Source organism: Bacteroides neonati, assembly GCF_000499785.1.
Lineage (GTDB): Bacteria > Bacteroidota > Bacteroidia > Bacteroidales > Bacteroidaceae > Bacteroides > Bacteroides neonati.
In genome coordinates this window covers 1-57671 of sequence record NZ_HG726030.1, presented here as the reverse complement: position 1 = coordinate 57671, position 57671 = coordinate 1, and the positions used below count along the sequence as shown (strand labels likewise).

The 57671-nt window shown below is 47.7% G+C and carries 43 protein-coding genes and 1 tRNA gene; 31 read left to right on the top strand and 13 right to left on the bottom strand.

The genetic code is table 11. The features are described from left to right. Window positions 1-131: 131 nt before the first annotated feature. The 11 genes from TY03_RS23240 to TY03_RS20885 all read left to right on the top strand — a co-directional run bounded on the left by TY03_RS23240 (window position 132) and on the right by TY03_RS20885 (window position 9137). The gene (locus TY03_RS23240; protein ID WP_074434228.1) at window positions 132-587 is read left to right on the top strand and encodes a hypothetical protein; all 456 of its coding nucleotides are present in this window, start codon (window positions 132-134) and stop codon (window positions 585-587) included. 146 nt (window positions 588-733) lie between these two features. Further along, window positions 734-1546, top strand: a complete 813-nt coding sequence (locus tag TY03_RS20930) for a MotA/TolQ/ExbB proton channel family protein (protein ID WP_042373614.1) — start codon at window positions 734-736, stop codon at window positions 1544-1546. A 30-nt stretch (window positions 1547-1576) separates the two neighbouring features. Then, a complete protein-coding gene (locus TY03_RS20925; protein ID WP_042373612.1) occupies window positions 1577-2185 on the top strand; it encodes an ExbD/TolR family protein in 609 nt (202 codons plus the stop codon). A gap of 12 nt (window positions 2186-2197) precedes the next feature. After that, window positions 2198-2857: an ExbD/TolR family protein gene (locus tag TY03_RS20920; RefSeq protein WP_042373610.1), complete on the top strand. Its 660-nt coding sequence runs from the start codon at window positions 2198-2200 to the stop codon at window positions 2855-2857. A gap of 21 nt (window positions 2858-2878) precedes the next feature. Further along, a complete protein-coding gene (locus TY03_RS20915) occupies window positions 2879-3691 on the top strand; it encodes an energy transducer TonB (protein WP_042373608.1) in 813 nt (270 codons plus the stop codon). A 9-nt stretch (window positions 3692-3700) separates the two neighbouring features. After that, on the top strand, window positions 3701-4645 hold the full coding sequence (locus TY03_RS20910; RefSeq protein WP_042373619.1) for a PstS family phosphate ABC transporter substrate-binding protein: 945 nt from the start codon (window positions 3701-3703) through the stop codon (window positions 4643-4645). A gap of 19 nt (window positions 4646-4664) precedes the next feature. Then, window positions 4665-6098, top strand: a complete 1434-nt coding sequence (locus tag TY03_RS20905; protein ID WP_042373606.1) for a tetratricopeptide repeat protein — start codon at window positions 4665-4667, stop codon at window positions 6096-6098. A 171-nt stretch (window positions 6099-6269) separates the two neighbouring features. Beyond that, window positions 6270-7124 (top strand): ABC transporter ATP-binding protein, encoded by an 855-nt coding sequence (locus TY03_RS20900; RefSeq protein ID WP_042373604.1) that lies wholly within the window; start codon window positions 6270-6272, stop codon window positions 7122-7124. Then, window positions 7121-7948 carry a hypothetical protein gene (locus tag TY03_RS20895; protein WP_042373602.1) on the top strand — a complete coding sequence of 276 codons (828 nt, stop codon included), beginning with the start codon at window positions 7121-7123 and terminating at the stop codon, window positions 7946-7948. The genes TY03_RS20900 and TY03_RS20895 overlap by 4 nt, the downstream gene beginning before the upstream one ends. Window positions 7949-7959: 11 nt before the next feature. Next, window positions 7960-8343, top strand: coding sequence for a GntR family transcriptional regulator (locus tag TY03_RS20890; protein ID WP_042373599.1), 384 nt, complete (start codon window positions 7960-7962; stop codon window positions 8341-8343). A 2-nt stretch (window positions 8344-8345) separates the two neighbouring features. Continuing rightward, window positions 8346-9137 (top strand): hypothetical protein, encoded by a 792-nt coding sequence (locus TY03_RS20885; protein WP_148335745.1) that lies wholly within the window; start codon window positions 8346-8348, stop codon window positions 9135-9137. Between the two features lie 396 nt (window positions 9138-9533). Here TY03_RS20885 and TY03_RS20880 read toward each other — a convergent pair. Then, a tRNA-Met gene (locus TY03_RS20880) sits at window positions 9534-9606 on the bottom strand. A gap of 236 nt (window positions 9607-9842) precedes the next feature. On the opposite strand from TY03_RS20880, the gene TY03_RS20875 reads away from it, so the two are divergent. From TY03_RS20875 to TY03_RS20865, 3 genes are read left to right on the top strand one after another with little or no spacing between them, the layout of a single operon-like run. Then, on the top strand, window positions 9843-10433 hold the full coding sequence (locus TY03_RS20875) for a TetR/AcrR family transcriptional regulator (RefSeq protein WP_042373596.1): 591 nt from the start codon (window positions 9843-9845) through the stop codon (window positions 10431-10433). Window positions 10434-10448: 15 nt separating this feature from the next. Continuing rightward, a complete protein-coding gene (gene fabG, locus TY03_RS20870; RefSeq protein WP_042373593.1) occupies window positions 10449-11195 on the top strand; it encodes a 3-oxoacyl-[acyl-carrier-protein] reductase in 747 nt (248 codons plus the stop codon). Window positions 11196-11204: 9 nt separating this feature from the next. Beyond that, on the top strand, window positions 11205-11876 hold the full coding sequence (locus TY03_RS20865; RefSeq protein ID WP_042373591.1) for an RluA family pseudouridine synthase: 672 nt from the start codon (window positions 11205-11207) through the stop codon (window positions 11874-11876). A 370-nt stretch (window positions 11877-12246) separates the two neighbouring features. Here the strand turns inward: TY03_RS20865 and TY03_RS20860 are convergent, their stop codons facing one another. Then, the gene (locus TY03_RS20860; protein ID WP_042373590.1) at window positions 12247-13608 is read right to left on the bottom strand and encodes a sigma-54-dependent transcriptional regulator; all 1362 of its coding nucleotides are present in this window, start codon (window positions 13606-13608) and stop codon (window positions 12247-12249) included. Window positions 13609-13702: 94 nt separating this feature from the next. On the opposite strand from TY03_RS20860, the gene TY03_RS20855 reads away from it, so the two are divergent. The 6 genes from TY03_RS20855 to tamL all read left to right on the top strand — a co-directional run bounded on the left by TY03_RS20855 (window position 13703) and on the right by tamL (window position 26608). Then, window positions 13703-14539, top strand: coding sequence for a peptidylprolyl isomerase (locus TY03_RS20855; RefSeq protein ID WP_042373588.1), 837 nt, complete (start codon window positions 13703-13705; stop codon window positions 14537-14539). A 3-nt stretch (window positions 14540-14542) separates the two neighbouring features. Continuing rightward, window positions 14543-15775, top strand: coding sequence for a M16 family metallopeptidase (locus TY03_RS20850; RefSeq protein ID WP_042373586.1), 1233 nt, complete (start codon window positions 14543-14545; stop codon window positions 15773-15775). Window positions 15776-15781: 6 nt separating this feature from the next. Further along, the gene (locus TY03_RS20845) at window positions 15782-17119 is read left to right on the top strand and encodes an MATE family efflux transporter (RefSeq protein ID WP_042373584.1); all 1338 of its coding nucleotides are present in this window, start codon (window positions 15782-15784) and stop codon (window positions 17117-17119) included. 63 nt (window positions 17120-17182) lie between these two features. Beyond that, window positions 17183-19492 (top strand): hybrid sensor histidine kinase/response regulator, encoded by a 2310-nt coding sequence (locus TY03_RS20840; protein WP_074434227.1) that lies wholly within the window; start codon window positions 17183-17185, stop codon window positions 19490-19492. 301 nt (window positions 19493-19793) lie between these two features. After that, window positions 19794-24287: a translocation/assembly module TamB domain-containing protein gene (locus TY03_RS20835; RefSeq protein WP_042373582.1), complete on the top strand. Its 4494-nt coding sequence runs from the start codon at window positions 19794-19796 to the stop codon at window positions 24285-24287. Beyond that, on the top strand, window positions 24284-26608 hold the full coding sequence (tamL, locus tag TY03_RS20830; protein ID WP_042373574.1) for a translocation and assembly module lipoprotein TamL: 2325 nt from the start codon (window positions 24284-24286) through the stop codon (window positions 26606-26608). The genes TY03_RS20835 and tamL overlap by 4 nt, the downstream gene beginning before the upstream one ends. Window positions 26609-26708: 100 nt before the next feature. Here the strand turns inward: tamL and TY03_RS20825 are convergent, their stop codons facing one another. Continuing rightward, the gene (locus tag TY03_RS20825) at window positions 26709-27647 is read right to left on the bottom strand and encodes a hypothetical protein (RefSeq protein ID WP_042373572.1); all 939 of its coding nucleotides are present in this window, start codon (window positions 27645-27647) and stop codon (window positions 26709-26711) included. Window positions 27648-27991: 344 nt separating this feature from the next. Between TY03_RS20825 and TY03_RS20820 the strand changes: the two genes are divergently transcribed. Beyond that, entirely contained in the window at window positions 27992-28897 is a 906-nt protein-coding gene (locus tag TY03_RS20820; RefSeq protein WP_042373570.1) for a glycosyltransferase family protein, read from the top strand. A gap of 118 nt (window positions 28898-29015) precedes the next feature. Here the strand turns inward: TY03_RS20820 and TY03_RS20815 are convergent, their stop codons facing one another. Next, entirely contained in the window at window positions 29016-29369 is a 354-nt protein-coding gene (locus TY03_RS20815; RefSeq protein WP_148335744.1) for a hypothetical protein, read from the bottom strand. 719 nt (window positions 29370-30088) lie between these two features. Here TY03_RS20815 and TY03_RS20805 point away from each other — a divergent pair. The 8 genes from TY03_RS20805 (at window position 30089) to rodA (ending at window position 41518) form a co-directional block, all read left to right on the top strand. After that, entirely contained in the window at window positions 30089-32047 is a 1959-nt protein-coding gene (locus TY03_RS20805) for an ABC-F family ATP-binding cassette domain-containing protein (protein ID WP_042373560.1), read from the top strand. Window positions 32048-32059: 12 nt separating this feature from the next. Continuing rightward, window positions 32060-34093, top strand: a complete 2034-nt coding sequence (locus TY03_RS20800) for a M13 family metallopeptidase (protein WP_042373558.1) — start codon at window positions 32060-32062, stop codon at window positions 34091-34093. A 147-nt stretch (window positions 34094-34240) separates the two neighbouring features. Continuing rightward, on the top strand, window positions 34241-35764 hold the full coding sequence (gene purH, locus TY03_RS20795) for a bifunctional phosphoribosylaminoimidazolecarboxamide formyltransferase/IMP cyclohydrolase (protein ID WP_042373556.1): 1524 nt from the start codon (window positions 34241-34243) through the stop codon (window positions 35762-35764). An 18-nt stretch (window positions 35765-35782) separates the two neighbouring features. Further along, window positions 35783-36805, top strand: coding sequence for a rod shape-determining protein (locus TY03_RS20790; RefSeq protein WP_042373555.1), 1023 nt, complete (start codon window positions 35783-35785; stop codon window positions 36803-36805). Window positions 36806-36884: 79 nt separating this feature from the next. Further along, complete coding sequence (gene mreC / locus TY03_RS20785; protein WP_042373616.1) at window positions 36885-37733, top strand: rod shape-determining protein MreC; 849 nt, start codon at window positions 36885-36887, stop codon at window positions 37731-37733. After that, on the top strand, window positions 37730-38227 hold the full coding sequence (gene mreD / locus TY03_RS20780) for a rod shape-determining protein MreD (RefSeq protein ID WP_042373552.1): 498 nt from the start codon (window positions 37730-37732) through the stop codon (window positions 38225-38227). Before mreC ends, mreD begins: the two co-directional genes overlap by 4 nt. Window positions 38228-38229: 2 nt before the next feature. Then, window positions 38230-40080, top strand: coding sequence for a penicillin-binding protein 2 (gene mrdA, locus TY03_RS20775; RefSeq protein ID WP_042373551.1), 1851 nt, complete (start codon window positions 38230-38232; stop codon window positions 40078-40080). Continuing rightward, window positions 40061-41518 carry a rod shape-determining protein RodA gene (gene rodA, locus TY03_RS20770; protein WP_042373549.1) on the top strand — a complete coding sequence of 486 codons (1458 nt, stop codon included), beginning with the start codon at window positions 40061-40063 and terminating at the stop codon, window positions 41516-41518. Before mrdA ends, rodA begins: the two co-directional genes overlap by 20 nt. On the opposite strand, the gene TY03_RS20765 is transcribed toward rodA, so the two are convergent. The 9 genes from TY03_RS20765 to TY03_RS20725 all read right to left on the bottom strand — a co-directional run bounded on the left by TY03_RS20765 (window position 41515) and on the right by TY03_RS20725 (window position 53802). Next, window positions 41515-41985 carry a gliding motility lipoprotein GldH gene (locus TY03_RS20765; RefSeq protein WP_042373548.1) on the bottom strand — a complete coding sequence of 157 codons (471 nt, stop codon included), beginning with the start codon at window positions 41983-41985 and terminating at the stop codon, window positions 41515-41517. The two genes, rodA and TY03_RS20765, sit on opposite strands and share 4 nt — an antisense overlap. After that, window positions 41963-43438, bottom strand: coding sequence for a regulatory iron-sulfur-containing complex subunit RicT (gene ricT, locus TY03_RS20760; RefSeq protein WP_042373546.1), 1476 nt, complete (start codon window positions 43436-43438; stop codon window positions 41963-41965). The genes TY03_RS20765 and ricT overlap by 23 nt, the downstream gene beginning before the upstream one ends. Before the next feature lie 37 nt (window positions 43439-43475). Beyond that, window positions 43476-44585, bottom strand: a complete 1110-nt coding sequence (locus tag TY03_RS20755) for a DNA polymerase III subunit (RefSeq protein WP_042373544.1) — start codon at window positions 44583-44585, stop codon at window positions 43476-43478. 1 nt (window position 44586) lies between these two features. After that, window positions 44587-45540 carry a methylenetetrahydrofolate reductase [NAD(P)H] gene (gene metF / locus TY03_RS20750; RefSeq protein WP_042373615.1) on the bottom strand — a complete coding sequence of 318 codons (954 nt, stop codon included), beginning with the start codon at window positions 45538-45540 and terminating at the stop codon, window positions 44587-44589. Between the two features lie 132 nt (window positions 45541-45672). Then, window positions 45673-48093, bottom strand: a complete 2421-nt coding sequence (locus TY03_RS20745; RefSeq protein ID WP_052332585.1) for an ABC transporter permease — start codon at window positions 48091-48093, stop codon at window positions 45673-45675. After that, window positions 48093-48800 carry an ABC transporter ATP-binding protein gene (locus tag TY03_RS20740; protein ID WP_042373540.1) on the bottom strand — a complete coding sequence of 236 codons (708 nt, stop codon included), beginning with the start codon at window positions 48798-48800 and terminating at the stop codon, window positions 48093-48095. The genes TY03_RS20745 and TY03_RS20740 overlap by 1 nt, the downstream gene beginning before the upstream one ends. A gap of 25 nt (window positions 48801-48825) precedes the next feature. Next, on the bottom strand, window positions 48826-51231 hold the full coding sequence (locus TY03_RS20735) for an ABC transporter permease (protein WP_042373538.1): 2406 nt from the start codon (window positions 51229-51231) through the stop codon (window positions 48826-48828). A gap of 4 nt (window positions 51232-51235) precedes the next feature. Continuing rightward, on the bottom strand, window positions 51236-52483 hold the full coding sequence (locus TY03_RS20730; protein ID WP_042373536.1) for an efflux RND transporter periplasmic adaptor subunit: 1248 nt from the start codon (window positions 52481-52483) through the stop codon (window positions 51236-51238). Window positions 52484-52494: 11 nt separating this feature from the next. Then, entirely contained in the window at window positions 52495-53802 is a 1308-nt protein-coding gene (locus tag TY03_RS20725) for a TolC family protein (RefSeq protein WP_042373534.1), read from the bottom strand. A gap of 269 nt (window positions 53803-54071) precedes the next feature. On the opposite strand from TY03_RS20725, the gene TY03_RS20720 reads away from it, so the two are divergent. Further along, entirely contained in the window at window positions 54072-55412 is a 1341-nt protein-coding gene (locus TY03_RS20720; RefSeq protein WP_042373532.1) for a sigma-54-dependent transcriptional regulator, read from the top strand. An 8-nt stretch (window positions 55413-55420) separates the two neighbouring features. Further along, the gene (locus tag TY03_RS20715) at window positions 55421-56704 is read left to right on the top strand and encodes a sensor histidine kinase (protein ID WP_042373530.1); all 1284 of its coding nucleotides are present in this window, start codon (window positions 55421-55423) and stop codon (window positions 56702-56704) included. Window positions 56705-57671 lie beyond the last annotated feature (967 nt).

Below are 57671 nucleotides of genomic sequence, written 5' to 3'. Positions count from 1 at the left end.
TATCTTGGAAGTGTGTTCTAAATTTAGTTTTAGAAATCACACATTAAAAGATGTAAAATGTTTATATAATACATTATTTGTTATTACATTTACCGCCGATTTAGAACGAGACCATTATTGTAAAGCATACGATGAAAACTTCTGTAAAATTCATATTCACATTTATCCTACTAATGCTAGTGTTTAGCAAAAGTGGTGATAGTAGGAATTTTGCATCTACATCAGATAAGTGCTTCTCGCAAGGGTGTACTTCATTTGACATATCCGAATGCTCTCATTCGGATGGCTTGACATTAGGCAGCATTGGCGATAAGATTTATTGCAATAAAATGCTTGCGTTGTCGTTTTCAGACGTTGAATTGGGCTTTAAATTATGTTCCGAGAGCTACTCTACTTCTAATAGCCTGCGAAGCCGTCGGGTTATTGAGCTCTCAGACTTTTTTAAGGGTCTTCTTTACGGGTTGTGTTTAAGAGAAAATTTGTTGGTATTAGACAAAAGTAAAAATTATCATTCGGATAAGGAATCGCATATTGCTCGACCGAGCTGTGAATACTATGTGTTTGCATTAAGACGAATACTTATTTAACTCCTTTCTTATTTACTGCGGTATGCTACCTTATTGCTGTGCGATTTTGATGATTCAAAATGGTGTAGGTGGTGGTGTGTTGCGTTTTTACTGCTTACTTACCTCAATAATTAAATAACAAATTTATCTTTTTAACAAAACTCATTATGGAAACTATTCAAAAAAAGTCTGCCTCATTTACAGGTATTAAATCTGCTGGATTAGTAATGGTCTGCTGTCTTGTATTGGCTATTTGTATCTATCATTTCTTGTTGGGAAACCCTGCAAACTTTATGAACAATGATCCTAACAACCATCCGCTACCAGGCAATTTCTTAGGCACTATTTACAAGGGAGGTGTTATTGTACCTATTATCCAAACACTGTTGTTGACCGTATTGGCTTTGAGTATCGAACGTTACTTTGCTATTCGTTCAGCTTTCGGTAGAGGATCGTTGACCAAATTTGTGAAGAATATCAAAGAAGCATTGGCTTCGGGTGATATGCGCAAAGCACAAGAAGTATGCGATGCTCAACGTGGTTCTGTAGCCAATGTGGTTACTGCTACACTGAGAAAGTATCAAGAGATGGAAAATGACAACACTGTGACGAAAGAGCAAAAGATTCTGGCTATTCAGAAAGAATTGGAAGAAGCTACTGCGCTTGAATTGCCTATGATGGAGCAAAACTTGCCTATTATCGGTACAATCACTACACTCGGTACATTGATGGGATTGCTCGGTACGGTTATCGGTATGATCCGTTCATTTGCCGCTCTGGCAGCTGGTGGTTCGGCCGACTCAATGGCACTCTCTCAGGGTATCTCTGAGGCTTTGATCAATACAGCTTTCGGTATCCTTACCGGTGCATTGGCTGTAATCTCTTATAACTACTTTACTAATAAAATTGATAAGCTGACTTACAGTCTCGACGAAGTTGGATTCTCTATCGTACAGACATTTGCAGCAACTCATAAATAATCGGGCTAACCCTTACTAACTAATAATATCATGGGTAGAGCGAAAATCAAAAAGAAAAGTACGTTCATCGACATGACGGCGATGAGTGACGTAACTGTTTTGCTGCTTACCTTTTTCATGTTGACATCAACATTCGTGAAAAAGGAACCGGTAACAGTTACTACTCCTGCCTCTGTTTCCGAAATAAAAATACCGGAAACGAATATCTTGTCGATACTAGTCGATCCGAATGGAAAGATTTTTATGAGCATGGACAAGCAAGCCGATTTAAAGGCCACGCTTGCCAGTATGGGAGAAGAGTATGGAGTTACCTTTACACCGGATGAGACGAAGAAGTTTATGCTTTCTTCAACGTTTGGTGTGCCAATGAAAAGCATGAAGAAGTATTTGGAACTGTCTCAAGAGAAACAGGATGAAGTACTGAAAACTGCCGGTATCCCTTGCGATAGTTTGGATAATCAATTTAAATCTTGGGTACGCAATGCCCGAGCCGTAAACCCCGATTTCCGTATTGCTATCAAAGCCGATGCAGCCACTCCATACGTTGTAATTAAACAAGTTATGAACTCGCTTCAGGACCTCAGAGAGAATCGGTACAACCTGATTACTTCTTTGAAGACAACTTCTGATGAAAAATAAAAAGAATATACTATGAGTGCTGAAGTACAAGAAAGTGCTAAAAAGAAAGGAAAAGGCAGTAAACAGAAGAAGATGTCGGTTCGCGTAGACTTTACGCCAATGGTCGACATGAACATGTTGCTGATTACTTTCTTCATGCTTTGTACCTCGCTGAGCAAGCCTCAGACGATGGAGATAAGCATGCCAAGCAACGATAAGAACATTACTGAAGAGCAGCAGAGTAAAGTGAAAGCCTCACAAGCAATCACCTTACTGTTGGGACACGGTGACCGAGTGTATTATTATGAAGGATTGCCAAACGCGGATTATAGTAACTTGACCGAGATTTCGTATAAGCCGGATGGATTACGGGCAATGCTTTTGAAGAAAAATGCAGCTGCAGTGCGCAAAGTCGAAGAACTGAAGCAGCAGAAACTGGAACTGAAAATATCACAGGATGAGTTTGAAAAACAACTTGCCGAAATTAAGGGAGGAAAGAACACGCCGACGGTTATCATCAAAGCGACCGACGACGCAACTTACAACAACCTGATCGACGCATTGGATGAAATGCAGATATGCAACATCGGCAAGTATGTGATTACAGACATTGAAGACGGTGATAAAGTCATGATTGGAAATTTGATGCAGAAGAACGGTGAGCCCTTGCCTGATACTGCCCAAAATAAGTAACACCTAAAAACAAAAAGTAAAATGGCTAAAATAGATTTGACTTCTGCCGAATGGTGTGATCTTATTTTTGAAGGTAAAAATAAGGCGTATGGCGCTTACAGAATGCGTGCCAACTCTCCCAGGCGGCATACGGTAGCTATGATCGTGGTGGTGATTATTGCCTTTATCGGCTTTAGCATACCTACCCTGATTAAACTGGCTACCCCTGCACAAAAAGAAGTGATGACCGAGGTAACTACCTTGTCACAATTGGACGAACCCGAAGTAAAACAGGACGAGATGAAGAAGCCCGAACCATTGGCTCCTCCTCCTCCTGCACTGAAAAGTTCGATCAAGTTTACCGCTCCTGTCATTAAGAAAGATGAAGAAGTGCGCGATGAAGACGAAATGAAAAGTCAGAAAGACTTGACTGAGACGAAGGTAGCGATCTCCATTGCCGATGTAAAAGGAAACGATGAAGCAAACGGTAAAGATATTGCCGACCTGAAACAAGTAGTGACACAAGCCGACCCGGTCGAAGAGGTCTTTGATATGGTAGAGCAAATGCCTCAGTTTCCCGGTGGAAATACCGAGTTGATGAAGTACATCGCCGAACACATGAAGTATCCCACTATTGCTCAGGAGAATGGAACACAAGGTCGTGTTATCTGCCAGTTCGTAGTAGGTAAAGATGGTCAGGTGCGTGATGTAAGTGTAGTTCGCTCACTCGATCCGTATTGCGATAAAGAGGCGATTCGCGTAATTCGTTCCATGCCTCCCTGGATTCCGGGAAAGCAAAACGGTAAATCCGTATCGGTGAAATATACAGTTCCTATCGTATTTAAATTGCAATAACAAATGAAAATGAAGAAACAATTCTGGCTAATGGGCGCATGGCTTTTGATCGCGCTTACCGCCTGTAACTCGAAGCCGAAAGATGGTCTGACAGATACGTATACGTCTGGAGTCATAGAAATAGCTGCCGACGAAAGTTTCCGGCCTATCGTGCAAGAGGAGATAGAGGTATTCGAGGGTCTGTTCCCTTTAGCCGGAGTTGTTCCTCGATACACAACCGAAGTCGAAGCGATTAATCTGCTGCTCAAAGACAGCGTGCGGCTGGCCATAACCACCCGCCGACTTACTGCCGAAGAGATGAACTCTTTTCATAGCCGTAAGTTCTTTCCCCGGGAGATAAAGTTGGCGACCGACGGGTTGGCGTTGATTGTGAATCGTCAAAATCCGGATACATTAATCAGTGTACGCGATATTCGTCGGATACTTACCGGCGAAGTCAGTAATTGGAAATCGATTTACCCGGCCTCACCGGCCATGGATATTACGGTAGTGTTTGATAATAAGAACTCCAGTACGGTGCGCTTTGCCATTGATTCGGTTTGCGGTGGAAAACCTCTTTCCGCCTCGGGTGTGAAAGCGATGAATACCAATCAACAGGTGATTGATTATGTAGCAAAAACACGCGATGCTATTGGAGTGATTGGCGTAAACTGGCTGGGCAATCGTGCCGATACGACCAATCTGTCGTTCCGCAAGGAAATCAGTGTAATGTCTGTCAGTGCAGACGATGTGGCAACACCCGAAAACAGTTATAAACCCTATCAGGCTTATCTGTTTTACGGCGATTATCCGTTGGCACGTCCGATTTATATTTTATTAAACGATCCTCGCAATGCATTACCTTGGGGATTTGCTTCTTTTTTAACCTCCGACAGAGGACAACGAATTATATTAAAGTCAGGCCTCGTTCCGGCAACACAACCGGTGCGTGTGGTAGACGTAAAAGACGAATGATAACTAAAATTTTATTACAATGAAACGAATTCAATTATTTTTAGTTGGTGTATTAATAGCAATCGGTCCACTTATGGCACAATCGGCAGATAGCGATTGGAAAGCCGGAGTTGATCGAGTAAAAGGTCTGATACAAAGTAACCCTACACAAGCAACAGATGAAGCAGAGTTGTTGCTGAAAGGGAAAAACAAAAAAAATCTGGAACTGGTCGTAGCTTTGGGCAATGCATACCTCGATGCAGGCAAGCTTCCCGAAGCAGAAACTTATTTGGCGCTGGCCAAGAAAATAAACCCTCGATCAGCGATTGCTTCGGTTCTTGAGGGCGATATTGCCGTAGCTAAGAAAGAGGCCGGCACTGCTTGTCAGCTATACGAGCAAGCCATCTTCTTTGATCCTAAATGCGAAGAAGCATATCTCAAGTTTGCCGATGTATACAAAGGAGCGAGCCCTCAGCTCGCTATTGAAAAGTTGGAGCAACTCCGGGCCATAAACCCTACCAGCACGGTTCCTGATAAGAAACTGGCTGAGATTTACTATCTCAATAACCGTTTTGACAAGGCTGCCGATGCCTATTCTCGTTTTATTAATTCACCCGAAGCTACAGAGGACGACTTGATGAAGTATGCCTTTGCACTCTTTTTGAGCCATAAGTTTGAACAATCTCTTGATATTGCCAATAAAGGCTTGCAGCGCAACAGCCGTCATGCTGCCTTCAATCGGTTGGCCATGTATAACTATACCGACCTAAAACGCTATGACGAAGCGCAAAAAGCAGCTACTGCTTTCTTTAACTCTTCAGACAAAGCCGATTTCTCCTACCTGGATTATATGTATTTTGGTCATCTGCTCAATGCGGTGAAGAAGTACGACGAAGCCGTTGTACAATATAAAAAGGCTTTGGAGTTAGATCCTACCAAGACCGACCTGTGGCGTGAGATATCGACTGCCTATGAAAATGGTAATCATTATCCCGAGGCCATTGCTGCCTACAAACAGTATTACGCCACTTTGCCCGCGGATAAGCAAACACCCGATATGCAGTTTCAGTTGGGAAAACTTTACTACGGACAAGGCACACAGACCGACTCATTGGTTATTAACGCCGTAGGCCGAAAGGCTGCTCTTGCATCGGCCGATTCTGTTTTTGCTGTGATTGCCCAAGCAGCTCCCGATAGTTATTTGGGTAATTTCTGGCGTGCACGTACCAATTCGGCATTAGATCCCGAAACATCGCAGGGGTTGGCTAAACCTTATTATGAAGGTATAGTTACTTTGCTTACCGGCAAAAACGACCCGCGATATAATCCGGCACTCATCGAGTGCTACAGTTACCTGGGATATTACTACCTGGTAGCCAATAAGCTACCCGAATCCAAGGAATACTGGAATAAAATTCTGGCTATAGACCCCGCTAATGCTACTGCTAAAAAAGCATTGGACGGCCTCAAATAGTAATAATTTTAGTTGTTTGTCGTGTAAGGAGGAGTGGAGAGTGATCTTAGCTCCTCCTCTTTTTTTTATTTTTTTCTTGCTTCATGCTTGTTTCATTTAAAATAATATCTATATTTGCAGTGTACTATTGTACTAATACACCGTATTTGCTAATTATAGATCATTATTACTATGATTTCAGTAGAAAATCTTTCGTTTGTTTACCGTAAATCGAAGCGTGCTGTGCTGCACGATTTCTCGCTCTCGCTACAGCAAGGGCGTGTTTACGGATTGCTTGGTAAGAATGGCGCGGGAAAATCCACGCTGCTTTACCTCATGTCGGGTTTGCTAACTCCCAAGAGTGGGAAGGTGTTATTCAACCACACCGACGTGCGTCGGCGGCTACCGGTTACTTTGCAGGATATCTTTCTGGTGCCCGAGGAGTTTGAGTTGCCGGCTGTTTCGCTCGTTAGTTATATTGAGTTGAACAGTCCCTTTTACCCTCGTTTTAGTAAAGAGGACATGATGAAATACCTTCACTATTTTGAGATGGATCTTGAGGTGAACTTGGGCGAGTTGTCCATGGGACAGAAGAAAAAAGTCTTTATGAGCTTTGCTTTGGCTACCAACACCTCACTGTTATTGATGGACGAGCCGACCAACGGTCTTGATATTCCCGGAAAAAGCCAATTCCGCAAGTTTATTGCTTCGGGTATGAGCGATGACAAAACGATCCTGATCTCTACCCATCATGTGCGGGATATTGATCATGTGCTCGATCATGTACTCATTATGGATAACAGCCGTGTGCTTCTCGATCAGTCGATTGCTGAAGTGAGCGAGAAGCTGTTGTTTGTCGAGAGCGATAGCCGTGAATCCTCCGAGGAGTCTCTCTTCTCATCGCCTACCGTACAGGGGCATATGATGATTCTACCCAACACGCATGGCGAAGAGTCTGAAGTGAACCTCGAACTGCTTTTCAACGCTACTTTAGCCTTACCCGAACAGATAGCTCAATTGTTTCACACCAAAATGAATGAACGATGATCAAAGATACTTTTTTCTACATGCCCCGTTTTGTGAATTTGTGTCGCAAAAACATGGTCGAGAGTTGGAAGACCAATGTGCTCCGTTTCGTGATGATGTATGGAGTGATGGTTATTATCCTGATGTGGAGCGCTTATTTTGAATATAGGTATAAAATAGAGCTGGCCAATGATGATAGTATATGGCAGTTTAGTATGATTTTTTTTGTTTGGACATTGATGGGGTTTGGCATTATAAGTGCATCGTTCACGATGGAAAGAATGAAAACAAAAATAAGTCGGCTTTCCGAGTTGATGACTCCAGCTACCTCGTTCGAGAAATACTTCTCGCATTGGGTTATTTCTACTGTCGTTTTTCTGATTGTTTTTTTGATCGCTTTCCGTCTGGCCGACTATACCCGTGTATTGGTCTATTCGCTCATCTATCCCGAGTTGAAAGCCATCGCTCCTTTACCTCTTTCTCATTTCGTAGGTAATGGAAAAGAATATTTTACACTATTTAAGTCGGTCGAAGAGTTAAATGCTTTTATCGCTGTTTATTTCTTCTTTCAGTCCTGCTTTGTGCTTGGAAGCTCCATTTGGCCTAAGAATGCATTTATCAAAACATTTGCCGCCGGAGTAGTGATTGTGGTGGTTTATATACTAATAGCCCTTGGTATAACTGATTTGATGAAAAATGTTAATACCTACTATTGGTTTGGTGCCACATTGACCCAAGAAAGAGTGTTGATTATCGCATGTATCGGCTGCTGGTGTTTTGCTCTGTTTAACTGGGTGCTTGCCTACTTCCGCTTTAAGGAGTCGGAGATTATCAATCGAATGTAATACATTAACCTATGAACTTTAAAGAAAGTAAAGCCATTTATTTGCAAATAGCCGATCGTATTTCGGACGAAATACTATTAGGCCATTACCCCGAAGAGGAGCGTATTCCCTCTGTGCGAGAATATGCCGCTATTGTAGAGGTAAATGCCAATACAACCATGCGCTCGTTTGACTATCTACAGTCGCAGAACATTATTTATAATAAGCGTGGCATCGGCTATTTCGTTTCGTCCGGTGCCAAAGAGCTGATCCGTTCTCTTCGTCGGGATGTTTTTTTGAAAGAAGAGGTAAACTACTTCTTTCATCAGCTTGCTACATTGAATATCTCGGCAGACGAATTGTCGGCTATGTATCAAGAATATATTCACAAGAATAGTAACCGTAGAATTGACTAATTATGAAGTGTACAACAAAAATATTAATCGGAGTCCTCGTGTCGGGAGTGGTGTTTGTGGCCGCTATGACCATTCTTACTTTTTCTTTCGGGACCCCGCGTGAATCGCTTGTTTTTAATACTAAACCCATCAGCATGGATGTATCTGCTTTTCGTGTGGTCGATCTGCACATGCAGGTGGAGAAAGATCTTGGGTACAAAGAGGTATCTCTGTATGGCGATTTGAATGTGTTGCCTATGCAGGGAGGAAAGCAAGTGTTTACGTATCCGGAAGATTTAGCTCCCTACCTTTCGGTGGTGTCGAAGCAGGATACGTTGTGTATTACAGTGAACGTATCGAAAGATAATCTATCCGATTCTTACAAAAAACGTAACTGGATAGCGATGAGCTGTTCTCCCATGACATTGACGGTCGACCCCTCTCTGTTGGCTGTTCGAAGCGATATCAGAGACCTTACAGTCAACCTATCGGGTATTACTGCCGATTCTCTCTCATTGGTTGCCCATGCCCTGAAGGTCGACTCTTGTTCGCTTCGTGCGCTTTCGGTGCAAGATACCTATCGGTTCAAGTTACTGAAAAGTCAGGTAACAGATGTTCACCTTGATTTGGATGGGATGGGCGACTGGAGTGTCAATAACTGTCGGATAGAGAATGAGTATCTCACCGGAAGTGACACACATTATAATGAATGGCAAAAGAGTGAATGTCGGCACGTGTACTGGATACCCAAAAGCTCGAAGGCCAAATTGCAGGTGGTATTGAAGGATTCGGCAAGTATATCGTCTGTTAACTAACCCAACAAATCCGGTTATAGTTATTGAGAGGGATTGAAGTTGTTCAATCCCTCTTTTTATATAGCCCTTATCAATCCGGATAAGATATTAGTTTCTACAAGCATCTGTATATTAGTGATGTATGATCTTTTTCTTGCACTTTGTCCGAGGCACCGTTTCTTTGTTTACAAGAGTACTATTTTAAGGGAGTGTTAACTACGTACTTTTGATATCCAGGAGTACGTACTCTTTGATACCAAGAATATATACTCTTGTTCCAGAGTAGAACTACGCGAGGGAAATCAATTAACAGTGTTAAAATGAGGGGGAAAGGAGTTTGGGGCTTCCGTATAATCCGGAACTCTGCCGGGGTAAAACAGAAAAAGAGAGAAGCGTTATACTTCTCTCTTTTCTTAGTTGCGGAGGCCTGACTCGAACAGACGACCTTTGGGTTATGAGCCCAACGAGCTACCAACTGCTCCACTCCGCGATCATTGTGAGTGCAAAGGTACTGCTTTTTTGTTAGCATGCAAATTATTCACTGCTTATTTTTCAATAAAAAATGCGTTTCTTTCGTAATTAGCTGTGCGTAAGACTGTTGTATGTGCATTTATTTTTGCGTTCTATATTTACATACAAATGTTAATAATATTCCTCTTTTCTTGTATGATCGCAAGAAAAACGTTACTTTTGCTCAGATTATTCAGTAATGTGCAATTGTAACCTATGGCTATATCAAAAACGAAAGCAAAGCTGGTTGACGTTGCCCGTCAGCTTTTTGCCAAGATGGGAGTGGAGAATACCACGATGAATGACATCGCGCTTGCTTCCAAAAAGGGTAGAAGAACGCTATATACTTATTTCAAAAGTAAGGATGAGATTTATTCGGCTGTGGTAGAGTCTGAGTTGGATATCCTTTCGGATATGATGAAGCGTGTGGCCGAAAAAGATATGTCTCCCGATATAAAGATAATGGAGATGATTTACACCCGTCTCGATGCGGTAAAAGAAGTTGTTTATCGCAATGGCACGCTTCGTGCTGTTTTCTTTCGCGATATTTGGAGAGTAGAGAAGGTACGAAAGAAATTTGACACCAAAGAGATGATACTCTTCAAAGGGGTATTGCAAGAGGGCAAAGAAAAAGGAGTGTTTCGCATTGACGATGTAGACATGACGGCCGCCTTGGTGCATTATTGTGTAAAAGGGATCGAAGTTCCTTATATACGCGGCCACATAGGCAGCAACCTCGATATGGAAACCCGAAAGAAATACGTTGCCAACATTGTGTTTGGCGCACTTCATAGAATTGATCATTAATAAATAAATTTTAGTATGGGATTATTAGATGGAAAAACAGCTATCGTAACCGGTGCTGCTCGTGGTATTGGTAAAGCTATCGCTTTGAAGTTTGCTTCTGAAGGAGCTAATATTGCGTTTACCGACCTCGTAATTGACGATAATGCAGAGAATACAGCCAAAGAAATTGAGGCAATGGGTGTAAAAGCCAAAGGATATGCTTCGAATGCAGCCAACTTTGAAGATACAGCCAAGGTTGTTGCAGAGATTCACAAGGATTTTGGTAGCATCGATATTCTGGTAAACAACGCCGGTATCACCCGCGATGGTTTGATGATGCGTATGAGCGAGCAACAGTGGGACATGGTTATCAATGTAAACCTCAAGTCGGCTTTCAACTTTGTACATGCTTGTACGCCGATCATGATGCGTCAAAAGTCAGGTAATATCATCAACATGGCCTCTGTGGTAGGTGTTCATGGCAACGCCGGACAAGCCAACTACTCAGCTTCTAAAGCGGGTATGATTGCGCTGGCCAAGTCTATCGCACAAGAACTGGGTTCTCGTGGCGTACGTGCCAATGCCATTGCTCCCGGATTCATCATTACCGATATGACGGCTGCTCTGTCTGAAGAAGTAAGAACCGAATGGGCTAAGAAGATTCCATTGCGTCGTGGAGGTACACCCGAGGATGTGGCAAACGTAGCTACCTTCCTGGCTTCCGATCTTGCTTCGTATGTAACCGGTCAGGTGATTCAAGTCGATGGCGGTATGAATATGTAATTCATACGCATGACTGTCATATACGAAGACAATCATCTGATTGTCGTTAATAAGTCCGCTTCCGAGATTGTTCAGGGAGATAAAACCGGAGATACACCGCTTTCCGAAACCGTTAAACAGTATCTGAAAGAGAAGTACAATAAGCCCGGCAATGTCTTTGTAGGTGTTACCCACCGCCTGGATCGGCCCGTAAGCGGGCTTGTTATTTTTGCCAAAACCAGTAAAGCCCTGCCCCGCCTGAACGATATGTTCAAGAACAGCGAGGTGAAGAAAACCTATTGGGCCATTGTGAAGAATGCACCCAAAGAGCCCGAAGGCGAACTGGTGCATTACCTGGTGCGCAACGAGAAGCAAAACAAAAGCTATGCCTACGATAAGGAGGTGCCCAACAGCAAGAAGGCGATTCTGAATTATCGGCTGATTGGTCGTTCGGACAATTATTTTCTGCTGGAGATAGACCTTCAGACAGGTCGTCATCATCAGATTCGGTGTCAGTTGGCAAAGATGGGTTGCCCCATTAAAGGCGATCTGAAGTACGGCTTCCCGCGTTCCAACCCCGATGCCAGTATCTGTTTGCATTCGCGGCATGTCCGGTTTATACATCCGGTGTCCAAAGAGTGTATTGAGCTCGATGCTCCCGTACCCGACGGTAATTTATGGAATGGATTTGAAATGTTTTGATCCATCCTCTTGCATTTATATAAAGAAAGAAGCCATCCCCCTGAATAGACAAAAAGTAGGGGATGGCTTCTTCTTAGTTAGAACACTTGCTTAATTTTTCATACACATCTGCTTTTATGGGTTCGTACTATATATATTAGGGTTTAAGTAATATATGAATGCGAAATAAAACGTTTATATAAGATATACGGGCAAACGACGTGCCAAAGTGTAGGGGCAAATGGTAAGTATGGTAAGATCAGTGAATTATTGCGCAGAGGTAAATGCAACCGTGTTGCGCATACTGTGGAAAGGTGTGGAAACCGTGGCGGGGAGTGTGGAATAATTCCACACTCCCCGCCACGATAACTTCCTGTGTATAGCCACAGCCTTATAGTTCGATGCTGTATAGCTTTAGTTTATTGTAGAGAGTTTTCCGGTCTATATTCAAGAGCTGTGCCGCTTTGCTTTTATTATGTCCCGTCAGTCGAAGTGCTTCGAGTATGCGCTCCTTCTCTGTCTCTTCGTTTCTCAGAGCGATGCTCGAGGGTGCCGGTATGCTCTCGTTCAGCTCTTCTCCCAGTTCGGCAGTGGTGATAAACCGACCTTGTGCCAATAGGGTGGCTCGCTTAACGATGTTTTTCATCTGGCGTAGGTTGCCCGGCCAGTGGTAGTCGAGCATCATTCGCGATGCCTTATCGTCGAATCCGATCAACTGTTTGTCCAGTTCCCGGTTGGCTTGGTCGAGAAAGAAGTTGGCAAAGAGCAATATATCCTCCTGCCGTTCCTTCAAATCGGGCATACGCAACGTAAATTCGTTGATGCGGTGGTAGAGGTCTTCGCGAAATACACCTCGTTCGATGCCCTGTTCCAGATTCTCGTTCGTGGCCGATACGAGTCGTACATCGACCGTAATCTCTTGGTTCGATCCTACCGGTCTTATTTTTCTTTCCTGCAAGGCACGCAGTAGCTGAATCTGTACCTCATAGCTTAAGTTTCCTATCTCGTCGAGAAAGAGTGTGCCTCCGGCAGCTGCAACGAAAGCACCTGTCTTGTCGGTCAGTGCACCGGTGAACGAACCTTTTACATGGCCGAAAAACTCAGAGGCTGCCAACTCTTTGGGAATCGAACCGCAGTCAATGGCAATAAAGGGCTTATTGCTGCGCTTGCTCAGTTGATGAATGCGGTGCGCCACATACTCCTTGCCCGTGCCGCTTGCGCCGTTAATGAGTACCGACATATTGGTTGGTGCCACTAAATCGACATAGTTGTACAACTGCCGGGCTGCATCGCTTTCGCCTTCAAGATAAGCTTGATCCTTATTGGCGGCAGCAGCTGTATCTCCCTTGCGTATGTTGTTGCCCGGAGTGGGAGCAGGTGCGGGGGGAGCCGATGGAGTTTGCAAGGCTTCGGTTATTTTCTTCAATAACTCTTCGGGGTTTACGGGTTTGGCTACATAGTCGCGCGCACCCAACTTGATGGCTTGTACGGCCGATTGTATATCGGCATATCCGGTCATGATGATCAGTGGAATCGAAAGCCCCTTTTGGTTCATCCATTTGAGTAAATGAATGCCGTCGTGGTCGGGCAAACGTAGATCAGACAGAATCAGATCGGCTCTTTGCTCTTCCAGATGTTTTTGCGCACGAGCGATGTTACTCTCCGACGAAACGTCGAAGCCCTTCTTGCTCAGCCACGTTTTTAGCATCATCCCGAAGGTAAGATCGTCTTCTACTATCAGTATTGATTTCATTCTGTAGTTGTTTTACTCTTTTTTGTATCTTACAAAGGTAAGAGGTTTTAGATGAAAGTCGTATATTTGCAGACTTAAATTAATTGAAACTACCATGAAAAAGAACTTATTAATAGTATTAATCATACTGGTGTGCGGTGCAACGGCCTGCATATCGGGACAAAAGAAGGATGAAAAGATGGATAAAGAAACAATGCTAAAAATTGAAACAACGCTGGGCACTATCCGCGTGAAGCTTTACAACGAGACGCCGCAGCACAGAGACAACTTTATTAAGTTGGCTAAGAACGATACCTATAAAGGTACACTTTTTCATCGGGTGATTAAGGATTTCATGGTGCAAGCCGGCGATCCTGATTCAAAGAACGCACCCAAGGGCAAGATGTTGGGTTCGGGCGATGTAGGCTATACGATCCCTGCCGAATTTGTTTATCCGCAGTATTTCCATAAGAAAGGAGCACTTTCGGCTGCCCGTCAGGGCGATGAAACGAATCCGAAGAAGGCCTCTTCGGGTTGTCAGTTCTACATCGTTACCGGAAAGGTGTACAACGACTCTACGCTGTTGAGCATGGAGCAACAGAAGAATCAGAACAAGCTTACGACTATCTTCAATGCTTTGGCTCAAAAGCACATGAAGGAGATTTATAAGATGCGCAAAGCCAATGACGAAGAGGGACTCTATGCCCTGCAAGACACTCTCTTGGCTGAGGCCGAGGCAGAAGCAGCCAAGCAACCCGACTTTCACTTTACCCCCGAGCAAATCAAGGCTTATACTACGGTAGGCGGTACGCCGCACCTCGACAACGAATACACCGTATTTGGCGAAGTGGTAGAGGGAATGGATATCGTCGATAAGATTCAAGGAGTAAAGACCGACCGCAGTGACCGTCCCGAAGAGGATGTGAAGATCATCAAAGTGGAGGTAGAATAATTCATGAACATCAGCAAATACACGCTCGCCAATGGCTTGCGGCTGGTACATACGCAGGACGAGAGCACACAGATGGTGGCTCTCAACTTGCTTTATGATGTGGGCGCTCGTGATGAGCATCCCGATCATACCGGCTTTGCCCACTTGTTCGAGCACCTGATGTTCGGCGGGTCGGTACACATTCCCGATTACGATGCCCCGTTGCAGTTGGCCGGTGGCGAGAACAATGCATGGACCAATAACGATAGCACCAATTACTACCTCACCGTTCCGCGTCAGAACGTAGAGACCGGATTCTGGTTGGAGTCCGATCGTATGCTGAGCCTCGACTTCAACGAGCGCAGTCTCGAAGTACAGCGTGGTGTGGTGATGGAGGAGTTCAAGCAACGTTGCCTGAATCAGCCTTACGGCGATGTGGGGCATCTGCTTCGTCCGTTGGCCTATCGCGTACATCCGTATCAATGGCCTACCATCGGCAAGCAGCTCGATCACATAGCCAATGCTACGCTCGAAGAGGTGAAGGAGTTCTTTTTCCGCTTCTATGCTCCCAACAATGCAGTGCTTGCCGTTACCGGCAACCTTTCGTTCGAGGAAGCGGTACAGCTTACCGAGAAGTGGTTCGGCCCCATCCCCCGTCGCGAAGTGCCGGTGCGTTGCCTGCCCCAGGAGCCCGTGCAAACCGAAGAAAGACGGTTGACGGTAGAGCGCAATGTGCCGCTCGATGCCCTCTTTATGTCGTTTCATATGTGCAATCGCCACAGCCCCGATTACTATGCCTTCGACCTCTTGTCGGACATTCTCAGTAACGGACGCTCCAGTCGCCTGAACCAACGGTTGGTACAGCAGAAGCACGTGTTTTCGAGTATCGACGCTTCCATTTCGGGGAGTACGGATGCCGGGTTGTTTCATATTCAAGGGAAGCCCGCCCCCGGCGTATCGCTCGAAGCAGCCGAAGCGGCTATCCGCGAAGAGTTGAACCTACTGCAAACCGAACTGATAGCCGACGGCGAGTTAGAGAAAGTGAAGAATAAGTTTGAGTCTACCCAGATATTCGGCAATATAAACTACCTGAACGTAGCCACCAACCTGGCTTGGTTCGAGCTTAACGGGCAGGCCGAAGACCTGTTGAAGGAGGTCGAAAACTACCGTGCCATATCTGCCGAGCAGCTTCGAGCTGTAGCGCAGAAGGCTTTTTGCCCCGACAATGGGGTGGTACTCTATTACAAGAAACAATAATAACCTATGACCGAATCCTTTTTCAAGACCTATAAGAGCCATTACCGTGCTCTTCTTTACTTAGGTCTTCCCATCGTTATCGGCCAGATCGGCGTTATCGTTCTGGGCTTTGCCGATACACTGATGATCGGACATCACAGCACAAACGAGCTGGCAGCAGCTTCGTTTGTGAACAATGTCTTTAACCTTGCCATTATCTTTAGTACGGGTTTCTCGTACGGATTAACCCCCATTGTGGGCAGCTTTTATGGTAACCGGCAGTTTGCACCCGCCGGACAAGCCTTGCGGTGCAGCCTGCTCGCCAATTTCTTGGTAAGCCTCCTGCTTACCGCTCTGATGGGTATTCTGTTCTTGAATATCGATCACCTTGGGCAGCCTGTCGAACTCATGCCGCTCATTAAACCCTACTATCTGGTGTTGCTCAGTTCGCTGGTCTTTGTGTTGCTGTTCAACGGCTTCAAACAGTTTACCGACGGCATCACCGATACACGTACTTCCATGTGGATACTACTGAGCGGAAACCTGCTCAACATCATAGGCAACTACATCCTGATCAACGGTCATCTGGGCTTTCCGGAGCTTGGCTTGTTGGGTGCAGGCATCAGTACGCTCTTCTCGCGTGTTGTGATGGTGCTTGTTTTCGTCTTCATCTTCCTGCGCAGCCGTCGTTTCATTCGGTATAAGGTCGGCTTTGTCCGCTTCGGATGGTCGCGTGCGCTGTTGGCACGTCTCAATGCATTGGGGTGGCCCGTTGCTTTGCAGATGGGTATGGAGACTGCCTCTTTCAGCCTCAGTGCCATCATGGTGGGCTGGTTGGGCACCATTGCATTGGCCTCTCACCAGATTATGTCTGCCATCTCGCAGTTCACCTTCATGATGTTTTACGGCATGGGGGCAGCTGTGGCGGTGCGTGTGAGTAACTTCAAGGGGCAGTCGGATATTGTCAACGTGCGCCGTTCGGCCTACGCCGGTTTCCACCTGATGATGGTGATGGTCATTGTGCTTTCGGGCATTGTGTTCCTGTTCCGCAACCACTTGGGCGGATGGTTTACCGATAGTCCCGAGGTTTCGGCAATGGTTGTTACCCTGATTATTCCGATGCTGGTCTATCAGTTTGGCGACGGGTTGCAGATTAACTTCGCCAACGCCCTGCGCGGCATCTCGGACGTAAAACCGATGATGGTTATTGCCTTCATATCGTACTTTGTCATCTCGCTTCCCGTAGGTTATTTCTGCGGATTTGTGCTCGACTGGGGCGTGGTGGGCGTATGGATGGCTTTCCCGTTTGGACTGACGAGTGCGGGAGTGATGCTTTGGCTGCGCTTCCGTCATCAGACGAAATAAGAAGTCGGGGTAGTTGCCTGCTGAGGCGGCAATTGCCCCGAAGAACCCGATAAAGAGAGAATCATGAATCCGACGAAATTGAAAATCGCTCTTGGCTACACCCTGCTTTTAGCCATATTGATGCTTTCGCTACTATTCGTTCATCGCGAAGTAGAAGTGCTCTCGGCTGCCGATACCCGTCGCGATCTGGAGGCAGACAGCCTCTTGATGCTGCTTCGGCAGAAAGACACCAATACCATTCAAATGCTTCGTGTGTTGAGCGAAGCCAATGAAGCCGCCATTACACCGAGCGAGATCGAAGAGATTATCGCTACGCAAGACTCCATCTCCACGCAGCAACGCGTACAACACCGAGTCATTACCCGTCGCGATTCGCTCATCACCACTCCGCCCAAGAAAGGCTTCTTTAAACGACTGGCCGAAGCCTTCGTGCCCTCCAAGCACGACTCGGCACTGCTGGTCAACTCGTCGCTCGAGTTGCGTGTCGATACGATTATTGAACCCTCATCTACCGTCGACTCTCTGCACCAGCGTTTGCGTACGGTTACCCAACAGAAGCAGGTGCACCGCCCGGCTACCCGTCGGGTCAATGTGAGATACCGGCAGCGCGACACCCAACTTACCGCCCGCATCGACTCCTTGGTGAGTGCTTACGAACAGGCCATCACCCTGCGTGCCCATCAGGATGAGCAGGCAGGAAGCGATCTGCGTCGTCGCTCCGCCCGAGCCATTGCAGGTATTGCGGTGGGAGCGGTGCTGCTCGCCGCCCTGTTCCTTACCTTGGTGTTGCGCGACATTGGCCGGAGCAACCGCCAACGCCGGGAACTCGAAGCCGCCAACCGCCGTGCCAACGATCTGCTGCTGGCACGCGAAAAGATGATGCTCGCCATCACGCACGACTTCAAAGCACCGCTGGGCTCTATCCTCGGGTATGCAGACCTGCTGACTCGCCTCACTGCCGATGATCGCCAGCGTTTCTACCTCGATAATATGCGCACCTCCTCGCGACACCTGTTGCGGTTGGTGACCGATCTGCTCGACTTTCACCGGCTCGACTTGCGCAAGGAGACGATGAACCGCGTCACCTTTCATCCCCTTCCCTTGCTCGAGGAAGTTCACACCGCTTTCGCTCCGTTGGCGGCGCAGAAGGGGCTTGCCCTGCGTCTGGACGTCGATGAGGCACTCGATGGTACGTTTATCAGCGACCCGTTGCGCATCCGCCAGATTCTGACGAACCTGCTGTCGAACGCCATCAAGTTCACCACGCAGGGGTCGGTAACGCTCACCGCTCGCTATGCTGCTTCGCAATTGACGCTTGCCGTAGCCGATACCGGTCAGGGCATGGCAGCGAGCGACTGCGAGCGCATCTTCCAAGAATTCACCCGCCTGCCCGGTGCACAGGGCGAAGAGGGTTTCGGGCTCGGACTCTCGATCGTACACAAGCTCGTGACCTTGCTCGAAGGCGAAATAAAGGTCGACAGTGTATGGCAGAAAGGGAGCACCTTTACCGTGCAGTTGCCGCTCTATCCCGTTCATGCGCAAGGGGGCGCAACGGGCGATAAAGCAGACGACGAAGCTCCCGCAGCAGACGTTCTTGCCCGCCCCGAAGCCTCTTTGAGGGTAGTGCTTATCGACGACGACCGTATTCAACTCACCCTTACCGCCGCCATGCTTACGCAAGCGGGTATTACGGCTGTGTGCTGCGAACAGCTCGACGAGCTGACCGAGGCACTGCGCACCCAAACGTTCGATCTCCTGCTATCCGACGTGCAGATGCCTGCCATTAATGGCTTCGACCTCTTGCGACTGCTCCGTGCCTCGAACATAGAGCAAGCCCGCACCATCCCCATCATGGCGGTGACGGCGCGCAGTGATATGTCGGTCGCTGAGTTTCGTGCCCACGGCTTTGCCGGTGTATTGCGCAAACCCTTTACCGTGGCGGAGCTTCAGCTGGCTGTGGCAGGTTGGGCACCCGTTGCCGATATACCGCTACCGGATGCCCGGATCGAGGTCAATCCACCGGGTACTTCGCTCTGCATCGGCAACCTCACCGCCTTCTCGGGCGATGATAAGGAGGCGGCAGAGGAGATTCTCAACAGCTTTGTCGAGCAAACCGAGCAAGAGATTGTTCGCTTTGAGGCAGCGTTGGCACACAAGAACACTGCCACGCTGGCTGCGGTAGCACACAAGTTGTTGCCATTATTGACATTGGTGCAGGCAGGCGAGCTTGTGAAGCTGCTTGCGTTGGTTGAGCAGTGCCGCGACCATACGTCTTTGGATGTCGAAACGGCTGTTGCCGCTGCCAAGGCCATCGAGCTTCTGCATACGGTCGTAGCCGCTGTCCGGAGAGAACCCCTTTACGGTGGCTCGTAGAGGGGGGTAAGATCACCCTTACCTTGATGTAGGATCACCTTTACCCTGATGTAGGATCACCCTTACCTTCATCCTGCATCACTCTTACGCTGATGTCGGGTCGCTCTTCGCTGCATCCTCCTTGCCTCGATTCGGCAGGTTTGTACGCGCGCCTGTTCGAATCATCTTATATAACACCGGCAGATCTATTCGCATTTACAGTTTATTTCTTACCTTTGCCTCACGGATGTACAATAGTTTTCCTTGCCGTTCAACCATTTTAGCGTTATTTTGTTGTTTTTTTAGATCGATCTCTTGCTGCATGAAAAGAAACTGGATTAAATGGGCAATCCGTATTTTACTTGCCCCCATCATACTTTTTGCAATACTCATCGTATTGCTTTACATTCCCCCCATACAGAACCTGTTGCGGAGGGAGGCTGCCGATTATGCCTCGCAGGCAACGGGCATGGACATTCGGGTGGAGCGCATCGACCTGCGCTTTCCACTCAATCTGTTGGTGCGGGGTGTCGAGGTGATACAAGCCCCCGACACGCTGCTTTCGCTCGGAAGTCTCAATGTGAGCGTGCAGGCCTTACCGCTCTTCAAGGGAAGGGTCGAGGTCGATGATATTACCCTGAGCAAGGTCAAGGTCAATTCGTCGAACCTCATCAAAGGCATGCAGGTGCGAGGCGTTCTGGGGCGGTTTGTTTTCAGAAGCCACGGCATCGATCTGTCCAATGAATCGGCCGTAGTGAACCGTGCCGAACTCACCGATACGCACCTCCACCTCACTTTGCGCGATACCACCGAAACGCCCCCCGATAGTGCTTCGGCTCCGTTGCGCTGGAGGGTCAACGTGAAGTCGTTGAAGTTGAACAATGTATCCTTTGCCATGCAAATGCCTGCCGACTCCATGCGGATGGCCGCCCATATCGGTACGGCAGAGCTTAAGGAGGCACTGATTGATTTGAATAAAGGACAGTATGGGCTGAAGCAGTTTTTGCTCTCAGGTGCCTCGGCAAGCTATGATACGGGCGATGCAGCCCCGGCTTCGGGCTTCGACCCCGCTCATGTGGCGGTGCGAGATATTCGCCTCGGACTCGATTCGGTGCTCTACAGCGGGAGGTCGATGAATATGGTGCTTCGCGAGTGTTCGATGAACGAGCGTTCGGGACTTGCCATCACTTCGCTTACCGGGCGGGTGCTGTCCAACGATACGCTGATTCGTGTGCCCGAGTTTACGTTGCAAACCCCTAACTCCGAAATCTCGCTGAGCGGGCAGACCTATTGGGAGTTGATCAAGATACCCATCACCGGCCGTCTGGGAGCCCGGCTTACGGCTATGATCGGCAAGCAGGATGTGCTGTTGCTGGCCGGTTCGCTGCCCGATGCCTTTAAGGAGGCGTATCCTTTCCGTCCGTTGGTGATTCGTGCGGGCACGGATGGTAACCTGAAGCAGATGCAGATATCGCGCTTTACGGCCGATCTGCCCGGCGCATTCAGTCTCACCGGCGGCGGCGAACTGCTCAACCTCACAGACTCGCTGCATCGCTCGGCACAGCTCGACTTCAATCTCCGGACGATGAATCTGGACTTCCTTGCCACCCTTGCCGAAGCCTTTCCGCAGGGCAGGCTCACCATCCCCGGCGAGATGAACATGGATGCCCACTTCCGCATGGATGGGGCGCAGTACAATGCCGACTTGCAGCTGACCGAAGACAAGGGCGCGCTCCGTCTCGATGCCGACTACAACTCGGACACCCAGGCTTACCGTGCCGATCTGGCGGTAGACTCCTTGCAGTTGCAACACTTCCTGCCCAAAGACTCCATCTACGAACTCTCGCTATCGGTCGCAGCACGGGGGCGAGGGACCGACTTTACTTCGCACAAAGCCATCGCTTCGCTCAAAGCTACGATCGATCAGCTGAACTATACGCATTATCACCTGTCGGGCGTGGAGCTCACCGCCGAGCTGAAGGGTGCTCTTGCCCGGGCGCATCTGGTGAGCAATAATACACTGCTGGGTATGAATGCTACCGGTGAGTATAACCTGGCGCACCGCTATCCCGACGGCAAACTCTCGATGGATGTGTCGCACATCAGCTTGTACGAGCTTCGCTTGTTGCCCCAACCGCTGAAACGCCCGCTGGCCTTTCATCTCGAGGCCGAAGCACGCAAGGAACGGGTAGCCGTAGGGCTTTCGGCAGGCGACTTGCGAGCCGAGCTCTCTTCGCCTTCGGGAGTTGACCCGTTGATGAAGCAAAGCATCCGTTTTGTCGAAGTGCTCATGAGGCAGATCAAGGAGAAGCTACTCAACCACGAAGAGCTCAGACACGAGCTGCCCGATGCAACGTTTGCTTTCGAGGCGGGGCAGGAGAACCCGTTGGCGTGGTATCTCGGAGCTAAGAAGTTGAGCTTCCACGACCTCTCGGTCAAGCTCGATGCGAACGACCGCGAGGGTATCAACGGCAAAGCCTCCATTCATGCCTTGCGTGTGGATACGCTGCAACTCGATACGATTTACTTCACCATCCGGCAAGACTCCTCGGTGATGGCACTCAAAGGTGGGGTCATCAATGGGCCGGAGAATCCGCAGCGCGTATTCAAGGCGGGATTGATGGGCGAGATACGTACCAATGATGCCGAGCTGACGGTGAAGTACGAAAACGGAAAGGGAGAAACCGGTATGCTGCTCGGTGTCAATGCCCGTCCGAATGTGAATGAGAAAGGCGAGTCGAACGGTTTGATATTCAGGCTGGTGCCCAACGAGCCGATCATTGCCTTCCAGAAGTTCCGCTTCGAAGACCATCAGAATTGGGTCTATCTGCACAAGAACATGCGTGTATATGCCAATGTCAATATGATTGGTCCCAATGATATGGGTTTCAGGGTGCAGTCAATTAAAGAAGATACGGTGTCGTTGCAGAACCTCGACGTCGAGATACGCCGCATCCGACTCGACGAGTTGAGTAGTGTGCTCCCTTACTTCCCCGAAGTGTCGGGACTGCTCTCGGCTGAGGCTCACTACATCCAACGAGAGAAATCGCTTTCGGTATCGACCGAGGCAACCATCGACGCGCTTACCTACGAACGGCAACGCATAGGCGACATTACCCTGGGAGCTACCTGGCTGCCCGGCGAGCATGGTAAACAGTATGTAAACAGTTACCTCACCCACGACAAGACCGAGATCTTGGTAGCCGACGGGGCACTTTATCCTACGGCTTCGGGCAAAGACAGCATCGAAGTCAACGCTACGATGGAGCACTTCCCGTTCAGCATTGCCAACGCCTTTGTACCCGATCAGTTGGTTACCTTATCGGGCGATATGGACGGTGAACTGCACGTAACGGGCGATACGGAACATCCGTTGCTCAACGGGCAGTTGGTGCTGGATAGCGTTTCGGTTTTTGCCCGTCAGGCAGGAGCCCGATTTACCTTCGACAATCGTCCGGTTCCGGTCAAAGACAGCCGGGTGGAGTTCGATAAGTTTGCCATATTCACCACAAGCCAGAATCCGTTTACCATCGACGGATATGTAGACCTTCACCATTTGGAACGACCGATTGCCAACCTCACCATGGAGGCGAAGAATTATACGCTCATTAACGCCAAACGCACTAAGGAGAGCTTGGTGTACGGAAAGGTGTTGGTCGACTTCAAGTCGACCGTGCGTGGTCCCTTCAGCGAACTGGTGATGCGGGGCAACATGAACCTGCTGAGCAGCACCGATGTTACCTATGTGATGACCGATTCGCCCCTGAGCGTGCAAGACCGCCTCAGTGGATTGGTTACCTTTACCAACTTCAATGACACCACTACGGTGGCTAAGCAGGAGACCCCTGCGGTATCGCTCGGTGGGCTCGATATGATTATGACGGTGCAGATAGACCCTACGGTACGTCTTAAAGTCGACCTGAATGCCGACCGCAGCAACCGTGTGGAACTTGAGGGTGGCGGCGATCTGTCGCTCCGCTATACGCCCCAAGGCGACCTCACACTCGCCGGACGCTATACCCTGAGCGGTGGTTTGCTAAAGTATTCGCTTCCGGTAATTCCACTCAAAGACTTCACGATCAACAACGGAAGCTACGTAGAGTGGACCGGCAATCCGATGGACCCCTTGCTTAACTTTACAGCAACCGAACGTGTGCGCTCCTCTGTTGGTGGAGGTAGCAACGGTGCGTCGCGTATGGTCAACTTTGATGTGTCGATTGTGGTCAAGAACCGACTTGATAACCTCTCGCTTGCCTTCGATATCACTGCCCCCGAAGACGCTACGGTGCAGAACCAGCTCACCGCTATGGGAGCCGAAGAGCGGAACAAGCAGGCGATTGCCATGTTGGTAACGGGTATTTATCTTGCCGACTCGGGTAGTACGGGCGGGTTGAATATGGGATCGGCTCTGAATAGCGTGCTTACCAGCCAAATCAATGCATTGGCCGGCAACCTGAAAAACGCCAGCTTATCGGTCGGAGTCGAAGATAACAACAATAAAGAAACGGGCAGTACCCAGACCGATTATAGCTTCCGCTACTCACAACGCTTCTTTAACGATCGCTTTCAGGTGATACTGGGTGGTAAGGTATCGACCGGAGCCAACGCGACGAATGATGCCGAGTCGTTTATTGATAACGTATCGCTCGAGTATCGACTCGATGCATCGGGTACGCGGTATATTCGTTTGTTTCATGACAAGAACTACGACAGTGTGCTCGAAGGAGAGATTACCGAGACCGGTCTTGGTTTGGTATTGCGCAAGAAGATGGATCGTCTCAGTGAGCTGTTTATATTTAAAAGAAAGAAGAAATGAAGAAGCTTGAACTACTCTTATTAGCCGGAATACTGTGTGCGAGCTGTTCTACTACGAAGAATCTGCCCGAAGGCGAAGTGCTTTTTACGGGCAATAAGATAAACTATGCGAGTCGTTCAGCCACCCGTGTAGGGCAGGATGCTGTGACCGAGGTGAATGCGGCACTGGATAAAACACCGAGCACGAAGCTCTTTAGTGTACTTCCCATTCCGTTCGGTATGTGGGTGTACAATGATTTTGTGAAATATGAGAAAGGCTTCGGCCGCTGGATATTCAATCGCTTTGCTGCTAATCCGGTTTTTATTTCGACGGTCAATCCCGATGTGCGCGTCAAGGTTGGCACCAATATCCTGCACGACTACGGCTACTTCAACGGTACGGTTCGTTCGCAAACGATCGTCAACCCTAAAGATAGTTTAAAGGCAGGTATCACCTATACGGTCGATATGCGCAATCCCTACTTTATCGACACGGTCTATTATCAGCGTTTCACGCCACAGACACTCGCCATCATGGATCGTGGGCGGCGAAGCTCACTCATCACCCCGGGCGAGCAGTTCAATGTAGCCGATCTGGATGGTGAGCGCAACCGCATCAGCACGTTGCTGCGCAACCGCGGTTACTTCTACTTTCGTCCCGACTACATGACCTATCAAGCCGATACGACACTGGTTCCCGGCGGTCACGTCAGTCTTAAACTGCTGCCGGTGGCGGGATTACCCGCTGCTGCCCAGCGTCCCTATTATGTCGATTCTGTCATCAAGGTAACCCTTTTGGGCAAAGGGGGCGAGCTGCCCAATGACAGCATGCACTATAAAACGCTTCGCATTCATTATTATAACAAGTTGCAGCTACGGCCCAATATGCTCTATCGGTGGCTCAATTACCAAGCCTTTGTGCGCAACGATAGCTTGCGTCGGTCTCAGCGAAGCCGTTTGTACAGCCAGTATCGGCAGCAGCGCATTCAGGAGAAGTTGAGCCAGTTGGGCATTTTCCGCTACCTCGAGCTGCAATACACACCTCGCGATACCAGTGCTACCTGTAATCTGCTCGACTTTCAGGTGCAGGGCACTTTTGATAAGCCGCTCGATGCAGAGTTTAACTTCAACCTGACGATGAAGAGTAATGATCAAACGGGACCCGGAGCCTTGTTTGCCGTCACACGCAACAATGTATTCGGGGGTGGAGAGACCTGGAACGTCGAACTGAAAGGCTCGTACGAGTGGCAAACAGGTGGAGCCAAAAGTAGCTCGTTGATGAATAGTTGGGAGATGGGTGTCTCCTCATCACTTGTTTTTCCCCGGGTGGTTTTCCCCCGGTTCGGTAATCGGGAGTATGACTTCCCTGCCACTACCACTTTTCGTCTGTATGTCGATCAGCTCAACCGGGCCAAGTACTACCAATTGCTTTCGTTTGGAGGCAATGCGAAGTACGACTTCCAGCCCACGCGGGTCAGCCGTCACAGTCTAACTCCTTTTCGACTAACATTTAACGTTCTTCAGAACCATACGGCCGCGTTCGACTCGATTGCCGAAAAGAATCCCGTGCTCTATATCAGCTTGCAGAACCAGTTTATTCCCGCTATGGAATATACTTATACGTATGATAACAGTGCGCTGAAGGGAGTTCGGAATCCGATCTACTGGCAGAGCACGGTAACCTCCGCCGGTAATGTGACCTCGCTTATCTATCGAGCCTTCGGGCAGCCGCTGAATAAGCAAGATAAGAAGCTGCTCGGTGCTCCCTTCGCCCAATTTCTGAAAGTGAACAGCGATTTTCGCTATCTTTGGAATATTGATAAGAACCAAGCCATAGCAGGCCGTGTGGCGGGTGGTCTGTTGTGGTCGTATGGCAATATGACGGTAGCCCCTTACAGCGAACAATTCTATGCCGGTGGTGCCAATAGTATTCGTGCTTTTACAGTGCGCAGCATCGGGCCGGGAAGTTATAAACCGCCTCACACCGATTATTCCTTTATCACTCAAACGGGTGATGTGCGTATGGAAGCCAATCTGGAATACCGCTTTCGTATTTATCGTGATTTGCACGGTGCTGTTTTTCTGGATGCCGGCAATGTATGGCTTCTACGAGAGGACCCCGAGCGTCCCGGCGGAAAGCTGAAGGCTTCTACGTTTCTCAACCAAGTAGCCTTAGGAACCGGAGCAGGCTTGCGCTACGATCTTCAATTTCTTATTTTTCGTCTCGACTGCGGTGTGCCGCTACACGCACCTTATGATACCGGTCGAAAAAGCTATTACAACATAGTGGGCAATTTCTGGAAACAGTTAGGTGTCCATTTTGCCATCGGTTATCCTTTCTGATTCCTATGGGTATTATATAAAGAAGGTCGCCTCACATACTTTTATTTATGAGAGGCGACCTTTTTCTTGGATTAAATCGCTCAAAGAGTGACTCAATCGCTTATACAGGTAAGGTGTTAGGATCTAATGTGATAAACTTGATCATCTGCTCGCTGGTGTTTTCTATCCAAAGGCTGACTTCCCCTTTGCTATCTTCTCTAAGCTCCATGTCCCATTCCGACGGATTATTTTCTCCGGTTAGTTTGGTTAGTTCTGCTAACTGTTCTGCAGTGAGTATCCGTTGCACAAATTTCACCAGTAATGCATCATCAATATCGATTAATGCACCGACAAAGTCGTATTGCTCGTTAAATGTTAACTCCTTTTCGATAATGATGCCATCTTGGCTAAATAAGATTTCTACTTCATATACTTTGGCAGTCGTGTCTTGCTCAAAGTCGACAATGACCGCATTTTTGTAGTGCTTATTGATGTAGTCGGTCAGTGCTTGAGGGCAGGGTAGGTTCTCATCATCGTCCGAGCTTACAATGTCTTTGGCCAAAACGCCATCGAGGGTGAAGTAAAGATCACGTTCCCATTCGCCCTTCTCAATTTCGACTTTTATTGTTTGATCGGCTAGCTCGTTATTTCTTTGCAATAAATCGATATCATCTATATGATAACCTTCCGCAAAGTAGGGAGTCGTTTTCCATGCGGTGAAAACGGCATTGTACTCTTTCTCTAGTTGAGCTTGAGATAGCTCAAGTTCGCTCAGACTGCATACTCCATTGGCGGTATACCATGCTTCGTTGTCGCTACTTTGGGGCGTAGTAGTACGATTTGAGCCATTAAGGTCGAAACTGGCCACATAATAATTACTTTTCTCTGCCCACTTAACGTTCGTGGCATTGGGAAATTGCTTATTGAAGGCTTCACTTACGGCCGTGGGTAAGTTGGCAAACATTCCGCCATCGTGTTCGTCATCATGGCTGCATGCTGTGGTAAAAAGCACAATGGCTGCTCCGAAAAGGAGCTTGAGTAGATTCATTTGTTTCTTCATATTTACTTTTTTAGTTAGTTAAAAAAACAAAGGTAGAGAGCAATTCTAAATTAATTCTGAAGTTTCGGTACTTCTTCGAAATTATGTATGATCAATCGATACGCAAACCTTCGCATAAAGATGGTAGACTTGGGCGAGAAACGACTACATGAATAGGTGGCGGTATCGTTAAAGATATATGTCGGAAAAGGAGATTGAGGGTTGAATTACAGATTACAGAAGTAGAAATTGGGATTATTACACGAAAAGAATGAACGGAAAAGAGAGCTGACATCGGTATATTTTTGTACTTTTGTACCGATATCGAGCAGATGTTTTACTAACCTATAATAATATACACAATTATGAAACCTACTTTATTTGTACTTGCAGCCGGCATGGGTAGCCGTTACGGAGGATTAAAACAATTAGACGGACTGGGTCCCAACGGCGAAACAATTATGGATTATTCTATTTACGACGCTATACGCGGTGGATTTGGAAAAGTTGTATTTGTTATTCGCAAAGACTTTGAACAAGATTTCCGCGACAAAATTCTGAGTAAATATGTGAATCATATTCCCGTAGAATTAACTTTTCAAGCACTAGATAATCTGCCGGAAGGTTTTACTTGTCCCGCCGAGCGTGTGAAGCCGTGGGGAACGAATCATGCGGTGTTGATGGGTAAGAATGTTATCGACGAACCTTTTGCTGTGATCAATGCCGACGACTTTTATGGTCGCGATAGCTTCGCCGTATTGGGTGCCGAGCTAAGCAAAATGGAGGGAAAAACAAATGATTACTGCATGGTAGGTTATCGCGTTGGAAACACGTTGAGCGAAAGCGGAAGTGTGGCACGTGGTGTATGTGGTAAGGATGCCAATGACTACCTAACTACTGTTGTAGAGCGTACAGCCATTGAGCGTATCGACGGCAAGGTCTCTTTCAAAGACGATGCAACCGGACAAATGGTATCTATCGAAGACAATACACCTGTATCAATGAATATGTGGGGCTTTACCCCCGATTACTTTGCCTACTCGGAAGAGTACTTCAAGGAATTCCTGAAAGAGAATGAAGGCAACTTGAAGTCGGAATACTTCATTCCGTTGATGGTAAACAAACTGGTAAATGAAGGCACAGCTCGTGTGAAGGTATTGGATACAACCAGTAAATGGTTTGGCGTAACTTATGCGGCCGACCGCCAGGGAGTAGTCGATAAGATTCTAGCCTTGGTCGATGCCGGGGAATATCCCGCTAAGTTGTTTTAAACAGCTTCTGCGATAAAACAGATTATTATTCATAGCTATTATGGTGTGGCATGTGAACCACATCATAATGGCTATTCTTTTTTACTTTCTCACTTCTTCGTATAGTCGCTTGTTGTGGCTAACTATTCCACTTGGCATAATCGTATACTCCGTTATTAGCACAATGCGCGCACTTGAATGAACCGCTATCGTAACATTTCACTTGAACCAAATGGTGCTCGTGATCCCAGCAGTGTGAGCAATACAAGGTTTTATCTGCATCGCCTTTTAAGGTAATGTATAGCTCATCATGCCTTTCGATGCAATTTTCTTTTTCTTTTATTAGTTTTTCATTTTCTGATCTAAGATGGGTAAGCTCATTTTCCATATCTAAGGCTTGTGCGCTTAACTCAATTAGTTGTTTATACAAATCGACATTCTCGGTTTGCTGAACAGCTTTGGCGATATTTTTAATTCCTTCGTACAGTCCCATAATCATTTTGTTTAGAAGAATCAATCTCGAAGATGGATTCTGTTGAGTTTAGAAAACAGACATATAAGATGTATGGTGAATATATTCACCATACATCTTACGTTTTTAGAGAATTGTTTTTGAATGTCTATCTGAAGAGGATAAACCCCAAGGTGCAATGGCTGGATTACTGTTGATTCATTAGCTATGCGCATGGGTGGCGTTACAATAAGTGTGATCGGTTTATTGAAAAATAAACCATCTGTTTTTTTCTCTGTATGATCAATATTATTACGATTCCGTAAAGATATTGTGGATAATTGCATGAGAAACTCACTCATTGTATTGTTGTGTATTCAATATTATAATATTGATTGTTAAATTAGATCAAGATTACTGTTATCATTCGTTTTCAATGGCTACTATCGACTAATTTATGAATAAGAGCCTGACAATCTCATTAGTTGGAAATAGATTGGCGATAAGGTCGTTCAATAAAGTTAGTTTTATGCGATATTTGTTTAACATTATTGGCGCATGATGTACTGGCAAAGATAATGTTTTTTCTGAAATAAATAAATATTTTAATAATTTATATGCAAAAAGTTACTTTATATGACCGGTCTGCGTTTGATATCTTTATTCATATGTATTGCTTGTTATTTTGACCGTCACCCTCTGTGCCTTTCCTCAATTATACGTATCTTTGCCGATATAATTTCATAGGACATAAAATAGATATGATTTCAGTAGAAGGACTTACCGTAGAGTTTAATGCCACCGCACTATTTGCAGGCGTAAACTACGTTATTAATAAGAAAGACCGCATTGCCCTGGTGGGCAAGAACGGTGCTGGAAAATCGACCATGCTCAAAATATTGGCAGGATTGCAACTCCCTACCGGCGGATCGGTAAGCATTCCGCGCGATGTAACAATTGGATACCTGCCTCAGGTGATGGTGCTGGCAGATAATCGTACAGTGATGCAAGAAGCCGAAAGGGCCTTTGAACATATATTCGAGATGCAGGCCGAACTGGAACGCTTGAACCGGGAACTTGCCGAACGCACCGATTATGAAAGCGAGGACTATCACAAATTAATTGATCGCTTTACCCACGAAAACGACCGCTTTTTAATGATGGGGGGGACCAACTTTCAGGCAGAGATTGAGCGTACGCTCATGGGACTCGGCTTCGTGCGCGAGGATTTCGACCGGCCTACTTCCGAATTCTCGGGAGGATGGCGTATGCGTATTGAGCTGGCCAAGCTTTTGCTACGCAGGCCCGATGTGCTGCTGCTTGATGAACCAACTAATCACCTCGATATTGAAAGTATTCAATGGCTCGAAACCTTTCTTTCCACCCGCGCGAATGCTGTGGTGCTGGTAAGTCATGACCGTGCTTTTTTAAATGGAGTAACCACGCGCACGATTGAGATTACCTGCGGACAAATACACGATTACCGGGTAAAGTACGATGAATATGTAGTTTTACGCAAGGATCGTCGCGAACAACAGCTGCGTGCCTACGAGAATCAGCAGAAGCAGATAGAAGATACAGAGGCGTTTATCGAACGATTCCGTTACAAGGCCACCAAAGCTGTGCAGGTACAGAGCCGGCAGAAGCAATTGGATAAGATAGAGCGTATCGAAGTCGACGAGGAAGATAATTCTTCGCTGCGGTTGAAGTTTCCGCCTGCATGCCGGAGCGGTAACTATCCCGTTATTTGCGAAGACGTGAAGAAGGCATACGGGAACCATGTGATTTTCCACGATGTCAATCTTACCATCAACCGAGGCGAAAAGGTTGCCTTTGTTGGTAAAAACGGTGAAGGTAAATCAACCTTGGTGAAGTGTATCATGGATGAGATAGACTATGAGGGCAAACTCACCATCGGGCACAACGTACAGATCGGTTACTTTGCCCAGAATCAAGCACAGATGCTCGACGAAAATCTGACGGTATTCGATACCATCGACCGGGTAGCCGTGGGTGATATTCGTTTGAAGATTCGCGATATTCTAGGAGCGTTCATGTTTGGAGGCGAAGCGTCGGACAAAAAGGTGAAAGTACTATCGGGGGGCGAACGCACTCGTTTGGCCATGATCAAGCTGTTGCTGCAACCGGTTAATCTGCTTATTCTCGATGAGCCGACCAACCATTTGGATATGCGTACCAAGGATGTATTGAAGGAAGCCATTCGTGCTTTTGAAGGAACGGTCATAATGGTTAGCCACGATCGTGATTTTTTGGACGGATTGGCGACTAAAGTATATGAGTTCGGTGGCGGGTTGGTTCGCGAACACCTCGGAGGTATCTACGACTTCTTGCAGCGTAAGAAGATGGAAACGTTGGATGAACTCCAGAAAGGGGCTTCGCTATCGTCGTCGCCTACGGCGGCTAAGAACGAAAGTGATGTACCTGGCCCGACTCCGGTGCGGGAAGCGCAACTGGACTATGCTGCTCAAAAAGAATTGAATAAAAAAATCAAGAAGCTAGAGCGCCAGGTAGCTGACTGCGAAGAGCAAATCGGACAAACAGAGTCTGCGATTGCCATTCTCGAGGTTAGGATGGCAACCCCCGAGGGAGCGTCAGATATGGCTTTGTATGAGCAGCACCAGAAACTGAAGCAACAACTTGACAGTATAGTCGAGGAGTGGGAGCAGATTTCGCTGGAGCTGGATGAAGTGAAAAACTAATTTTATTATAATATGAAAATAACTCAGTATGTACCCATTATTGCCCTCTGCCTTATGACAACAGGATGCAACAGTAGCAAGAGTGTCGAGCAAACGACTGGCATTGATCTTGCTAATCTGGATACCACGGCTATGCCCGGTAATAGTTTTTATCAATATGCCTGCGGCGGTTGGATGAAGAATCACCCCCTCACAGACGAGTATGCACGCTTTGGGTCATTTGATCTCTTGGCCGAAAACAACCGCGAACAACTTAGAGGGTTGATCGAGGGGCTTGCTTCGGGCAAACATGAGGCGGGTAGCATTCCGCAAAAAATAGGCGATCTATACAATATAGCCATGGATAGTGTGAAGTTGAACAGTGAAGGTGCCGCTCCGATCAAAGCCGAGCTTACCGAACTTGCGCAGCTAAAAAGCAAAGCCGAAATTTACCCGCTTATCGCCCGCATGGCAAAGAGTGGAATGAATCCTTATTTTGCTCTTTATGTAGGTGCCGACGACATGAACAGCTCCATGAACATGATACATACTTATCAGGCCGGTCTGGGTATGGGCGAGCGTGATTACTACATTGATACGGACGATCATACCAAGGAAATTCGGACTAAGTATGCACAGCATATCGTGAAGATGTTTCAATTGGCCGGATTTACAGAAGCGGAAGCTCAGAAGGCTTCAAAGGCTGTGATGGGCATTGAAACCCGTATTGCCCAAGCCTCTCGTTCGAACGTAGAGCTGCGCGATCCGCATGCGAACTATAATAAACTATCACTCGAAACCTTGAAGCAGGATATACCGTCTTACGACTGGGATGCATTCTTTAATGCCACCGGTCTGAAGGGGGTAAAAGAAGTGAATGTTTCTCAACCCGAAACAATGAAAGAGGTAGCAGCGATTATTGATACTGTTCCACTGGAAGATCAAATTGCTTATCTGCAATGGAACCTTATTAATACGGCCTCCGGCACTTTGAGCGATGAGTTTGTGGCGCAGGATTTCGACTTCTATGGTCGTACTCTTTCGGGTAAAAAGGAGATGAAGCCGCGTTGGAAGCGTGCTGTCTCGGCAGTCGATGGCTCATTGGGTGAGGCTGTAGGTCAGATGTATGTAGAGAAATATTTCCCTGCTGCTGCCAAAGAACGAATGGTTACGTTGGTGAAGAATTTACAGACCGCCTTGGGCGAACGTATTCAAGGTTTGTCGTGGATGAGTGATGTAACCAAGGAGAAGGCACAGGAGAAGCTGGCTACCTTCCACGTAAAGATTGGCTATCCGGATAAATGGAAAGACTACTCTTCACTTGAGGTCAAGAACGATTCGTACTGGGCGAACATGAAGCGTGCCAACGCTTGGCAATATGCCGAAATGATGAATAAATTTGGCAAACCGGTCGATAAGGAGGAGTGGGGCATGACACCGCAAACAGTGAATGCCTATTACAATCCGTCGACCAACGAAATCTGTTTTCCTGCCGGAATTCTCCAATACCCATTTTTCGATATGAATGCCGATGATGCTTTTAATTATGGAGCTATTGGCGTCGTAATTGGCCACGAAATGACTCATGGTTTTGATGATCAAGGTCGTCAGTTCGATAAAGAAGGCAACCTGAAAGACTGGTGGACAGCCGAAGATGCAAAGAACTTCGAAGCTCGTGCGGCGGTGATGGCCAACTTCTTCGATAGCATTCAGGTAGCTCCGGGTGTACATGCCAATGGTAAGTTTACGTTGGGCGAAAATATTGCCGATCACGGTGGCTTGCAGGTCTCTTTCCAAGCATTTAAGAAGGCAACGGCAGCCGCTCCCTTAAAGGAGGTAAACGGACTGACTCCCGAACAACGCTTTTTCTTGGCTTATGCTGGTGTTTGGGCTGGTAATATCCGCCCCGAACAGGTGTTGCTGCAAACCAAAAGCGATCCCCATTCGCTTGGCAAATGGCGTGTGGATGGTGCGCTTCCACACATTAACTCTTGGTACGACGCTTTCGGGGTAACCGAGAAAGATTCCCTCTATCTGCCCGAAGCGGAGCGTGTCTCTATTTGGTAAGAGAAAACGAAATAAGATGACTTTAAAGAAAGCACTGGCCATGGAACGATTAGCCAGTGCTTTTTTATTCTTAAATTTGGGCTCAATATGTATAAGCGTAATACAATATTTCGTAACTTTGCACACCAAATACTTAATAGCAACTAAATGTCTGAGTCAAGAAGAATTAAAACCGCTTTAGTGTCGGTTTATCATAAGGAGGGTTTGGATGAAATCATTACCAAACTGCATGAAGAAGGAGTAGAGTTTCTGTCAACAGGAGGAACTCGTCAGTTTATTGAATCGCTGGGATATCCCTGTAAGGCAGTCGAAGATTTGACTACTTATCCATCTATTCTTGGCGGACGTGTGAAAACATTGCACCCCAAAGTATTTGGCGGAATTCTTTGCCGCCGTTCGTTGGAGCAGGATATGCAACAAATTGAGAAGTACGAGATACCCGAAATTGACCTTGTGATCGTTGACCTTTATCCTTTCGAAGCTACTGTTGCTTCGGGTGCCGATGATGCTGCGATTATCGAGAAGATCGATATCGGCGGAATTTCTTTGATTCGTGCTGCTGCAAAGAACTATAACGACGTGATTATTGTGGCTTCACAAGCACAATACAAACCGTTGCTTGATATGTTAATGGAGCATGGTGCTACTTCTTCACTTGAAGAGCGTCGTTGGATGGCTAAAGAAGCTTTTGCTGTCTCTTCTCATTATGACTCGGCTATTTTTAATTACTTCGATGCAGAGGAGGGTTCTTCTTTCCGTTGCTCTACCAACGACCAGAAGACATTACGCTATGGTGAGAATCCCCATCAAAAGGGGTATTTCTATGGAAACCTCGATGCGATGTTCGATCAAATTCATGGCAAAGAAATCTCTTATAATAATTTACTGGATATAAACGCAGCCGTTGAGTTGATTGATGAGTTCGAAGAGCTGACGTTTGCCATCCTGAAACATAACAATGCTTGCGGTTTGGCTTCATCTGCTACGGTATTAGAAGCGTATAAGACTGCATTGGCTGGCGATCCGGTATCGGCATTCGGTGGTGTGTTGGTTACGAATGGTGTAATCGATAAAGAAGCTGCCGAAGCGATTAACGAGCTTTTCTTTGAAGTAATCATTGCTCCTGACTATGATGTGGATGCACTTGAGATCTTGGGTCAGAAGAAAAATCGTATCATCTTGGTACGTAAAGAGGGCAAGTTACCGAAAAAACAATTCCGCTCATTGCTGAATGGTGTATTGGTACAAGAAAAGGACCTCAATATTGAAACTACTGCCGACTTGAAAGTAGTAACGGATAAAGCGCCGACTCCCGAAGAAGTAGAAGACCTGTTGTTTGCTAATAAAATAGTAAAGAACAGTAAGTCGAATGCCATTGTATTGGTCAAAGACAAGATGTTGCTTGCCAGTGGAGTAGGACAGACCTCTCGCGTAGATGCCTTGAAGCAAGCTATCGAGAAAGCAAAAACTTTTGGGTTTGATCTGACCGGAGCTGTAATGGCTTCAGATGCTTTCTTCCCTTTCCCCGACTGTGTCGAAATAGCCGGAAACGAAGGTGTTACGGCAGTTATTCAACCCGGAGGATCAGTAAAAGATCAGTTGACGTTTGATTACTGTAATGAACATGGCATTGCCATGGTTACAACAGGCATTCGTCACTTTAAACACTAATTTAATAATTAAATCAACATGGGATTATTCTCTTTTACACAAGAAATAGCGATGGATCTCGGTACGGCCAATACAATCATCATTACCAATGGTAAGATTGTGGTAGACGAACCGTCGGTCGTAGCACTTGACCGCCGTACGGATAAAATGATTGCCGTAGGTGAGAAAGCCAAGCTGATGCATGAAAAAACCCACGAAAATATACGTACGATTCGTCCGCTGCGCGATGGTGTGATTGCAGACTTCTATGCTTGCGAGCAGATGATGCGCGGGTTAATTAAGCAGGTCAATACTCGCAATCACCTCTTTTCGCCCTCGTTGCGCATGGTGATTGGTGTGCCGTCGGGCAGCACCGAGGTAGAGTTGCGTGCCGTGCGTGACTCGGCAGAACATGCCGGAGGACGTGACGTTTATTTGATATTCGAACCGATGGCAGCTGCTATTGGTATTGGCATTGATGTGGAGGCTCCCGAAGGTAACATGATCGTTGATATAGGCGGTGGATCTACCGAAATTGCTGTAATCTCATTGGGAGGTATTGTTGCCAATAACTCTATTCGCATAGCCGGTGATGATTTCACAGCCGATATCCAGGAATATATGAGCCGCCAACACAATGTGAAGGTAGGTGAGCGTATGGCCGAGCGTATCAAGATTCACGTAGGTGCTGCTTTGACAGAGTTGGGTGAGGATGCTCCCGAAGATTATATTGTGCACGGACCAAACCGTATTACGGCTCTTCCGATGGAAGTACCGGTATGCTATCAGGAGATAGCCCACTGCCTCGAGAAATCGATATCAAAGGTAGAGACAGCCATCCTGAATGCCTTGGAGAACACACCTCCCGAATTGTATGCAGATATCGTTCACAACGGGATTTATCTGGCCGGTGGAGGTGCTTTACTTCGTGGTTTGGACAAGCGCTTGACGGATAAAATTAACATACCATTCCACATTGCCGAAGATCCATTGCACGCAGTGGCTAAGGGAACAGGCGTGGCATTGAAGAATGTAGACCGTTTTTCGTTCTTGATGAGATAGTAATGAGCTCGATTTGATAATGTGCCAGTATGGCAATGAAGTATATTGGCATATTATCACATTATCAAATTTTCTTCCTATGCGAAATTTACTGAATTTCCTTTTAAAATACAACTACTGGTTCCTCTTCATTTTGCTGGAGGTAGCCAGTTTTGTTTTGTTATTTCGCTTTAATCACTATCAGCAAAGTGTGTTCTTCACTTCGGCAAACGTAGTATCCGGGAAGATCTATGAAGTATCCGGTGGAATCACCTCCTATTTCCATTTAAAGGCGGTAAACGAAGATTTACTCGACCGTAATATGTTGCTTGAACAACAGATTACTCATTTGGAGAAAGCTTTAATTGAGCATCAGATAGATTCGATTACGCTCACCAGCCTCAGAAATTTACCTCAGACAGAATATAGTATATTTAAGGCGCATGTCGTGAATAATAGTATCAATGCCGTCGATAATTACATCACGATCAATAAGGGCGCGCGCGATGGAATTCGGGAGGATATGGGAGTAATTGACGGCAATGGGGTGGTAGGAATCGTTTATAAAACCTCTCCCAATTATTCGGTTGTTATTTCGATACTAAACAGCAAATCGAGTATTAGCTGCAAAATAGTAGGCAGCCAGTATTTTGGATATTTGAAATGGGAACATGGAGATTCTCGATATGCCTATCTGAAGGATCTGCCTCGCCATGCGGAGTTTAACTTAGGCGACACAGTGGTGACTAGCGGCTATTCTACAGTCTTTCCCGAAGGTGTTATGATTGGTACGGTGGATGATATGACCGATTCGAACGATGGTCTATCGTACTTATTGAAGATTAAGCTGGCTACTGATTTCGGTAAAATCGGCAATGTACGTGTGATTGCCAAGAATAATCAAGAAGAACAACGCGAACTTGAGCATAATAGCATAAGAAAAGAATGATTATAACCTACTTACATAGAATTGGATGGTTTGTTGGATTGGTGCTTCTTCAAGTACTGATCTTAAATCATATACATATTGCAGGATATGCTACCCCTTTCCTTTATGTGTATTTTATATTGAAGTTTGCTTCCGGTACTTCGCGCAATGAATTAATGTTGTGGGGGTTCTTTCTAGGACTTATCATTGATATATTCTCTAATACTCCGGGTATGAATGCTGCTGCGACTACCTTAATGGCCTTTTCACGCCCTTATTTCCTGCGTTTATTTATGCCCCGCGATCTGCTGGATAGTATCGTGCCGTCTTTTAAAACGATGGGTGTCTTTCCTTTCTTTAAATTTATGGTGGCAACTGTTTTTGTGCATCAGCTGACCCTGCTCTCTATTGAGTTCTTCTCGTTTACCAGTCTTCCTCTGTTATTATTGAGAGTGGTGGCTTGTACACTGTTGACTTGCACTTGTATTATGGCTGTTGAAGGAATAAGAAAATAAGCATGGCTAAGGATTATAATCTCGAAAAACGTAAATTTGTAATCGGAGGTGCCGCTATTGTGGTGATACTTATCTATGTACTACGCCTTTTCGTGCTGCAACTCTTGACTGATGACTACAAGAAGAATGCAGATAGCAATGCTTTTCTCAATAAAATTCAGTATCCGTCGCGCGGGGCCATTTACGACCGCAATGGAAAATTGTTGGTTTTTAATCAACCTGCCTATGATATTACCATTGTCCCAAAAGAGGTTGTAAACCTGGATACGCTTGATTTGTGCCGGACATTGAACATCACGCAAGCGCAATTTCTGAAGATTATCAGCGATATGAAAGATCGTCGGCGAAACCCTGGATATTCAAAGTATACCAATCAGCTTTTTATGGCCCAGCTCTCTGCCGAGGAGTCTGGTGTGTTTCAAGAAAAGCTGTTTAAATTTCCCGGGTTTTACATTCAACGGCGTACTATTCGACAGTACACTTACAATGCTGCTGCACATACATTGGGCGATATTGCCGAAGTTTCCATGAAAGATATCGAATCTGACGAGTATTATATCCGAGGAGATTATATTGGAAAACTGGGTGTGGAGAAGTCATACGAAAAGCAGTTGCGTGGCGAAAAGGGAGTTGAAATATTACTTCGTGATGCGCACGGACGTATTCAGGGACATTATATGGATGGGAAACTCGATAAGCGTCCCGTGCCCGGCAAGAATCTGACGCTGAGTTTGGATATTGATCTGCAAATGCTGGGCGAGAGATTGATGAAAGATAAGATTGGGAGTATCGTTGCCATCGAGCCAGAAACGGGCGAGATACTCTGTATGGTCTCTTCGCCTACCTTTGACCCTCATCTTATGATAGGTCGCCAGCGCGGAAAGAATCATTTGATGTTACAACGCGACTTTCAGAAGCCGTTGCTTAATCGGGCACTGATGGGTGCTTATCCTCCCGGATCTACTTTCAAGGCAGCACAGGCATTGACCTTTTTGGAAGAGGGAATTATTCAGGAAAATACACCCGCTTATCCTTGTCAGCATGGGTTTAATTACGGTAGCCTTCACGTGGGTTGTCATGCCCATGGTTCACCGTTGCCGTTGGTTCCTGCTTTGGCTACCTCTTGTAACTCCTACTTCTGTTGGGGGCTTTTCCGGATGTTTGGCGATCGTAAATACGGTTCGCCACAAAATGCTATAACCGTATGGAAGGATCATATGGTATCACAAGGATTCGGCTATCGGTTGGGCGTTGATTTGCCCAGCGAGGGGCGTGGCCTGATACCCAACGCTCAGTTTTATGACAAAGCTTATCGGGGGCGTTGGAATGGATTGACGGTGATTAGTATTGCAATTGGGCAGGGTGAAATTTTGGCTACCCCTTTACAAATTGCCAATCTGGCTGCTACTATTGCCAACCGTGGTCATTTTATTACTCCCCATATCGTGAAAGAGATTGAGAACGATCAATTAGATAGTCTTTATCGCTTTCCGCGGAAGACAACAATCAGTCCCGTTCACTATGAAGAAGTAGTAAAGGGGATGCGTGCTGCTGTAACGGGTGGTACTTGTCGATTGGCCAATATTCCGGGTATTGAGGTTTGCGGAAAAACCGGAACGGCACAGAACCGTGGGCACGACCATTCCTCTTTCATGGGGTTTGCCCCAATGAATAAACCCAAGATCGCTGTTTTGGTATATGTAGAGAACGGTGGTTGGGGGGCTACTTTCGGAGTGCCTTATGGTGCTTTGATTATGGAACAGTATTTAAATGGTAAGTTATCTCCCGAAAGTGAAGTACGGGCGGAGGAACTTTGTAATAAAGCAATATCATATGGTTACCAGGAGCGTTAGTTTATGGAAAACACTAGATTGGGTTACCATCTGCGTCTACCTGATTCTTGTCACCATTGGCTGGTTCAGTATTTGTGGAGCAAGCTATGATTATGGTGATCGGGATTTTCTTGACTTCTCCACGCGTGCAGGCAAACAGTTTGTATGGATTATCTGTTCGTTTGGCCTTGGCTTTGTATTGCTGATGCTCGAAGACAGAATGTATGACATGTTTGCGTACATCTTATATGTGGGGATGATTCTACTGTTGATCGTTACAATCTTCATTGCTCCCGATGTTAAAGGATCGCGCTCCTGGCTCCAGTTAGGACCGGTAAGTCTTCAACCGGCTGAGTTTGCTAAGTTTGCCACTGCGCTGGTGTTGGCTAAATACATCAACTCCTATTCCTTCAGTATCAAGAAGCCCAAATGTATGATTGCACTAATTACCTTCATACTGCTCCCGATGATGCTGATTATATTACAGAAAGAGACTGGTTCGGCATTAGTCTATCTGGCTTTCTTTCTCATGCTTTATCGCGAAGGCATGCCGGGTGTAGTTCTTTTCTCGGGGCTGTGTGCGGTGATTTACTTCGTGGTAGGTGTCCGGTTTGACCAAGTCTTTATCGCCGATACGCCAACCCCTATCGGTGAATTTGCAGTCTTGTCGATGGTACTTCTTTTTGCCGGTGGCATGGTGTGGGTTTATAAGAAGAGGTGGGAGCCCGTGCGCAACATCATTGGGGTGAGTGTGCTGGTGCTATTTCTGTCTTACTTGGTTTCCGAATACATAATCCCGTTTAATTTGGTATGGGTGCAATGGATACTTTGTTTGTGTACGATTATCTATTTGACCTATTTGTGGCTTAGTGGGCGGCAACGCTCTTATCTATTGATCGGGCTGTTTGCATTGGGGAGCATTGGTTTTCTGTACTCAAGTAACTATGTATTTGACAATGTACTTGAGCCACATCAGCAAATTCGTATCAAAGTGTTGTTGGGCATGGAACAAGATTTGGCGGGTGCCGGTTACAATGTCAATCAATCGAAGATTGCCATCGGTTCGGGCGGACTTTTAGGAAAAGGTTTTCTGAATGGTACGCAGACCAAACTTAAATATGTTCCGGAGCAGGACACGGACTTTATTTTTTGTACGATAGGAGAGGAGCAAGGTTTTGTAGGATCATCGGTGGTACTGCTCCTGTTTCTTACATTGATTCTTCGCTTGATTGCGCTATCCGAGCGGCAGCCCTCTGCATTCGGGCGGGTATATGGTTATTCAGTCGTTAGTATCTTGTTATTTCACCTTTTTATAAATGTGGGGATGGTACTGGGATTAACGCCTGTGATCGGTATTCCTCTGCCATTCTTTAGCTACGGAGGTTCTTCTCTGTGGGGCTTCACCATTTTATTGTTTATTTTCTTGCGAATTGATGCCGGCAGGGGAAGACGAATTTAACGGGTCAATGATAAGCCGGCATCGCGTATGCCTTCCAATGTCTCATCTTTCATCCCATGGCTCATTTTCAGTATATAATTACCTGCTCCTTTTACCTTTACTTTACCTAAAGGAAGTGTAGATTGGAGTAGGCTGCCCCATCCACTTCCCTTCCAGTTGCCTTCCTGATCGGCCAAAACGAACTCGAGTGTATCGGTTTGAAAAGTGAGGCTGTCTTGTAGGTTATGAGAAACGATTACGAATAAGTTTTGATATGGATACATTGTACTATTACGTACTTCAGCCGCTAATTGTAAGGTGGCGGGTAATGAATCGGTAATAGGTATTTGAAAAATGAGTGTATCACTCTTATTCCACCCCTCGTTAGGGATGGGTTGATAAGAATGATACACCGTCTGTTTCATGCATGCAACTGCCAGACATGAGGCAAGCAGTAGCATACCGCTATTCTTGAGCAGAGGCTTCATCGTTTTTTTTCTTTTCCGGTCTGTTGTTCCCATTGTTTCGTGGCTGTTGTCCACGGTTGTTTCGAGGTCTATCGTTTCGAGGTCGCTGTTGTGAGGCGCCATTGTTGTTACCTTCTGTCTGCTGTGCCTGTCGGTTTTCGGGCCTCGGCGGGCGATTGCCCCTTTCGGTCCTTTCATTATTGGCAGCAGGCCTTTCGCCACGAGGTCTTTCGGTATTACGGTTTCTCTCTCTGTTGTTTGGACGTTCTGTCTTATTAGTCCTTTCAGCGTTTTGAGCTTTGTCACTCTCTGTGCCAGCTTCTAACGGCGGACGGTTGCTGTTGCCTTTTCTTTTCTTCCGGTTCCGGTTGCCTCCATTGTCGGTGCCTTCGCGGTTTCCACCCTCTTTGCGACGGCGATCCCGGTCAAAGCGTGTCAGGCTCTCTTGTTCGAGTAAGTCAGTCGGCTTTTTAGGCTCAGGCTTTTGTTCCTCTTCAAGAAGACTGTCGGGCTTCAATCCTTTTTTGTTCATTGCGATAATTTCAAAAGCTCTTCGGCCACTGATGGTTACCAGATTGGCTGGGAAATTCCTGTCGGTCGAATAAGAGATCTGATTCGTCAGAATATCCGCTTTGAAGAAGTAGAAGAAGCCATCTTTCGTTTCCAATTCAATCTCTCGTGACGGCAGACGCTTCTGAGCTTCTACATAGCAATCTACTTCGTAGTTCAGGCAACACTTCAATTTGGCACATTGCCCTGCCAGCTTTTGTGGATTAAGCGAAATATCTTGAAAGCGTGCGGCACTGGTCGAGACCGAAACAAAGCTTGTCATCCAGGTGGCACAGCACAACTCTCGGCCACACGGACCAATACCGCCGATGCGTCCGGCTTCTTGTCGGGCTCCGATTTGCTTCATTTCGATGCGTACGCGGAAAGCGTCAGCCAATACTTTGATGAGTTGACGAAAATCCACTCGCTCATCGGCGATGTAATAGAAGATAGCCTTATTACCATCCCCTTGATACTCCACGTCGCCTATCTTCATATTCAGCCCCAAGTCCGTTGCAATTTGTCTTGCACGAATCATGGTAGTATGTTCTTTGGCTTTCGCTTCGTCGTACTTTTCCATGTCTACCGGTTTGGCCTTTCGGTAGATGCGTTTGATTTCCGTATCCGGTTTTACATTGGCTTTCTTCATTTGAAGCGGAACCAACCGACCGGTTAGCGTAACTACGCCAATATCGTGTCCGGGAGTTGCCTCTACGGCAATCACATCCCCCTTTTCCAGCTTTATCTTATTGCTGTTACGGTAAAATCCTTTGCGCGTATTCTTGAATTGAACCTCTACCATCTCGCTCTCTTCGGCATTGCCGGGGATATCGGCCAGCCAGTCATAAGTATTCAGCTTTTTATCTTGTCGGGAGCAACCTTTGCAGCAAAGTTTGCCACTCCCATTATGCAGTTTAAAGTCCATCTTTTTTATATATTAGTGTATTTCCTCTTTAGTTTGCTTAGCGTTTGAGCAGTACGATCATTTTGAGTGAGAAGTCAAAAAAGACCATCTTTGCGTTAACATTCTGTTCAATATGCTGCTCTGCTTCGCTTAGTTCGTCCATGATACCGATGACATTCCATTCGTTAATGAACGGTGCAAATCGGGTGGCAAACTGTTGCTCCTCTAATGTTAAATAGTTGAGTTCCTTTTCCTGTAGGTTAAAGATAAAGTTTTCGCGTATCATGTGCTGGCAGTAAGCGAGGAAGTTTTTTTGTCGCTCGCGTCCGATGCCTGCTACCTGTTCGCTCCATAGCTTCATCTCTTTAATCTTTCGTTGGTAGGAGAGGCGCATTAGGTTAACGAAGAGATCGAAGAACAGCTTGTTTTCTTCATTCAAATGAATCGTTTCGAGTGCTTTGACAAAGCTTCCGTTGGCCAGATGCGCTATCGATAGGCTGTTGGCCGGTGCTACCCCGTATTTTGTTTGCAGTGCGTTGGCAATGCTTGCTTTATCTAATTTGCGAACATTAATGCGTTGTGTCCGGCTTAGTATGGTGGTTAGGAGCATTTCGGGTGCTTCCGAAACGAGTAAGAAGAGCGTTTTCTCGGGTGGCTCTTCGAGTAGCTTCAAGAGCTTGTTGGCACAAGCCGTCTGCATCTTTTCGGGTAGCCAGATGAGTGTTATTTTATACCCGCCTTCGCTTGATTTCAAGCTAAGTTTCTTCATGATCTCGTCGCTCTCTTTCGTATAGATCACTGCTTGTGCATTCTCGGCAGCTATTTCGCTCAACCAATGATTGAGTGTGAAGTAGGGGTTGTTTAATACAAGTCGACGCCACTCTACGATATAGTCATCGCTTCGCCCAGATTTTACTACGGGAAATACAAAATGTACATCGGGATGCACTAGTTTATTGAACTTGACGCATGATGGGCAGACGCCACAGGCATCTACCTCCGAGCGGTTGGTGCAGCTGATGTAGCGTGCATAAGCCAATGCAAGTGGCAACTTTCCGGTTCCTTCGGGTCCGCAGATAATTTGGGCATGAGGGATGCGGCCTTCATTTACCTCTTGGATCAATCTTTGCTTGATCTCTTCCTGCCCGATGACGTCTTTGAAAAACATATTAATAAATCGCTTTTGCTACTTCGCTAATACTGTCTACCGCTCCGATAGAGTAAAAGTGAATGCTGGGAACGCCATGAGCCATGAGCTCCCGGCACTGTTTGATAGACCACTCCACACCAACCCGATAGGCTGCCTCGTCATTGGCGCATTTCATTGCTTCCTGTGCCAGCTCTTCGGGCAAATCGACTTTGAACGTCTTAGGGATCATGCTTAGTTGCGATACTTTCTTAAAGGGTTTGATGCCCGGGATAATCGGTATCGTAATACCTGCCTTTCGGGCACGATCCACAAAGTCGAAATACTTTCTGTTGTCATAGAACAGCTGTGTGACGGCATATTCGGCACCCGCCTCTACTTTCTTCTTAAGCCAGTATAGATCCAGTTCCATATTGGGAGCCTCTTCGTGCTTCTCGGGATAGCAGGCTACGCCGTACGAGAAAGGGGTATTGGTTACTTTCATTTCGGAACCATCGACAAAGATACCGTTATTGAAGTTGTTGATCTGTCCTTGTAGTTCGACCGCGTGGCTGTATCCACCTTTCTCGGGCGTAAATACCGATTCGTGCTTGGCTTTATCGCCACGCAGCACGAGCAGGTCGGTGATGCCCAAAAACTGAAGATCGAGCAATACATATTCCGTATCCTCACGGCTAAATCCGCTGCACAGCAGGTGGGGCACCACGGTGATGTTGTATTTGTTTTGAATAGCTGCAGCTACCGCCACCGTACCCGGGCGGCGGCGCAAGCGGTTACGTTGAAACAACCCGTTGCCTAAATCCTTGTATACATACTCACTCTGGTGTGTGGTGATATTGATGTATTTCGGGTCAAATTCGCGTAGTATATCTATGCTTTCATATAACTTCTCGATTCCCGTTCCCTTTAAGGGGGGGAGTATCTCGAAAGAAAAAGCGGTTTTCTCGTTGCTATGTATTAAATCAATTACTCTCATTCGTTCGTTGGTTATTATCCGGCTTGTGGGATAGCCGACGTGCATAATGAGGCAAAAATACAAAAAAAGGTTGATAATTCTTGTTTTTAAGTAGATAAACTACATAGCATATCCTTTCTTGCTCTCAACGGGTCATTCGTACTGAAGCGAACGTGCCGGTTTGCTGATGATAATCGTCATCGCCTGACAGGCAACCGTGATGAACGAAATGAAGAACAGCAACAATACAGGCCAGATGAAAAATGTGGCTTTCATTTCCGTGCGGAAAGCATAGTGACTAAGCCAGTTTTGCATACTGAACCACGCTATGGGTAGCGCAACGACGACCGCTATCAAAATCAGTTGGAAGAAATCTTTCCCTAACTGATAGAACAGGTTCCAACGCGAAGCACCCAATACTTTACGGATGCCCATCTCTTTGGTGCGTGTGCTGCAAGCGAACATGACCAACACCCACAGCCCCATGCACGAAATGAAGATAGCCAAACCGGTGAAGGAGCCGATCATCCAACCGAATACCTCGTCCTGTCTGTACTGATGGTTAAAGTACTGGTCAAGGAAGAAGTAATCGTAGCTCGAATCCGAGAAGTAGCGTTTCCACAACTCCTCCACCTGAGCAACCAGCTCCTTCGGATCGCCCGAAGCCATCACGACGGAGATGTAGCGTTGCGGCAACCAATCTATCTTGTCTTTATGAATCAACATAATCGGGGTGTAGTTTTTACTCAGTGCCTGCTGATGGTAATCTTTCACCACTCCGATAATCTGCATGGGAGCATCGGTACACTCTACGTTGATTCGTTCGCCAATGGCTTCGTCGTTAGAGACAAAACCGAGGTTTCTTGCAGAGGTTTCATTGATAACCAGTTTGTCTTTGTCGTCGCCGAACTCTTCGGAAAATCCTCGTCCGGCCACTATCGTCAATCCGTAGGCATCGATATAGTCTGGGTCGCACGAGAGCATTTCGTACAGGCGGTTTTGTTTCAAGGCGTCGTTAGTGCGACGGTTTGACAGGAAGGTGGCTACCTCTTCGCCCGGCACTGCCCCCGAGAAGGTTACTTTGTGTACGAGCGGTAGCCGGGCAATGGATTTCTTCAAGGCTTCCAGCTTGGTGTTCATCTCTTCCGTCTGTCCGGGGAATTTGATGACAAGGGTTTGTCCGATCTTTACCCCCAGCGATTGGCTGCGCATGAAGTTGAGTTGTGCGAATACGATCAGTGTACCGCAAAGCAAGACCATAGATGCGGTGTATTGCATCACCACTAATACTTTTCGGGTGCGCTTGCCCGATGTGCTGTTAAGGAATTTTCCTTTTAGTAGCGTAATCGGCTTGCGGTTAAGCAGTGCCAGTGCCGGATAGTAGCCCGACAGAAAGATGCCTGCAACGAAGGCGGCTACCAACGCCATCCACCAATCGTTGGTCAGCCATACCGAGAAACTAACGCTGCGCCCTACCAACTGATTGAAGTAGGGAAGAATGATTTCGATAATGCCTATGGCCAGTGCCAAAGCAATCAGGTTCATCACCAACGCTTCGAACAGAAACTGTGCTATCAGTTGCTTACGAAAAGCACCTATCACCCTGCGCACACCTACTTCTTTGGCTCGCTCCATCGAACGCCCTACCGTCAGGTTGATGTAGTTAATCCAAGCAATGGCTAAAATAGCGATGGCGGCAAAGAGCAAGGCGATCATGGCCGACCGATTTCCTTTGGTTTCGGCCTCATAGCCAAGCTGCGGGGTCAGGTGAATGTCTGCTAAAGGGATGAGTGACACACCCCATGTTTTGTTCTTTAAAGCTTCGTCCGTTTTATACTTCTCTGCCATCTGGGGGAAAGCCTGCTCGATCTCTCTCTTACGTTCCGGAGAGTCGAGCAACACATACGTATAGGCTTCGTGTTTGTACCAATACTCTTGTACATGAACCGGCAGAGAGGTATAGGAGAGTAAGAAGTTGTACCGTATATGCGAATTCGATGGCATCTCTTCCATTACTCCCGTTACTTCGCACTCCACCTTTCCTATATGGCTGTTGAAAACGAGTATTTTGCCCAGCGGCTCCTCGTCTTTGAAGTATTTTTGTGCGATGCGTTCGGTGATGACTACCTGCCGGGGCATGGCGAGGCAGGTTTTGCGGTCGCCCTTCCGCAGGGCGAAGTCGAATAAGCGGAAGATTCCCGGGTCGGCATAGGCTACCTGATTCTCCCTCAGCGTCAGTTCGCCGTATTTTACAATCTGCTCCGGTTGTATGATCGAACCGATGCGGGTGTAGTCTTCGATGCCTGCCAAATTCTCTTTCATCGCCGATCCGTAGCCAAAGGAGCTCGTTGCCCAGTAATCGGTCAGCTCTTCTCCTTCGTGAAAAGTACTTTGCACACGGAATATACGGTCGTGCCGGTTGTGCATCTTGTCAAAACTGAACTCAAAGCTTACATACGTCAGAATGAGCAGCGCCGATGCCATGCCGATTGCTAGTCCGGCGAGGTTGATAAAACTAAACCTTTTTTGCTTCATCAGGTTCCGATAGGCGCTGCGCCAATAATTTCCTATGATCATACAGCATCGTTTTTAGAGGGTTCGAGTCGACGGTTGATATTCTCGGACACAATTCGACCGTCGAGCAACCGGATCACCCGGTGTGCATAGGCGGCATCTCGCTGCGAGTGGGTGACGATAATAATCGTAGTGCCCTGCCGGTTCAGCTCGGCAAGCAGCTCCATCACTTCGATACCGTTGACGGAGTCGAGATTGCCCGTCGGCTCATCGGCAAGCAGCAGTTTGCTATTGGTTACTACGGCGCGGGCAATGGCTACCCGCTGTTGCTGCCCGCCCGAAAGTTGTTGGGGGAAGTGGTTGGCGCGGTGCAGCAGATTCACCTTTTCGAGCACTCTTTGCACGTTCGCCTTCCGTTCGGATGCTTTCATGCCCAGATATACCAGCGGGAGTTCTACGTTTTCGTAGACCGACAGCTCGTCGATCAGGTTAAAACTCTGGAAGATGAAACCCAGATTTCCTTTACGGAGTGCCGTCAGTTGGTTTTCGCTCATCTTGTCTACCCGCTTGCCTTCGAAAAAGTAAGACCCGGAAGTGGGCGAATCGAGCGTGCCCAGAATATTGAGCAAGGTCGACTTGCCGCACCCCGACGGCCCCATGATGGCTACGAATTCGCCTTGTTCTACCTGTAAGCTCACTTCGTTGAGTGCCTTGGTTTGTACTTCGGTGGTTGTGAAGAGCATCGAGAGTTTTTCTGTCTTAATCATGATTTGTTGGTTTGATGGTTTGTTACTATTCGCTTTTTAAAATGCGCATCGGTTTGAGGCGGATGGTGCGCCAAACCTGTTGCAGCAGGGTGAAGGTGGCTATGAATGTCAGTATCCCGAACGTGAGCAAGTACATCCACCAAGAGGGGGTGATGTGGAAGGCATACGTTTCGAGCCAGCAGGCCAGCAAGAAGGCCGACAGCGGCACGCCGATAGCCGATGCCACGAGTGTGAGCAGCAACAGCTCCCGTGTCAGCACCCAGAAAAGGGTCACCTTGCCGGCTCCCAGTATTTTGCGGATGCCAATCTCACGCAGACGCGAGAGGGCCGAAAAGAGTGCCACCACCCAGAGCCCGAGACAAGCCACAAAGATAGCCAGCAGCGAAGCACCCGCAAAGATCCACCCGAAGTTCCGGTCTTGCTTATATAGCTGGTCGGTCAGCTCGTTGAGAAAGAAATGCTGAAACAGCGAATCGGGGAAATACTGCCGATAGAGTTCCTCTACCGCCTCTACCTGTTGTTGCTTGGGATTGTCTTTGAACAATATCGAGAGATAGGGAGTGGTAATGAACGGTATCTTCTCTTTCAGGAAGAACAAGATCGGTTTGTAAGCCACAGCCATCGACTGTTGGTGGTAGTTTTTGGCAATGCCGATTATCTCGAGCGGTTCGGCCAATATCTCCATCTTCAATTGTTTGCCTACGGCTTCGTGCGCCGAGGGGTAGCCTAAAAGACGGGCGGCCTCTTCGTTGAGTACGACTTTGTTTGACTCATCTCCGTATGTCTCCGAGAATCCGCGTCCGCAGACCAGTTCTTGTGCGTATGTAGAGAGATAGTTACAGTCTACCGCGAACATCTGAATCAGCTTGACTTGCGACGGGTCGCTGCCGAACGGGCGATTGGTGAAGTAATTGGCTACTTCGACCCCCGGTACAGCACCCGACAGGGCGACCGACTCGATGTCGGGTTCTTGTTGCAGCCGTTTCTTGAAGCTCTCCATGCGGAGCTCCATCTTGGGGGTAAACGAAGGATGTTTCACGATGAGCATCCGGTGCATCATCGGCTGGGCGCTTTCATCGCGCATATAGCGTATCTGGGCGATGACGGTGATCGTGCCCGTCACCAGCACGAACGAGGCGATGAACTGAACCACGATCAGCAACTTCCGCATCCGGTTGCCGCGTTTGCCGTGAAGCAGTGTGCCACGCATGATCTCCGACGGACGAATCTTCAGCATCAGGAGCGACGGGTAAAGTCCGGTAAACAGTGTGCCGGTTATAAGAATGATAAGGAACAGCAGCCAAAAGGGAGCGTGTACAACCAGTGCCGCCCCGAAGTGACTGTTTGCCCAGCGCTGAATCAGGGGAAGCAAAAGCTCCAGCCAACCCAAAGCAATAATCCCTGCCAGCAGATGGGTGATGCCTGATTCGAGCAAGCCTTGGGTGATGATTTGCCGCCGGGAAGCACCAAATACTTTGCGTAGCCCGAACTCTTTGCCACGCTCCAAAAAGCGAGCGATAGTCAGATTCAGTGCGTTTGCCCATCCGATGACCAACAGGACAACGCCCATGACCAGCAGAATGACGATGGCGGTACGGCTTCCCTTTGCCTCTTTCTCATAGGCTTTCTGAGGAGTCAGGTGGATATCCGTTAATGGAATCAGCTCCACCGCCCACGTTTTATGTTTAAGCGCCTCTGTCTTGTATTTGTCGGACAGGCGGCCGAAGCCGGCTTCAATGTCGGCGGGCGATTTTCCGGGAGTCAGCCGAAGATAGGTATAAACACCGTGAATGTACCAGATGTCCTGACTCCTGGCAGGAATAGACGAGTAGGAGAGCAGAAAGTCGTAGCGCAGATGCGAGTTCGCAGGCATATCGGCCATGACGCCTGTCACCTCGAACGTCTGCTGCGAGGTGGCGGTGCGAAAAGTGAGTATCTTGCCCAACGGCTCGCTGTTGCCGAAGTAGCGGTGGGCGGCACTCTCAGAGACAACCACCGTATGGGGGCGGACCAACTGCCCAGACGTTTCGCCCCGGACAAGCGGGAAGTTAAACACCTCGAAGAAAGCCGGCTCGGTGTAGCAGTAGGCCTCTTCGGTAAACTGCCTTTCGAAGTAGCCGACCACCTGTTCGCGGTCTTGGGCGGTTATCCGCACATAGGTTTCGATACCGGGAATCTCCCGCTTCATGACCGGGGCGTGTCCGTAAGTCGTGGTTGCCCAATTATCGGTCAATACGTCGCCCTCATACAGCCGGCTTTCGGCACGATACACGCGTGCCCCGTTGTGAAACGAGTCGTAGCTCAGTTCCGACCACACATATAGAAAGATGAGCAGCGATGCTCCGATGCAGACCGATAACCCGAATACGTTGAGTATGGAAAGCGGGCGCCGGATGCGGTGGCTCTGTCGAATTTGTGAGAAATAGTCCATAGGTTCAATTCAAATATAAGCGTTCGTTGTCTCCAAATAGTTCGTAACCCGAGATGATAACCCGTTCGCCGGGCTTCAACCCTTCGGTTACTTCATAGTATTGCGGATTTTGCCGTCCGATACGCACCGGGCGTCTCGTGGCAAATTTACCATTTTCATCTACAACATACATCCACCTGCCTCCGGTTATTTGAAAGAAACTTCCACGCGGCACCAGTATTGCCTGTGCCGGGTCGCCCAGTTGCAGGTTGATGTGATAGGTCTGTCCGGCACGGATGTTCTCGGGTCTGCCGCCGGTAAACTGCAAGTCGGTGCGAAACTGTCCGTCTTTGACCTCCGGGTAGGGCTTGCTCACTTCGAGCCGGTAGTTTACCCCGTCGCGTGTGAAGTCGGCCGCAAGCCCTGTCACGACACGCTCCACGTAATGTTCGTCGATCTGTGCCTGTACCTTGAGCTCCGGGGTGATAATCTGCCCGATGTGTTCGCCCGCGGCAATCAACTGCCCCACCTGTGCATCCAGATTGCCCACCTGACCGTCGAGCGGCGCTTTGATCTTCAAACTTTCGAGCCGCTCGCGTACGAGAATGATGCTGCGCTTCATGTTGCGTATGTTTTCGTCGAGGCTGCCGATCTGGCTGTCGCGAAAGATGTCGTTCTGCCGAATGCGCTCGTCGATCACCTCCAGTTGCTCGCGGGCGGCTTCATACTCCTCTTCGGCTTGCCGAAACGCCTCTTGCGCAATCAGTTGCTCCTTGATGAGGCGTGCGTATTGCTCGTAGCGGCGCTGTTTGGATATCAGTTCCTTCCTTACGCCGATGCGTTCCTGCTTCAGTTGCAACCGTTCCTGCTCCATGCTGATGCGGGTGTTGCGCAGTTCGTTTTCCTGATAAGCCAGATCGGCTTCGCTCTGCATGATGCCGATGTTGAGCAGCGGGTTGCTTAGCCGCAAAATCACCTCTCCGGCTTTCACCATCGCCCCCTCTTCGCGCAGCCGCTCTTCGACCCGTCCGCCTTCGATGGCATCCATATAGATGATATGGGTCGGCATCACCTGCCCCACGATGCGGATGTAGTCCGAAAACTCTCCTTTTGTAACCGTGGCTATGGTCAGTCGGTTGGCTTCTACGCTCATCGACGAGGAGGTGTTGCGGAAAATAAAGAAAAGAATCACTGCTGCCACGATCAATATCCCTGCCGCTATTCCGGCATACTTACGTTTCAGTAAGCTCTTTTTCTCAATAGGTGTATCCATTTGCTTCTTGATTAATTGGTTTCGATAAACCGCCCGTTGCGGTAATAGTACTCCATCTTTCGGGTCATCTCCACTTGCAGCCGCACGCGCGTCAGCTCGGCTTTGGCAGCGATGAAGCGGTTGCGTGCCTCCATCAGCTCGAATACGGAAAGAAGTCCCTCTTCCCATTTTCGCTCCGATTCGCGAAGCACCTGCCGTTCGGCAGCCACCTGCTGCAAGGCTTGCCTATGCTCCGCTCTGCCGGCATGGAGGGCGAGGAGGGTCTTCTCTACATCGGCGTATATCTCTTGTTTCAGTGTCTCCTCTTGGTTTTGCAGTCGATAGCGGTTCAGCTTCTGTTTTCGGAGCCGGCCGATACGCTCCAAACCGTCCAGCAGCGGAAAGGAGACGCCTATGCCGATGTAATTGCCTACATTGTCGCGTAGCTGTGGTGCCGAGAAAAGCGTATGGCCGTATCGCGAGCTCACCTGAAAGCGGGCGAAGAGCGAAGGCGCAAACTGTCCCGCCGCCACCGCCTGCTCTTTGCGGGCGGCTTGTTGCTTCAGTGTCATCAACCGGACAGCCGGCAGGGCTGTGAGCGATTGCTTGTATAGTGATTCTGTTTGTGTTATTTCCGATGTCGGAAGAGTCTCTTCCTCTATCGAATCGGGTGGTATCAAGGCGATCTCTTTGTCTGCGTTCATTAACTGCCGCAACTCCAGAACCGCTAACCGGTGGCTGTTTTGTCGCGACTCATGCCGGTAGGCATCTCCGGCACGGCGAGCCTTCACCTCTTGCAAATCCGACACCGACTTCAGTCCCAACGTTACGAACTGCTCGGTTTGCTTCAGGTATCGTTCGCTCAGCAGACTTTGCTCGGCGGCGAGTGCAAGCAGTTTGCCCTCGAGTATCACCTTATAGTAAGCGTCGATTACGCGGTAGGCGAGTTCGTTGTAGCACTCTTGTTGCTCCAACCGGCTGCGCTCTTTGTTGATTTGTCGAAACTTCACCCGGTTGATGCGTGCAAAGCCTTCGAAGAGCGATAAGGTCATGTCCAGCCCTACGGTTCCCTCTTCGAAAGAGTCGGTGGTGTAGCTGTTCGTATTCGGGTCGATGGCTCGCCCCCGGCTGCTGCCTGCCTCGGCACGAACGGTTGCCCGTGGCAAAAACGAACCGATGGCCGATACATAATCGGCTTTCGCCTCGCGAATCGCTATGTCGCTGTTCCGTATCTCCGGGTTTCGGCTCCAAGCCATGCGGATGCAGTCGTTGAGCGACATGGACTCTTGTGCATGCAGGTGTGCGGGTAGCAGGAGTAATAATAAATATATTCTTTTCATGACAACGGATAAGCAAATGCCGTGCCGTTATTTTCAATTTATTGAATAACAGGGTGTTGACGGTTTGTTCGAAAGTGTATTGTCCAGTTCTTATACGCTAATCCGTCCAATTGTTGGACGATGGGGAGCGAATCGGGTTCAGCCACCTTGTTTTTTCTTCTTTTTCTATTTTCTTCGCCCGAAAACGTCCAAATCTTAGACACTCTCTTGCAGCGAGCCTCGAAAACAAATACCTTTACCACAAAACTCAACCCTGTCAACTTTTGTATATGGAAAACGGAACGATTCTTATTGTAGACGACAACAAAAGTGTGCTTGCCTCCATCGAACTACTGCTCGAGAGTGAATTCAGTAAGGTTCGGACGGCAAGTAACCCCAACCAGATCAGTTCTCTGCTTACCACCCAGTCGGTCGATGTGGTGATTCTCGATATGAACTTCTCGGCCGGAATCAATACCGGCAATGAGGGGTTGTATTGGCTCAGGCAGATTCGGCAGATAGCACCCTCGCTTCCGGTAGTGATGCTTACTGCCTATGGCGATGTGGAACTCGCCGTGAAAGCACTCAAGAACGGGGCTTTTGACTTCTTGCTCAAACCGTGGGACAACCGGACGTTGCTACAAAAGGTCAAGGAGGCCTATCAGAGTGCCCGCAAACCGTCCAAGGCCGTCGGCTCCGCTGGCAAAGAGGGGTTGGAGATGATCGTAGGACATTCGCCCGTTATGCTGCACCTCATTAAAGTCATCGGCAAGGTAGCGGCAACCGATGCCAACATACTGATAACGGGCGAGAACGGAACCGGGAAAGAGATGCTGGCGCGGGAGATTCACCGCCTCTCGACCCGTGCCGCCCGCCCGATGCTCAGCGTCGATATGGGAGCGGTTAGCGAATCGCTGTTCGAAAGCGAACTGTTCGGCCACGAGCGGGGAGCCTTTACCGATGCCTATGAGACGCGTCCGGGCAAGTTCGAAGCGGCCGACAAGAGTTCGCTGTTTATGGACGAAATCGGCAATCTGCCCCTATCGCTTCAGGCCAAGTTGCTCCACGTGCTTCAGAGTCGCAACGTCAGTAGGGTGGGGAGCAGCCGACCGCTTCCGGTCGACTTTCGGTTGATCTCCGCCACGAACAAAGACCTTCCGCTCCTGATTCGCGAGGGGCAGTTCCGCGAAGATTTGTTTTACCGTATCAATACCATCCATCTGGAGATTCCTCCGTTGCGCGAACGAGGTGACGACATCCTGCTCTTTATCGATGCCTTTCTGCGCAAGTATGCCGCCAAATACCGGAGGAAGCAGTTGCGTATGCACGAACAGACGATTGAGAAACTTTGCAGCTATCACTGGCCGGGAAACATCCGCGAGCTGCAACATGCCATCGAGAAAGCCGTGATTCTCTCCGAGGGCGACGTCATTCGTCCCAAAGATATGCTGATGGCGCAAAGCTGGAAGCCCCGCACACCGGCAACCATCGTCCCCCAGTTGGAAGAGGTGGAGCGGCAAGCCATCGAAGCGGCCATCGAGCAGAACAAAGGCAACCTGACCGCCGCTGCCGGGCAGTTGGGCGTGAGCAGGCAAACCTTGTATAATAAACTCAAACGATTTAAAACGTGAGCAAGTCGATGTGGTTCAATCAGCGTCTTTACTTTCTGATTCTGGCCTACGTGCTGCTGATTCTTCTGACGGCCGGAGCCGCGGGGTGGCTGTTGTGGTCGCATACGGGTATCATCATCGGTACGATGCTCATGGGGTGTGCGTTGCTGCAAATAGCCGCTCTTGTGCATCGTCTCAACTCCTTCAATCGCAAAATCAGACTGTTCTTTGATGCGGTGGAAGATCGCGAGAATATGTGCTACTTTCCCGAAACGGGCAGGGGCGACGAACAACAGCAGCTTCATCGTTCGCTGAACCGCATCAACGAGCTGCTGGCTCAGTCCAAAGCCGATCAGCAGAAGCAAGACCGATTCTACCGGTCGCTACTTGAAGAAGTTCCTATCGGCGTGCTGGCATGGAACGCCACCGGGCAGATCGTCATTGCCAACCAAGCTGCACATTCGCTGCTTGGCGATGCCGCGCTCGTCAACCGTTGCGGGGTGGAATCGTTTCTGGAACAGCACAATAACCTGAGCGTTTCGCGGAGTGAAATGAAGTTGCAGGCCGAAGTCATTACGTTGCTGTCGGTCAAAGACATCGCCAACGAACTGACCGACCGCGAAAGTGAGTCGTGGGGTAAGCTCACCCATGTGCTTACGCATGAGATTATGAATACCATCGCTCCCATCATCTCGTTGTCTCAAACACTGTCCACCTATACGGATGTCGATCAGAAAGTGCACCGCGGGCTCGATATTATCCGCACGCAAGGCGAACGGCTGATGGAGTTTACCGAGTCCTTCCGCCACCTCTCCTATTTGCCGCCACCCGATAAGCGGCTCTTCTCGCTGAGCGACTTGCTTCAGAATCTATACGAGTTGTTGCAGGGCGATATGCAGGTGCGTGCCATCTCTTTCTCTATTCGATCAGCTCCGTCGTCAATCTCCTTCTTAGGCGATGAGAATCAGTTCTCGCAAGTATTGCTTAATTTGCTGAAGAATGCTATGCAGGCTTTGGAGGGGCAAACGCAAGGCAGCATTCGTGTCTGTCTACAGCAAACCACCGATTGTATCCTGATCGAAATTGCCAATAACGGTCCCGTCATTCTGCCCGAAATGCAGGAAAAGATCTTCGTCCCCTTCTTTACGACTAAGGCCGAAGGTTCAGGTATTGGTTTGAGCCTTTGCCGGCAAATTCTCCGTTTGCACAAAGGGCATTTGTTCGTCAAGGAAAGTTCCTCGGAGCAAACGGTCTTCTGCATCGAGCTACCTCTCGAAGAGCATGACTCGGAGGAGTCAACGAACGCCTCTTAATGGCTTATCAGGTAGGCATGATTTGTTTTTGGTGCTGATATAATTGCTTTCTCACCTAGGTGGGGAGATATTCTCACCTAGGTGAGAAGGTCTACCCACCCGGGTGAGAACTTCGTCTCACTTAGGTGAGAAGGTCTTTTTGACTAGATCAAAAAGGTTTTTTGAGTAGGGATAAACGAGTTGTTTGCTTGGGCGAATAATGTCAATGTACCGCTCTTTGACTGATAACAGCTTGTGGATGCGTCAAGACGATGTTGCTTCAAGGGCTCGGTGCACGATAATTCTTTCTAGTCGAGCTACGGCAGACGTGTGCAACCCTAACGTAACCTTCCGTCTTTCCACTTTCCGATAAATTTCGGTCCAAACTTCTCTTCGGCTATTCCATGTCCTTCTGCATCATAAATAGAATAAGTCTGCTTCCTCTCGAACCTTATGCAGAGCATTTCGTAAAAAGAAAGTTGAATATGGTTTAGATATAAAGTTTGATAGAGCTATATATAATATCGCGCGCGCGTATATATTATAATGTGTGTCCTCTTTGCTTTCCTTTTTCCCTCTTCCTGACTTATGTTTTATAACACATCTCTCATTCAGTGTATTACAAATTAATTTCATATTTATTCAAAATAAAAGGTGTTTAAGTTTGGCTTGTATGGGTAAAAAGCCTACTTTTGCATCCGCTTAGCAAGAGAAGCTAAGCCTTGAAAGATTGACATTCTGTTTAAAAGCTCGCAGAGGCTTTTCTTCCTTTCGCAAGAGAGACGACAAGAGAAGCGCACGAGACGAAAAAGAAAAACAAAAAAACTTCTCAAAAGTTGTGGTGTTTTAAAAATAAAGTCTTACCTTTGCATCCGCTTTTAAAACGAAGCATACTTAAAGAAGCGTTCTTTGAAAGATTTACATAAACAATACAAGTAGTACAAGAGCGAGAGACTTGTCTTTTTAGATAGGAATCTCGGGTAAAATT

Bases quoted from the DNA above. Each gene is read 5' to 3' on its own strand.
- TY03_RS23240 (WP_074434228.1), top strand. From the start codon at position 132: ATGAAAACTTCTGTAAAATTCATATTCACATTTATCCTACTAATGCTA.
- TY03_RS20930 (WP_042373614.1), top strand. From the start codon at position 734: ATGGAAACTATTCAAAAAAAGTCTGCCTCATTTACAGGTATTAAATCT.
- TY03_RS20925 (WP_042373612.1), top strand. From the start codon at position 1,577: ATGGGTAGAGCGAAAATCAAAAAGAAAAGTACGTTCATCGACATGACG.
- TY03_RS20920 (WP_042373610.1), top strand. From the start codon at position 2,198: ATGAGTGCTGAAGTACAAGAAAGTGCTAAAAAGAAAGGAAAAGGCAGT.
- TY03_RS20915 (WP_042373608.1), top strand. From the start codon at position 2,879: ATGGCTAAAATAGATTTGACTTCTGCCGAATGGTGTGATCTTATTTTT.
- TY03_RS20910 (WP_042373619.1), top strand. From the start codon at position 3,701: ATGAAGAAACAATTCTGGCTAATGGGCGCATGGCTTTTGATCGCGCTT.
- TY03_RS20905 (WP_042373606.1), top strand. From the start codon at position 4,665: ATGAAACGAATTCAATTATTTTTAGTTGGTGTATTAATAGCAATCGGT.
- TY03_RS20900 (WP_042373604.1), top strand. From the start codon at position 6,270: ATGATTTCAGTAGAAAATCTTTCGTTTGTTTACCGTAAATCGAAGCGT.
- TY03_RS20895 (WP_042373602.1), top strand. From the start codon at position 7,121: ATGATCAAAGATACTTTTTTCTACATGCCCCGTTTTGTGAATTTGTGT.
- TY03_RS20890 (WP_042373599.1), top strand. From the start codon at position 7,960: ATGAACTTTAAAGAAAGTAAAGCCATTTATTTGCAAATAGCCGATCGT.
- TY03_RS20885 (WP_148335745.1), top strand. From the start codon at position 8,346: ATGAAGTGTACAACAAAAATATTAATCGGAGTCCTCGTGTCGGGAGTG.
- TY03_RS20875 (WP_042373596.1), top strand. From the start codon at position 9,843: ATGGCTATATCAAAAACGAAAGCAAAGCTGGTTGACGTTGCCCGTCAG.
- fabG (WP_042373593.1), top strand. From the start codon at position 10,449: ATGGGATTATTAGATGGAAAAACAGCTATCGTAACCGGTGCTGCTCGT.
- TY03_RS20865 (WP_042373591.1), top strand. From the start codon at position 11,205: ATGACTGTCATATACGAAGACAATCATCTGATTGTCGTTAATAAGTCC.
- TY03_RS20860 (WP_042373590.1), bottom strand. From the start codon at position 13,608: ATGAAATCAATACTGATAGTAGAAGACGATCTTACCTTCGGGATGATG.
- TY03_RS20855 (WP_042373588.1), top strand. From the start codon at position 13,703: ATGAAAAAGAACTTATTAATAGTATTAATCATACTGGTGTGCGGTGCA.
- TY03_RS20850 (WP_042373586.1), top strand. From the start codon at position 14,543: ATGAACATCAGCAAATACACGCTCGCCAATGGCTTGCGGCTGGTACAT.
- TY03_RS20845 (WP_042373584.1), top strand. From the start codon at position 15,782: ATGACCGAATCCTTTTTCAAGACCTATAAGAGCCATTACCGTGCTCTT.
- TY03_RS20840 (WP_074434227.1), top strand. From the start codon at position 17,183: ATGAATCCGACGAAATTGAAAATCGCTCTTGGCTACACCCTGCTTTTA.
- TY03_RS20835 (WP_042373582.1), top strand. From the start codon at position 19,794: ATGAAAAGAAACTGGATTAAATGGGCAATCCGTATTTTACTTGCCCCC.
- tamL (WP_042373574.1), top strand. From the start codon at position 24,284: ATGAAGAAGCTTGAACTACTCTTATTAGCCGGAATACTGTGTGCGAGC.
- TY03_RS20825 (WP_042373572.1), bottom strand. From the start codon at position 27,647: ATGAAGAAACAAATGAATCTACTCAAGCTCCTTTTCGGAGCAGCCATT.
- TY03_RS20820 (WP_042373570.1), top strand. From the start codon at position 27,992: ATGAAACCTACTTTATTTGTACTTGCAGCCGGCATGGGTAGCCGTTAC.
- TY03_RS20815 (WP_148335744.1), bottom strand. From the start codon at position 29,369: ATGGGACTGTACGAAGGAATTAAAAATATCGCCAAAGCTGTTCAGCAA.
- TY03_RS20805 (WP_042373560.1), top strand. From the start codon at position 30,089: ATGATTTCAGTAGAAGGACTTACCGTAGAGTTTAATGCCACCGCACTA.
- TY03_RS20800 (WP_042373558.1), top strand. From the start codon at position 32,060: ATGAAAATAACTCAGTATGTACCCATTATTGCCCTCTGCCTTATGACA.
- purH (WP_042373556.1), top strand. From the start codon at position 34,241: ATGTCTGAGTCAAGAAGAATTAAAACCGCTTTAGTGTCGGTTTATCAT.
- TY03_RS20790 (WP_042373555.1), top strand. From the start codon at position 35,783: ATGGGATTATTCTCTTTTACACAAGAAATAGCGATGGATCTCGGTACG.
- mreC (WP_042373616.1), top strand. From the start codon at position 36,885: ATGCGAAATTTACTGAATTTCCTTTTAAAATACAACTACTGGTTCCTC.
- mreD (WP_042373552.1), top strand. From the start codon at position 37,730: ATGATTATAACCTACTTACATAGAATTGGATGGTTTGTTGGATTGGTG.
- mrdA (WP_042373551.1), top strand. From the start codon at position 38,230: ATGGCTAAGGATTATAATCTCGAAAAACGTAAATTTGTAATCGGAGGT.
- rodA (WP_042373549.1), top strand. From the start codon at position 40,061: ATGGTTACCAGGAGCGTTAGTTTATGGAAAACACTAGATTGGGTTACC.
- TY03_RS20765 (WP_042373548.1), bottom strand. From the start codon at position 41,985: ATGAAGCCTCTGCTCAAGAATAGCGGTATGCTACTGCTTGCCTCATGT.
- ricT (WP_042373546.1), bottom strand. From the start codon at position 43,438: ATGGACTTTAAACTGCATAATGGGAGTGGCAAACTTTGCTGCAAAGGT.
- TY03_RS20755 (WP_042373544.1), bottom strand. From the start codon at position 44,585: ATGTTTTTCAAAGACGTCATCGGGCAGGAAGAGATCAAGCAAAGATTG.
- metF (WP_042373615.1), bottom strand. From the start codon at position 45,540: ATGAGAGTAATTGATTTAATACATAGCAACGAGAAAACCGCTTTTTCT.
- TY03_RS20740 (WP_042373540.1), bottom strand. From the start codon at position 48,800: ATGATTAAGACAGAAAAACTCTCGATGCTCTTCACAACCACCGAAGTA.
- TY03_RS20735 (WP_042373538.1), bottom strand. From the start codon at position 51,231: ATGGACTATTTCTCACAAATTCGACAGAGCCACCGCATCCGGCGCCCG.
- TY03_RS20730 (WP_042373536.1), bottom strand. From the start codon at position 52,483: ATGGATACACCTATTGAGAAAAAGAGCTTACTGAAACGTAAGTATGCC.
- TY03_RS20725 (WP_042373534.1), bottom strand. From the start codon at position 53,802: ATGAAAAGAATATATTTATTATTACTCCTGCTACCCGCACACCTGCAT.
- TY03_RS20720 (WP_042373532.1), top strand. From the start codon at position 54,072: ATGGAAAACGGAACGATTCTTATTGTAGACGACAACAAAAGTGTGCTT.
- TY03_RS20715 (WP_042373530.1), top strand. From the start codon at position 55,421: ATGTGGTTCAATCAGCGTCTTTACTTTCTGATTCTGGCCTACGTGCTG.